The following is a 54,746-nucleotide window of genomic DNA, read 5'->3' as shown; positions in this document are numbered from 1 at the left end:
GCCTCCGCCGAGTGAGCCTCCGCCGAGTGAGCCTCCGCCGAGTGAGCCTCCGCCGAGTGAGCCTCCGCCGAGTGAGCCTCCGCCGAGTGAGCCTCCGCCGAGTGAGCCTCCACCAAGTGAACCATCTCCAACAAACACGCCGACAACTGCACTTTCATCAACGGAGCCACTCACAAATGAGTTGAGGGCTAACCCTGGAACAGGGGATGACAGAATCATAAGTGTGTGGGCATTACTGTTCGCGGCGTCCTCAATAATAATAGTCGGTTTGGTTTTTGTCCCGATAGCAAACCGCAAGAAGGGAGAGCACAAAATGTAACGCAAGGCCATAAGACAAAGGCACTGCCGAAATAATTCGGTAGTGCTTTTCTATTGACACGAAATGCCAAAAACCCGTAAAAGTTTTCAAAAAAATGTTTTTTTCTGTTAGCGTTTATTCTTGACAGAGGCATGTACTTTGATTTATAATCAATGGGCATGCTTGCAAAACATAAAAAAGGATGGACGACAGTAATGTTAAAACTCAAAAAAGTATCTTTGGCTCTGATGGCTATGCTGATGGTGGTCATGCTCTTTGCCTGCGATGGAAACAGTGGTAATGACAGCGGAAATGGCGGCGAGCAGACGGCTCCGACTGTTCCTGACAATGGCTATGAAAACGGTGGCATAGTAAACGGTAACGGTGACGACAGCAATTTAGCCCCCGTTATGCTTGACGGCGTAGGCGTCCCAAACTCACGCCTTGAGCGTGTTGGCGACGACATTTTCCCCAACCACGCGGAATTGACTACGGTTATGGCTATGTTTGGTATATGGGTGGATTGGGATGTTGATACCGGTGAAGTTTCATTGCAGAGCATGACTCGTGAGGAGATTGAATTTGTAGTGGGTGATGATGTATTCTATTTAGATGGCGAAGCCATTACTTGGGAGACGGAAACACCGCTTTCTGTGGTGATTGATGGTGAGCTCTTTGTGCAGGGGCGTTTCTTTCGCGATGTGTTTGGCGCAGGCTCCGCTTTTTCTGAGGGTGGGCACTTGCATATTGACACGTATGGCGCTGATGATATGATGTAAGCAATGAAAATCACCTTGCAGGATTGTATCCTGCAAGGTGATTTTTTTTATTAGGAGAATAGAGTATGAGAAAACATCAATTTTATGATTTGCCAGGCTGATATTGCAACAAGGGAAGGATGTGCAGGCACACCATATCGGTCATACAGTTGAAGCTGACGAGCTTGTGGACGAATGGCTGAGACATATGACGTTGAACGAGTTACGCCGCTGACGCATTTTGACGAAATTGACCAGGAAAACACATCTGAGACAACAATACGCTTTAATGAAAAACGCTCCGGCGTAGTGATGTTGGCTGGAATATACTTAGTAGAATAACCAAATGGGCACGGGGATGACGGCAGCAAATTTGCGTAGCCGTGTTAACTCCCCGTGCCCTTCGTCAACCTTTCGCCGGAATCGTCAGTGAAAATGATGTGTAACTATGGACGACATAGCCCAATTCTGACAATGTATGTATCCCTTGCGTCGCATTGCCGCCGTTGCTCACTGTATCCCATGCCATGTAGTGACTCCCGTCAGTATCTATGTCATGGATTTCAGCCTTGGAATGAAAAATCTCCAGAACATCATTTTCCGTGGAGTAGTTGCCGCTTGAACCGTCGCCAGTGGTGTGACCTAAATGATTCCCCATCGTAACGTTGCAATTATTTGGTGTCAGGGACTAAACCAGAAGCGTCTTCAACCAATGCGGGAATATTTAGAATAAAACTGGCGTTGATTGCGTGGTTCGCGGCCGGATCCAAACCGGCAAAGGTATATATTAACATAACATGCTGTCCACGTTGAGCCGCTTTGCAATCCTTTTCGTTGGCTCAACAAGGTGAAAAAGGAGGAGAAACCCCATATTCAAATCTTGGAAACGCAATGCGGTCAGCAATGTTATGAAAAGCGCTGTTGTTGCCTTGTACTTAAATATTCGCCGTGCGAGGCGAAATTTTGGGGGTGTTTTAGAGGAATTGTTTTTTTCGTAAAATGTTCGGGAAAGATGGGTTGCTTATGGACGATCTGAATATTCTAGGACAAGAAGTGGCATCGTTTTTCAATACACTTTTAGACGCAACACTTAAAAGTATAGGTGAGGAATGCGGCAAGGCAAAACTAATCGCTCTTAGTAGCGAAGGAAACCGCTTTTACTGGGCAGATGGTGCGTGGAAGTGAAGGGGATAAATAAATAAACAAGGGCTTTAATTGTTGGCGACCACTAACAGAAAATGCGAGTTGGAGTGATTGGGAGCATAAATAAAACGGATATATATTGTTGCAAAATGAATACTATCTACGTAAAACCCCATAGGGAAAGGATTTTCACGCCTTTACCCTATGGGGTTTTTCTACGGTTAAAAAAACAGCCCTTGACAAAACAACTCCAATGGATTAAAGGGTGTTTTGTCGTTAATTGTTACGCCGCTTAACAGCCGATTTAAGTTACGCAGGGCAGGGTCTTTCGATAAAGGTAACGGCATCTTTTAGGTCAACCAACGGCTTATCCAGTAACTCGTCAAGCGTTTGGGGACTATTGTCATACATATACTTCACCAACCGCAATCGGCCGGGGGAGACGCTCAGTTCGCGTGCCAACGCCCGATAACGGCCGGCATACAATTTTGTGATATCTAAGTGAGCCAGCTCATTCTGCGAAATGGCGGTGGCAATGGCCGGTGTTTCCGCGTCATAAGAGGTGCAATTGGGAAAACTGATCAACACCGCTGGCGGTTCGCCATTGGTGTTTTGCTTTGCCGCACGAACAACGCTGACAACAGCCTCGGCAGGTGTTAACCCCGTCCCTAGATTATCAGCAATTTCCACGCCGTCGTCATTGAGCGCTCTTGTTGAGATGAGACGATTAAATCGGTTGAATTGCAATTCAACGCTGAAATTGCTATCAACGTATATAGATAGACTTTGCGAATTCCATGCCCAAATAAAACCGCCCAATGCTACTATGAATGTTAGACAAGCAGCCAAAAGAACAGGTTTGAAAGTATGGAAAAAAGACCTCTCCCTACTTGCCTCGTTTTTTTTTCGCAGCACGGGTTCCAGTTCAATCTCTTGGCCTATTGGCTGTGACTCATATCCTTTTACAAACTTAAAGGCGCCTGCCTTATCCAATACATAGGTGCCGCCGTCTTCATGGCTCATAACAATGGCCTTCATGCGCTTGCTCCTCCGACGCTTACATAATCTGACAAAATATCATAATCTCCCATCTTAATGATAATTGATGCTATTATAAATGTTCGCGCGCGTTCCAACTTTTTTTGGGGTAATCCTGAAATTTTTGAAATCTCTTTGACAGGAAAATAACGCTTGATTTGGATGGTCTGTAAAATCTCAGGCGATTCTAGCATTTGCGCAATCAATACTGCGTAAGTTTCGGCAAGCTTTTTGTGCTTGGGCGACTGTGCCGCGAGGCTTTCCATGGTAATGCCCCAATGCGCCAATTCAGCTTTGAACTGCTCAATTTCATCCACAATGGATTCGCGCCGTCGTGTTTTTTCATAGGCCCGCACTGACATTTCGTTCATGACTGAAGAGTGGCCTTCTTCCCACTCTTCGTCCAATTGCAATTCTTCTCTTCTTTCGCGCCTGTAAACTTTGCGCATATGATCGAGAATATTGCACCGCACGACATTGCTGGCAAAGGGGAAGAAATGCCCTTTGTCAATGTTATAACCTTGAATAGCCTCGTAAAAAGCGACCATGGCGATGCTGAACAACTCATCTTGCTCAACCCCGCTGCCGTTTGACGCATATTTCGCGGCACGACTGTGTAAAAAGGGCTTGAAATCAGAAATCAGTTGCTCCATTTCATCGGGACATTGATTGGCTTTAACGGCGCGGCCATTCAAATCATGGGGTGTTTCTATTACCATTGTATCGTTTGCCAAGAGTCGTCACCTCCGATTGTCTGTTCGTTCATTAAATTGTAACATATTGTTTGTGCTTTTTCAAGTGCTTTTTTTGAGGAGAAAATAATTTTATCTAATTGGGGTGTCTAACTGCCCTAGGCGCGCACCAACAGCATGGTTTTGCGCTGTAAGAGAATACAATAGCAATAATTGATAAAATGATAGCATGTGCTGGTAAAAATGTCAAATCGGCATTACACTTTGTGAGACTATAAGCACAATCAGACGACAAGCTTAAACGCTCGCCGCCTGATTGTGCTTATTATGCGCTTATCCTACGCCGGAGAGGTTTGCCAACGTCGCGATTTGTGAAGATGTCAACACCGTGTCCCACATGCGAGCCACGCCGATAGCGCCGTCAAACGGGAATCGAATCCCGCCTTCACCGTCGGTGTCACCGCCAATGACAAGGTAATTTGTAGAGGCGTCCGGTATATAGAGCGCGCCGGTATTGGCGGCCGTGATAAACACGCCATTCACGTACAACTGCAGGCTGCTGCCATTAAATGTCATTACGGCATGAACCCAATTCCCGACTGCTACGCCGCCGGTATAAATATTTTGCCAACCGGGGGCGGATACGGTAGCCGTTATATATGCCGGATTATGCGTGTCCCATATCCACAGCCCCAGACCCGCGCCGTGCTGACTGCCGAACACGCCCCTCCAATCAGCACCAACAGGGCTGTCCATTCTAAATGATACTTCTAACGTCACACCGCTTGAAATGCTAGTCCATTCAGCTTCAGTTAGTTGTGCAGCCCACGCATTTCCTGCATTGCCGCCGATAACGCCGATGTATTGCTCCAACGTTGCATCCCAAATGACGTTGCTGTTATGCGTGTTGTTAACAAGCGCCCGGCCTATAGGGGAATTGTCGGCTGCCTCGCCGTCGGCAAAGTCTACATTCAACAATAGTCTGTCGGCATATGGGATATCATCACCGCCGTTACCATTGCCGTTGCCTTTTCGTTCGCCGCCAAAGAAAATCGGGTTTGAGAAGGCAAACGGTGCTGAGATGGCATATGCGAATTGCGCGTGACTGCCTGCGGTGTGTGTACGTAAGAGGGTTTCAACACCTTCAACTTCCATGCGAATGAAGTCGCCGGGATATACGAAAATTTCTACCTCTTCATCAAATTCACGTGCGCCGCCTAAATCAAATTCTTCAATAATTTCGCCGTTTTTAATCAACAGCACACGCGCCAAGTCGTTGATGTAGTAACCGCTTAGATTGACAGTAAAATATTCGCCCTCAGGCATGATTTCCCTGGTGTCATCGCCCATCATATATTCGTTGGCATAGAGGCTGATGACAGGCCCGTTCGTGCCGAACATATTGCCTTGACGGAATGCATCTAAAATACCTTCTGCCGTTTGCTCTTGCACGTATGCTACAGTGTATACCAAGCCCCAATGTTCGGCGAAATGTGCGTCTGTCGTGGCAACGCCGGTCAAGCGACGGCCTTGATTATTTAGGTTATCCCATGTTTGGCGGGCACGAACGTTTGCCCAATGATTGCCTGCGTACCAGCCGTTCCACACTTCAATGCCGTCGATATCGGAATCCCAATAGCCGTAAACGCCCCACGGGTTTGGATGCCCTGTGCCGTCATATGGATGTGCCGCGAATGCCAGCCCTTGACCGTTGGTATGCTCTTTCATCAAAGCAATCGCATCACGGGTGCTTCCGCCCGCGGCCGTTTCATAATTTAGATTGCGATCCACGCCCATAAATATCGCATGACCGCGGAAACTTCCCATTTCATTGCCTTGAATGGGTATCATGTTATGCTCAGCTGCTGCGGTTTGTGCTGTTGACCAGCCTGCAGAATTATTGTGATCGGCAATGTTGATGAAGTCCATGCCATTTCGTGCAGCAGCAGTAAAGTTCTCATCCATCCAGCCCGAACCGTCGGAGAAGCGTGAATGTACATGAATGTCACCGGCAACCCAGCCTGTGCCATTGGGATTGTTGACGCGGCCGACACGATCATCAACCCACGCTCTGCCGTTGGAGCTTGATGACACAATCAAACGCGCGCTGCCGTTGTTGGCTTCCACTGTCCATGCCGCTGTCGCGTACCCTTCGGGCGCAACAATCAAGGTGACCTCATCTTGCCCGTCAATTAACGTGCCGTCGCCTAAAATGCCTATGCGCGTTGTGACGCTGCCCTCAGTGTTTGCCCAGTTGTGGAATGTTGCCGTCACCGTAACACTGCCGTCCGCATTTTCTATGCGTTCGTATGTACGCCCCATGTTCAGCGGCGGCAGGGTAGGCAAGCAGTCGCAGCTGTCACAGTTGCAGCCAGCTTGCCGTTGGACAAGTTGGAATGCGTTGAATGACACATGGCCGCCGATGGCGAAGATACGAATATCACTCAGTGTAAAGACATCACCGGACACTGGCGTCAGCACCATGCCGACACGGGTATAGTTGAAGAGTTCGGCTAACGTAACAACGCCACGATAATGGCCGGCGGGCAAGTCGTCATCGGCAGTGCCAATGGTGCCTCCCGAGAAAAAGTAGCTCAGCGAATAGTTGTCAGCACCAGCGAGAAGGATATTTGTTGCGCCGGCAACGGTAAAGTCATAATACAACGAAATGTTCTCCCAGTCGTCACGGGGCAGCGCAAGGATTTCATCGAGCGTGTAAGCTGCGCTCGGCCAACCACCGCCGACATTTGTGACGGTATAAACGCCATCTTCATTGATAATCATGCCGATATTGCCGCCGCCGCCCTCGCGAGAGTCCCAGCCATCGGTTGTCAAGCGGAATATATTAAAGATGCTGACGGGATTGCAAGTGCAATTTGGCGGTTCGCGCCATTCCACATCCAACAACATGCGCACCATGCCGGTAATCAGTTGCTGCGTGTCAAAGCCGAGATTGGGGTTGAACATGTAATTTGTATACCAACCCTCGCCATCTGGAATAAGGTTTTCTTCACTGGTTGTGTTACCCATTACATTATGAGAGTACAAGAACGCCACAGCATTAAGCGCCCAAGACTGAATGCCGCCTTCTGCTGAGGGGATGCCCCAGTCAGCAAAGACATTTTCCAATGTCACGAAGCCGGGAACAGTGTAGACTAAAGCCGTCATCATACGCGATAAGCCGACGGCCGCCTCGGCACGTGTTAGTGTGCGGTTAGGATGGAAGCCATGCACACCATCAACCTCGCCGCCTTGCAGAATGCCCATTGTCGCCAGTGCCATAATTGCGCGGAACTGTGGATGTGTTTCAGGGACGTCAGGGAAGGGTTCTATCGGATCCATAACAGCGCCATCCAACCAAATTGCCACGACATCCCAAATGTCTGTCGTATCCGTATATACTACCATGTAATCGGCTAACAATTCAGCGATATACCAGCGCGGCGCACCTTGACGGAAATACACGCCGTCGGGCAGTGCGGCACCGATAATGCCGGCACAATGCGCGCGTATCATGTCATCGCGCGCCCATGAGTTAGGAGTGTCCCCCGCCGTGGGAACGGTGCATTCGCAGACGTAGCTGTCGTCAGCGATGCTTGTCATGCCGAGCATTCCCAGCAGCATAACCAAGCAGAGAGTGAGTGCCAATACGCGTTTCGTTTTCATAGTGTACCTCCCAGTTTTTTTATAATTAGAAATATTATATCAGCATTTTCACCATTGTGCAAGTGTCTTTCTTCTAAAAAAGAAAAATCAGAATGAAATGAAAGTGAGTGTTATTAGGGGACTTGCGCAAAACCTTAGTAAATCAATGCTTTACCAGCCAGAATAACTGTGACTAACGGCATGTATGGGACAACAGTCGAGCGAAAAATTGCTTGCCGAAAAAGCGACATTCAATCAGCAATACAAAAAACTCAAAGTCGATACAAACTATGTTCACAAAATCAAGCGAGCGGTGGAGGATTTAATGCCCAAAGAGCCAAGGGCGAAACAGCGCGATATTGGTATGGAGCGGTAGGCATGGCAAGCGATGGGGTAACAAAAAGTTACCCCATCGAAAAGGCTTGCTTTTGGGGGCGGTTGTGTGGTATACTCATGCCGTGGGTAGAAACATTATCTACATCATGCCACCTTGCCCACGGCAGGGTCGGTAGTTTATATTATCCCGTGTTCGTGGTTAAAATCCGAATGCGGATTTTTTATTAAAATTTTTTTTAGAAAAGGCTTGACTCGAACACGATGTCGTAGTTTATGCTCGGTATTGAGAACAGGAAAGGAACGCCGAAATTATGGAACTTCAAACAGTCAGTCAGGTTACAAAAACGCTTGGTATCTCGGCGCGGATGCTACGGTATTACGAGCAAAGCGGTCTTGTCAAAAGCCTACGAAAGGAGGATTATTCATATAGAGTTTATGACAACGAAAATATAATGCGCTTACATCAAATAGTAATTCTACGCAAACTGCAAATCCCCATTAAGCAAATTGCCGTCATTCTGAATAACCCAAATGCAGCAACGGTAACCGAAATTTTTAATGAAAATATCAAGGCATTGGATGGTGAAATTACTGCATTGGAAACTATCAAATCATTACTTGAAATTTTTGCTGCCAAACTCTCGGAATTCGCTGATGTGCGACTAAATTTTAACCTGCTGACCGACAAAACCATGATGGACTTGGCAAAATCCCTTTCCTTGACTCAAAGAAATGTTAAGGAGATAAAAACCATGGAAAACCTAAATCATGCAAACGAAACATTAGCAACAACAGCGGCAAGGAATATTATCATCACTACACTTCCGCCGATGAGGACAGCTGCGTACCACAACTTTGGCATTGAGCCGGAAGACCCCGGTCCGACCTTACCTTGGATAAAAGAGAATAACCTGTTGGGTACGGCAAGGTTCTTTGGATTTAATTCACAGGCACTGCCTACGGACAAGGGACCGGGAGAAGCCTATGATTTCTGCGTTTCAATACCTGAAAATGTAACTATTCCCGATTATTTGTACGAATTGAAACTTCCCGGTGGTTTATACGCATCGCTTTCGGCTGTTGGTTTGGATATTCCCGATGTATACGGGCAAATACGGAATGAATTTGGAGATATTAATTCAGATTGGCAGATTGACCACGACAGGCACGACTTTCCGGGACTTGAATTACATGAAGGCGACGTATTTGGATTAGTGGACAGCCCTCTCTCTATTACGATTTTTATTCCGATTAAGAAATGTAAGTAACGTCCAAAATAAGCACAATCAACCACGCCGATGGCGTATCAAAACAATACTTCGATGATATAATGCTCAGTAATATATCATCGAAGTATTGCTTGGAAATAGAGTAAGATATACAGTGACAAAATTACAACAATCTTTAACGGAAAAGCTATATCCAATGATTGAAAATGAAAAACCTATCTATAAACAAATGGTAGAATATTTGTTTTCGTTGGGCTATTTGCCGCAAAAGCTGAATAATAAAGGCTTTTCTCTTTATTTCGTTCACAGTGGAAAAAAGATTGCAAGAATTAGGATTTACGACAGCAATATCGAATTTGCCTTCAAGTTCTATGCTTGCAAAAGCGTTCCGGCATGGTGCATTAACTCACTTTTGGCTGAATGCGATATGCCTTTTGAAGATGCCGGCAAATGGTACGATTTGTCGATGAAAAAATGCGATAACGATTGCACCACTTGTGGTTCGGTAAAATACAACTACATATCAAAAGATGGCAGAGAGATTTACAAATGCACTTCAAATCTGATATGTTTCTCAAATATTGATGTGATTGATTTCGATGATTTCAAAAAAATTGTCGCCGAACAACATGAGTTTTTCATGTCGTTACCGCCGTGTAAATAATGCACCGAATAAGCATTTCCACCGCTAACGGCTAACCGCAGACCCATACCGTAAAAATTGAAATTATCTTCGCAAAACCCCATAGGGCAAGGCTTTTCACGCTTTTACCCTATGGGGTATTTCCATGCCCGAAAAACAGTCCTTGACAATACAACCCCAAGGACACATTGTAACTTTTATACGCAGATAAATATCGTGCCGTGTTGTGTAGCGAGTAAGCACAACCGACTACGCCGATGGTGTATCAAGCAATAATGAAATTTTATTTTTTGCAAACACAACGAGGGGGAGATATTATGCAACCGAAAATTGTTAAAATGGATAAACGGCACATTACCGGAATGTTTGGAACTGTAAAGAATCAACATGAGTGCTGTAAGCATTTTGAGGAACATTACGAAAAGAACCCCTTTGAAAAAGCCGATAAATACGATTGTCGTGTCTATTTATGGAATATGCCAAAGGAAAGGCAATTTTTCTATGGATTTGAAACAGATAGTGTAATTGACGACAGTGACTTTGTTACAATCGAATTTCCCTCATGTGAATGGGCAATATTTGAAGTCAGCCCTGCAAAGTGGTGGGTGTCTGGCGATAAAGACGTGCAAGACTGGGTAGCCAACAACGAAAAATACAAATGGCGTAAATATGATGGCTCGAAATGTCAACTCGAATATTACAAAGAAAAGTTTTTTGGTGCAGATAACCCGGATTCCTTAATGGAAATATGGTATCCGCTGGAAGAAAAACGCAGCAGAAAATAAGCAATTTATGCCTTAGTATCAAAAATAAGTGGCGGTATGGGATTTGAGATGCAATTTACATCTCAAATCCCATACCGCCACTCATATTGGTGCGCCCGACAGGATTTGAACCTGCGACTTTCAGAGTCGGAGTCTGACACTCTATCCAGCTGAGCTACGGACGCACATGTATTTAGTTGGCGGGAGAAACTAGTGAGCAGGGGCGGGGGGCCGCCCACAAAGCAAAATCATCCAATCAAATTAACAATCTTATTCGGCACATAAATGATTTTTGGGGGATTACGTCCACTAAAGTGTGCAATAGCTTTATCTAAAGCCATTGCTGCAGCGACGGCATCTTCTTGTGGTACATTTGCCGGTAAAGTCACCGTACCGCGCATTTTGCCGTTGACTTGCACGGCGATAGTTACTGTGGCATCTGCAGTTTTTGCTTCATCATACGTTGGCCAAGATTGCTGTGCCAGCAAAGTATCGTTGCCGCTCAATGTCCATAGTTCCTCGGTAATATGCGGCGCAAAAGGGTGTAGTAAAGTCAGCAAGGCATCAAACTCCGCCTGGGTGACTGACTTTTGCTTGTACATATCATTGCATAATGCCATTAAGGTCGCAATTGCCGTGTTGTACTTCAATTCCAATACGTCATGTGTGATTTTCTTGATTGCCTTGTGAATGACGCTTTCTAATGTTGCCGTATAATTATCGCCGGTAACAACACGCTCTTGTAACGCCCATACGCGATCTAAGAATCGCCGGCAACCCTTAATGGCTTGGCTCGACCAGCATGCAGCTTTCTCAAAATCGCCGATGAACATGATGTATAGCCGCAACGTGTCCGCGCCATGCTGGGCCACAACGTCATCGGGGCTGACAACATTCCCACGTGACTTGCTCATTTTTTCGCCGTCCTCGGCTAAAATCATGCCGTGGCTGGTACGTTTGGCGTAAGGCTCGACAGTTGGTGCAATGCCAATATCGTACAAAAACTTATGCCAAAACCGCGAATACAGCAAGTGCAAGGTGGTATGTTCCATGCCACCGTTGTACCAGTCCACCGGTGTCCAGTAGCTCAACGATTTTTGGGAGGCCAAAGCCTTATCATTATGCGGGTCGCAGTAGCGCAGAAAATACCACGATGAACCCGCCCATTGCGGCATTGTGTCGGTTTCGCGTTCAGCGGGTTCGCCGCAAGCAGGGCAGGAAATTTCCACCCATTCACGCAACGCTGACAGCGGGGATTCGCCCGTATCGGTTGGCTCGTAGGATTGCACTTCGGGCAAAACCAACGGTAATTGATCTTCCGGCAACGGTACTATACCGCACGTTGGACAATGAACAATCGGTATGGGTTCGCCCCAATAGCGTTGACGTGCAAAGACCCAGTCGCGCAACTTAAAATTGACTTTCGATTCGCCTAAATCTTTGTCTTGCAACCATTGTGTGGCTTTTTGCTTGGCTTCGGCGACAGATAAGCCGTTGAGGAAATCAGAGTTGACCAATACGCCGTCGCCAGTATATGCTCCTTCCTGGACATTGCCGCCGGAAATAACCTCAACAATCGACAAATTGAACGTTTTAGCAAATTCCCAGTCGCGTTCATCATGCCCCGGAACAGCCATAATGGCACCTGTGCCGTAGCTGGCCAGTACGTAATCACTGATAAAAATCGGAATTTCAGCTCCGTTGACGGGATTGACGGCATGTACACCTTGCAGGCGCACACCCGATTTCTCTTTTTGTAGTTCGGTGCGTTCAAAATCGGACTTTTTCGCCGCTTGGATGCGATATGCTTCAGCTTCAGCGTAGTTTTCGATAGCAGCTTTGTTATTTTCAACAAACGGATGCTCCGGCGCAATGACCATATAGGTCGCACCGAACAGTGTATCGGGGCGGGTGGTGAAAATTTGCAAATATTCCAACTCTCGTCCTGCCTCCGCAGAGGCCAAAAACGACACTTGTGTCCCTTCGCTGCGACCAATCCAATTGCATTGCTGTGCTTTGACGCGCTCGGGATAATCGACGTTGTTCAAATCATCAATCAGCCGCTGAGCATAGGCAGTAATTTTCAACATCCATTGGCTCTTTTGTCGGCGCTCGACCTCTGCGCCGCAGCGCTCACAAGCACCATCAATAACTTCTTCATTTGCCAATACACATTTGCACGACATGCACCAGTTAACCGGCATTTCTGTTTTATACGCCAGTCCGTGTTTGAACATTTGCAGAAAAATCCACTGCGTCCATTTATAATAAGACGGGTCTGTCGTTGAAACTTCCCGCGACCAATCGAACGAAAAGCCCATCATATCACATTGGCGACGGAAGTTGATAATATTTTGCGCCGTGATGTCGGCGGGAGGCACCTTGTTTTTTATAGCAAAATTCTCAGTTGGCAAACCAAAAGCATCCCACCCCATTGGGAACAGGACGTTATAGCCCTGCATACGTCGCATGCGCGCCACAATATCCAACGCTGTATATGGGCGAGGATGACCGACGTGCAAGCCTTGCGCCGAAGGGTAGGGAAACTCAACGAGCAAGTAGAGTTTCTCTTTGCTCGAGCCTGTCTGCGCTTCAAATATTCTGTGATTTTGCCATGCCTTGAACCACTTAGACTCAATGGCATTTGGTGTGTATGCTGACATGAGAAATTCTCCCTAATTATTAATGACTCACTAACTTCGCATCTGCCCACACGCGATCCAAGCTATAAAACTCCCGTGCTTCAGGCAGAAACAGATGCACCACAACACAGCCGAAATCAAGCAGTAACCAGACATTTTTGCCGTGTCCTTCAATGTTGCGTGCAGGTTCGCCAAGTTCTTTAAGGCGCAATGCCATTTCGTCGGCCATTGTCTTGATATGTGTTGTCGAGTTGGCAGTGCAAATCAAAAAATAATCGGCAAGTACCGTCAAATCGGTGATTTCCAGCAAACGCACATCCTTTGCTTTGCGGTCCTCGGCAATGGCAAAGAGCTTTTGCGCAATTTCATATGGTGTCATCAATGTCGTTGTTCTCCTACTATCTATTTCTACTGTACCAAGGATTGGTGTCGTCTTTTCTCGTCGATAAATCCAAATCGGCGGCCGTAACCTCCACATCAGTCGGATTCATATAGGTGTTGACGATGTCAATGAGTTCTTGGCGGTTTGCGGCATCGACAATGACATATGAAACATGGCGATACCAAGCGAAATAGTCACCCGGCATCATATGGAAATTAATGTCATTGCCATCTAAGCGCGCAATCCGCTCGGCAAACCAAAACAGCTCATTTTGCCGTAGATTGGTGTACGTATTCTGTTCGGCAATGACAATGGAACTGGTGATTGTGTTTAAGTTAATGTCTTCAGTAGCTTGCTCGAAAAGTGCCGCAAGGAATTCTTGCGTAACCTCCATACGCCGCTTATCGCCGGTTTGATAGGAACGGAAGCGCACCAAGTGCAGGGCGTGATAACCGTCCAAATGTTGGTAGCCGCGTTGCAAGTTGATAAAGAGGTCTTGTGAACTGTCTGTCCAACGCATATTTTGTGGTACATCGAAATACACGCCGCCAAAGGCGTCAATCAGCTGTTTGAAAGCGTTAAGGCTGACAACAAAGTAATATTGCGGTGCGATGCCGATGGTGCGCTGCAAGTCCATACGCAATTGCATAAAGCCGTTGTGGACATTGTGGTCGTTGCCGAGCCCGATTAAATAGGCTTCATTGATTTTGCGCAAACTGCCGTTGGGGCGTGCGATTTGCGTATCACGTGGCACACTTAACACATTCAGCGTGTTCTCATTGGTATCAAATGTGGCAACAAGTATGGTATCGGTCAATGGATCACCCCAGTCTGTACCAACAATGACAAAAGTAAATACACCATCGCGGTTTTCCGAAACGGGAATGAGATTTTGTGCTTCGTCCTCGGGCGGTATCCAGTTGCCTATATCCGGCCCTGGCCCTTCCGGTGCGCGGATGCCGTTGTTGACCGTGGCGTTCCACGCCATCACCGAACCAACGGCAGGTAATGTCGGCACAAACAGCAGAATGGCAATAAAAGCAGCTGTGGCACGAGGAAATCTCCGCCGCGGCACGCGCACAATAAAGCACATCACAAGCAAACCGATGGCCGTCAATACCGAAAGTAAATTAGCCAATGGGAACAACCCGTCAACTCGGCTGGCGATGCCGACAAACAGCAGAAAGTGTACAATCGCCAACACAATTGCCGAGATAACCATGGCAAGGCGTCCAATTATGGCGTAGCGGCCACCAATTACTAGATATAAGAATCCGGAAATCAGAATAATATATAATAGCGCGAAAAGTAACAGCAAGGCAACCAACGGTCCTCGCGCCTCATGCAACACGGCATCTTCATCGCTTGAAAATGTCTCGGCGGCGTGGAGGTAGAACAACAGTGGTTGCTGCGTATCAAAAAGAACAAGAAGTTCGCCGTACGGGTCGTTTTCGAAAGGGGTCAGAACTGTATTTTCATCGGCCGGGTCTTCGCCGGAGGCATATTCGCCAGACGTATCAACATCTGCTGCGTCAACCGCTGACTCGCCTATCGGATTCTCATCGACGTCGGCTGACACTTGACCCATGCCAAGCGAATCTTCGTTACCCAAACCAAAGTCTTCGTTGTCAAAATCAAGGAATGTGTCATCATGTTCCTCATCGTTAGTGAAAGACGGGGTCGGACGCGGCGTGGCTTGGATTTGCGTTTCGTCGAAAGCAAGCGAGCCAACAAATGCCGGCATGAACAAACTGCCAACCATTAGCGCAACAAGAAATCCCATTATACCAAGTTGAATGAGCGTGCGTTTGCCTTGCGCACGCTGAGACATGGGGGGAGGGAGTGACTTCTCTGCGCGTCGCAATTGATTTCTTGGCGACTCGTTGGCGTTATCGTTTAGGTAAAGCCCTTTTTTCATGCATTTCCTCCATGCTTAAGACAAAGTCCACGTTGCAGTATAACAGAAACAGGCAGAAAATTCAACCTCGAAATCACTGATTCAACAAAAAGTTACGTGTTGTGATACTTTGCGGATACACAATACCACCGCGTTTGAAGTGCCATTGCATAATTTGCTCTAACGTGGCAACCATTGCGGCGTCTAAGTCATGGCGTGACAAGTCACGCAACGCCGTTACTTCAGGGTAGTTGCGCCCTGGCTCTGTCTTATCGGCGAGATAAGCACATTTTGCCAATTGGCTCATGCCAATTTGCCCGCAGACATGTGCCGCAATCGCCATTGCTACGGCACGGCTTTCACCGTAGACATCAAATGCCAAGCATGCGGACGAATAGCTGTGCAACAAGTTCAAATTTTCGTCAACACTTGACATAATACCATAGCTATGACAAATTTGCAACTGTTTTTGCAAATTTTCTTCTTTGGTGAAATCGTGCCACAGTCCGGCGCGGTAGGCGTCGTCTTCATTCACGCCGTGGCAACGCGCTAAGTCCGCTGCTGTTTCGGCAGTTCCAAGGCTGTGCTGCCAGCGTTTCGGCGATAAGATTTCGCGCACGAGCTGCTCAATTTTGGCAATGGAGAGGCGCTTGGACGGGTGCCGGTATAAATTGTGGGTGTCGATATATGTCATCACGGGGGACAATAAAGGACTGTCTTCACCACGCATAAGCTGTTGGCGCAATGCATATGAACCCGCCTCAATAGGGTCATGCGGCACGAGTGTTATCTTTGCCTGATACGTTGCCTGCATATACGTCGCTTGTCGTTGAAGCGCGATGTCATCGCGGTTGATGTTCTCTTCACGAGACAATACAGCAAAATCGACAAGTTGACATAATAACTTTACATCATACCATTGGTGTAGAGCCAACAACATATCGCCGCCCAGCGCCACAGTGATTTGCGCGTTTGGGTAGCGCGCTTGTAACCGCTGCACAGTGTCAACGGTGTAGTTTGCACCGTTTTGTGCCATTTCATCGGTGGAGATTTCTATGTTTTGAATGTTGCCGAACATGATGTTGCAAAGTTTTAAACGCTGTGTTGGTGTTGGCGAACATTCCGGCATGGGCTTATGTGTTGACTGGCCTGTCGGCATAACGAGCAGTAAGTCGGGGTGTAAGGCTCGCGAAAAGGATTGCAGTGCCGCGCGATGACCTGCGTGTGGTGGATTAAATGCGCCGCCGTATAATACTATTCGCATAGCTCGATGGTGGGTTTCTCGTTATTGCGGCGATACAGGACAAACCGTCGCCCGATGACTTGCACGACATCGGCCTTTGTCTTTTCTGCCAGGGCATTGGCGGCTTCTTTTGCCGTCAGCGGAGATGTTTCTAACACTGTGCCTTTGATGAGCTCACGCGTCGCCAATACGCCGTCAAGCTGTACAGTGATATTGTCGGTTAAGCCTGTTTTGCCGACATGAATGATGCTGTCTAAGCTGTTTGCCATAGCGCGTAATTGGGCGCGTTGTTTGCTGTTTAGCATGATTTTGTTCTCCTTGTAGGGCGGATTTCATACCAGCCCAAGAATATTGTGTGCTTTCAATGAGTGGCTATGGAATCCGCCTCTACAATAGATATTCTTTCAATTTCACCATTGCCTGCCCGCGATGGCTGATGGCATTTTTAACTTCCGACGGCAGTTCCGCCATTGTTTTTTTGTATGCAGGCAAATACACGAGCGGGTCGTAGCCGAAACCGCCGTTGCCGCGTGGATTGTGCAGCAGTTCGCCGTGGCAGTAGCCCTCGAAGTAGATAGGCGGCTTGTTTGGCAGCAGCAAACAGAGGCAACTGACAAAGTGGCAAGTGCGGTTATCTTTGTTGTTCATATTTTTGAGAAGCAGGGCGTTGCGGTCGGTATCGGTGACAGCTTGGGGCGAGCCATACTCCGCCGAATAAACGCCCGGCGCACCGCCCAACGCGTCGACACACAACCCCGAATCGTCTGCCACTACAGGCATTCCCGTCCGAATATGCGCGGCGTTGGCTTTAATCAACGCATTTTCGCGGAACGTCGTGCCTGTTTCTTCGGGTACATTATATATGCCGGCCTGCTGTAATGTCAACAGCTCGAATTTTCCATCCAGCAAGGCGTGTAATTCGGCGGCTTTTTTGGCGTTGTTGCTGGCGATGATTAGTTGCATATTTTCCTCCTGTAATAATCGCGCCACGGGCGCGGGAAAATCACCCGTCTCTGCGGGGACACCCTCTTTACAAAGAGGGTAGGGCTTGGCCGCGTTCTCGCTTTGCCTTCTTTCGCAAAAGAGGGTGGCTGGCGTAAGCCAGACGGGTGATTTTCCATTGTGCGAATGCGCAATCAAATTATCTCCCTCACAAACGCCTCAGCGTCAAACGGCATTAAATCGCCCATCTGCTCGCCCACACCGACCCATTTGACGGGTACGTCCAATGTTTCGCCGACGGCGAAGGCTACGCCGCCTTTTGCTGTACCGTCCATTTTGGTCAGCACCAGCCCTGTTAAGGCAATGGATTGCGTAAATTCAGCGGCTTGCATAAGTCCATTTTGCCCTGTTGTGGCATCGAGGACAAGCAAGCATTCGCGTGATGCATCGGGCATTTCGCGGTCGATGACGCGCCCGATTTTTGCCAGTTCTTGCATGAGATTGCTCTTGGTGTGCAGTCGTCCCGCTGTGTCGATGAGAATGACGTCGACGTCGCGCGCACGGGCGGCATTGAGTGCGTCAAATACCACGGCAGCGGGGTCTGCGCCCTCGCTTTGCCTGACAATATCTACGTTGGCACGCTTGCTCCAAATTTCCAATTGGTCGGCTGCCGCAGCGCGGAATGTGTCGCCTGCCGCCAGCAGGACGTGTTTGCCTTGTGCTTGGTAGTGGTGCGCCAACTTGCCCAGTGTGGTGGTCTTGCCCACGCCGTTGACGCCGATGACAAGAACGATTAACGGGCTGCTTTCTGCGGGCGAACAATGTTCGCCCCTACACATGCGCTTAATCAACAGTTCGCGCAGTGCCTCTTTGGCTTGCTCGGGCTCAGAGAGCTTGTCCAGCTTGATTTTATTATGCAGCTGTTCGACCAGTTCGCCGGCAAGCTCCACGCCGATGTCGGCGGTAATAAGTGCCTCTTCAAGTTCGTCATAGAAATCTTCGTCGAGCTTGCTCCGTGTGAAAACTTCGGAAAAGTGCGTTTTCAATTTGTCAAAAAATCCCATGGTGATGTGCCTCCTACAATGTAAACGTTTCTTTGGGTTTGCGTCTCAGCTTGCGCCGCACGGCAACTGCTGCGATGACGACGGCCGCCACAATGCCCAGCAAGATCAACGCCGTGGTATAATTGCCGTCCGCCACGCTGTCACCCAAATAGGCGTACAAAAACGCCCACGGCAAGTTGCCGATAATAACGGCCGCGAGGTATTGTGTCAGCGGCATTTTCGTCTTGGCGAACATATAGGGCGTAAGGCTGTAAGGGATGCCCGGCATGAAGATAATCAGTGTTGCCGCAATGCCGGGGTTGTTCACTTTTGCCATAATGCGGGTGAGGAAGCCTTGTTTCTCTTCGTTTTGCGGCCAGATACGAGCCATGAGATTCCGCATTTTGCGCCAAGCGACGAACATGATCATGTTGCCCAAAATGCGCCCTGTCATGTTGATGACTGCGCCCTGCCACACGCCATACAGCAAGCCGCTCAATGCTGCGATGCTGGCCGCGGGGATGATGGGCAGGATGATTTGAAGTATTTGCAACGCAATGAGCATCGGCACGCCGCGTGCACCATAGGTTTCGATGTGAGCGGCAATATCGGTGTCGTTGTCGAGAAAAGCGCGGATCAATGGCAACAGGTCGTTGACCATGAAGGCAATCAAGACCGCCATGCCCGCAGCGATGAGCAACGAAACGATGATGGTGCGTCGGTTCATGAGTTGCTCCCTTCAGTCGTCTTTTTGTTGTAAAGCGTTAAACACCTTCGGCATCATCAAGCGTCAGCGTGATAATTTTAGAAATGCCTTCTTCGACAGTTGTCACGCCGTAGAGTTTGTTAGCGGCCTCCATTGTGCCGCGGCGGTGGGTGATGACGATACACTGTGTGTTTCGTGCCATTTTGTCCAAATAAGCGGCAAAGCGCGTGACATTGACGTCGTCAAGCTCATGGTCAATTTCATCGAGCAGACAAAAGGGCGCGGGGCGCACTTTGAAGAGCGAAAAATATAACGCGATGGCAACCAAAGACTTCTCTCCGCCGGACAGCAATGTAATCGAACGCATTTTTTTGCCGGGGGGCTGTGCCTTGATCTCTACGCCGCAATTTAGGATATCTTCGGGGTCTTCAAGCTCTAAATATGCCGCACCGCCGCCGAATATTTCGCTGAATGTGGCACCGAAGAGTTCGTTAATTTGCGCGAATTGCCGCGTGAAAATGTTGGCCATCTGTGCGGTAATTTCTTCAATCATGGCCAAAAGCTCTTGTTGTGCGGCTGCAGCATCGTCACGCTGCTCACTGAGGTAGTTGTGACGCTCCTTCACCCTATCATATTCTTCAATGGCACCAACATTGACAGCACCCATATCGTTAATGTCCTGCCGCAACGCACCGATGCGGCGATTTGCCTTGGGCAAACTGTCGATGTCTGTCCGTGCCGCCGTTGCCGCGCTGCGTGTTAGGCCGTAATTGTCCCAAAGTTTATCAATGATGGCTTTTTCTTCGCTCTCGGCTGATTCGCGTTTCAATTCTAAGCGCGATTTCTCTTGCTCTAGTTTGATAATGTCGTCGTTATGCTCGCGGATTTGCCGTTCCACCGTGCCGCGCTTGCCCTCTAAGGCGTTGCGCCGTTCGTAGATTTCGTGTAAAGTGACGTTGAGTTTTTCTGCCTCATTGTCTTGTGCCTGTTTCTGCGTTACCAACTGTTTGATTTCGCTATCCAGACGCACTACGGATTCCTCACATGCCAGCTGATTTGCCGTGCGTGTTTCATGGTCGCCCGACAGCGACTGCCGCAGTGACTCAATGTCGGCAATGCTCTTGCGGTGCGCTAAGAGTTGCGCATCGGCCTTAAATTGTTCGTCGCGCAGTGTCGATAGGGTGTTGGTCAATGTTTCACCCTCTTGGCTTAGTGTGTTTTGGCCGGCTAAGTGATTGTCTTGCAATGCTTTTGCTTCTTCGGCGCGTTGCAGGTGGTTGGCGGCTGTGCGGGTATGTTGGTCTTGCAATTGTAACGAAGCGGTGATGGATTTACGCAGCTCTTCCAGTTGCCGCATATGCGTGACGGCAGCGGCTTCCAGCTCAGTCACACGGCGGTTGGCGTGTTCGCCCTCTGACAGCACGATACGCCGCTCGTTCTCCGCGACACGGCTCTGTTCGAGCGATGTTTCATAGTCGTAGTTGACAGCAGTGACCTCACGATCCAGTTCGAGGAACGCTTCGTTTTTGACCGCAATATCGTTTTTTAAGACATCGTGTTTGGCAATAATGCGGTCAAGTTCGTTACGGCGGGAGAGAATATTGGTTGTTCTTGCCAAACTGCCGCCCGTCATACTGCCGCCGGCATGGATAATTTGCCCATCAAGTGTGACGATTCTAAATTGATGCTTGTACGCCCGCGACAGCGCAATCGCCGCGTCGATGTGTTCTGCCACAACGGTGCGACCCAGCAATTGCGCAATAATGCCGCTGTATTGGCTGTCGTATTGCACAAGATGGCTGGCGATACCGACAAAGCCGGAGGCACTTTGCAGAGATGGCTCGTTGAGTTCCCGCCCACGCACGGCGGTAATGGGCAAGAAAGTCGCCCTCCCGCTGTTGCGCGCCTTGAGTAGTGAGATGGCGGCTTTGGCATCATCTTCGTTGTCAACGACAATGTTCTGTAATGCGCCGCCCAGCGTGGTTTCAATGGCGGCGGCGTATTTGTCCTCGACCGTGATAATATCGCCAATTGCGCCGTGAATACCTTGCAATGCCTGGTTCTTTGCGTTGTTCATCACGGTTTTGACTGAGTTGGAAAACCCCTCGTATTCGCGCTCCATGGCTGTCAATGTCGTGCGTCGTGCCAGCAGTTCGCGTTCGTTTAAGCGCAACAATTCCAGTTCGGCGCGTTGTTGTTCCAACTTTTTGCCGCGTGTTTCGCGCCGTAACTCATAGCCTTGTAATATGTTTTTATGTGCCGTCAGGGTTTCGTCGATGTCGCGTAATTTTTGGTTGTATTGGTCTAAATCGGTGCGGGCTTGTGTTAAAACTGCCTCGTTTTCAGTCTGTGCTTGTGAAATGCTGTCGATTTGTGCGTGCCATTGCGCCACTGCGGCCTGTTCGGCGGCCAACTGCGTACTGCACTCTGCTGCCGCTGCCCGGGCTGTCTGCTCGGTCAAACGTGCGTCGTCTAACGCCAACGCAATGCCGCTGGTGTTCTCTTGCAACGCGTTGAGTTCTCTGCGTAAGAGAGTTTCTTGTTCAGAAAGAAGAGCTCGTGACTGTTCCAATGTTTCGATGGCGGTTTGTTCGCCTTCGATTTGCTGCACTAAATCCTCATCGCGCGTTAAGTGCGTCTGCAATTCTTCGTGCAAGCGTTGTGCGGTTTGCTGTTGATGTTCGCGCTCGGTTTGTTTGACAGCGCGGAGGGTTTCAGTCTCGGCGGCTTGTTCTTGCGCTTGGTTGTACTGTTGGCGACATTCCTCCGCGGCAATGTTGCTGACTTCCAGTGTTTCGTCAATTCCAGTCGATTCGGCATACAATGCCTCTATGCCGGCCTTGCGTGCCATGAATTGTTCGTCGGCAATGCGGCATTCGGCGCGTGCCTTGTCACCGTCGCGGCGCAAGTTGTCCAAATTTTCGAGCCACACATTGATTTCAAGCTGCCGCAACTCATCCCGTGCCAGCAAATATCGTTTGGCGACTTCAGCTTGTTCGACAAGCGGGTCGAGCTGCCATTGCAGTTCGTCGATTTTATCTTGAATACGCACGAGATTGTCGTCGGCATGCTTTAATTTGCGCTGGCTCTCCTCTTTGCGCACGCGATAGCGGGCAATGCCCGCCGCCTCTTCAAATATACGCCGGCGGTCGCCCGAACGCTCGCTGATGACTTCGCTGATGCGGCCTTGCCCGATAATGGAGTAGCCGTCGCGCCCCAATCCGGTATCGAGGAACAAATCGGATACGTCTTTGAGCCGTACCGAGGCTTTGTTGATATAATATTCGCTCTCGCCCGAACGGTACAGCCGTCGCGTAATGACGACTTCGTCGCCGTCGTAAGCAATGCCGCGGGCAGTGTTGTCCAGTACAATAGATGCCTCGCAAAAACCCACAGCATTGCGCTTGGCTGTGCCGTGGAAGATGAGTTCATCCATTTTCTTTTCGCAGCGCAAGGTGCGGCAATTCTGCTCACCCAATACCCAGCGCACGGCGTCGCCAACATTGCTTTTGCCGCTGCCATTGGGGCCAACGACCGCCGTCACGCCCTCGCCGAAATCGAGCAGTGTCTTGTCCGGAAAGGATTTGAAGCCGTGCAGTTCTAATCGTTTTAATACCATGTCTTATCACCCATCGCCATTTCGGCGGCTTTTTGTTCGGCTTCTTTGCGACTATGTCCGTTGCCTGTGCCGCGTTTGATGTCGTCAATGGCGACCGATGCGGTGAATGTTTTAGCGTGTTCGGGTCCCGTCTCACTGTCAAGCGAGTAAGCGATTTTTCGCCCTTGTTGTCGTTGCACGATTTCTTGTAATTGCGTTTTGTAATCGTTGAAAGCACTGGCTTTGACCACGATATCGCAAATATGCTGCTGATAAAAATCCCGTGCCGCCACCACACCGCCGTCCAGATAAATGGCCGCTAGCAATGCCTCGACAACGTCGGCCAGCACAGACGGGCGCGTTTGCCCGCCCGCTGACAACTCACCTTTGCCTAAGCGGATGACCTTGCCCAGTTCCAGTGATTTTGCCACTGCGCATAGGCTCGGTTCGCAAATTAGCTGTGAGCGCAGCTTGGTCAGCTCGCCCTCCGGCATGGTGGGGTGGGCTTGATATAAGTATTCGGCAGTCAACATTCCCAGCACAGCGTCTCCCAGAAATTCTAAACGCTCATATGAACCCTGAGAGCTACGCCGATGTTCGTTGGCGTGTGAGCTGTGTGTTAACGCCATTTCGAGCAGGGCGGGGGATTGGAACGTGTAGCCAATGCGCGCTCCAAAATTGATGTTGATTGTGCCGGTCATGAGAGCTGCTCCTGAATATAGCCACAGGCATTGCCCGCTGCATAGTTTTTCGCCTGCCGGATTGCGCCACAGATTGCCTTGGCATTGCTGCTGCCGTGTGCCTTGATAACGGGCTTGGCAATGCCGAGCAAGGGTGCGCCGCCTGTTTCAGTATAGTCCATCATTTTTTTGAATGCTGCCATGTCTTTTTTTAGCAATGCGCCGGCAATTTTGGTTTTGCCATTTTTATAAATGATGTCTTTGAGCGATTTGGCAAAAAACAGCCCCACGCCCTCCATCGTTTTGAGCAAAATATTACCGCTGAACCCGTCAGAAATCAGCACATCACACACGCCGAACGGCATGTCGCGCGCCTCGGCGTTGCCAATAAAGTTGATTTTATTGGCTTCATGCGCCTGTTTGAGCAGTTGATACGCCTCGCGATGCACGGCCGTGCCTTTGCCCTCTTCGCTGCCGATGTTGAGCAGTCCAACACGCGGGTTGTCGAGCAATAACGTTTTCTTTGCGTATGCGTAGCCCATGAGTGCGAATTGGTAGAGGTATTCGGCTGTACACTCGACATTTGCCCCACAGTCCAGCAACAGCACGCCGCCATTTGAAGATGGCAAGATCGGTGCCAATGCCGCGCGCCGAATACCGCGAATACGCTTGACTGTCAGTGTTGACATGGCGAGCAGTGCGCCTGTATTGCCCGCGCTGATGACAGCATCGCCCTGCCCTTCGGCAAGCAGACGTAATGCGACCGCCATTGAACTATCCGGCTTTTCGCGCATAACCGCTCCGGCGTCATCTTCCATTTCAACTACCTGCTCGGCATTGAAAATCTCGATATTGGCCGGGAATTGCTGTATGTCAAGCTGTTCACAGGCCCCTATAATAGAAACCTCGCGCCCGACAAGCAAAATTTGACCATCAAAGTCTGCCTCCAACGCTCCTTTGACAATCTCTAACGGCGCGTGGTCGCCACTCATCGCATCAATAATCAGTTTCATACGGCTCCTCCAATTTTGCTCAAAATATAGTCTCTCACCATCTCCAAAGCTTTCTCCGATGGCATCGAACCATTGAGAATCATATCTGCCCGCCACTTCGACGGCTCAACATACTCGTCATGTCTGTATCGCACCAAATCAAGATAAATATCCGACATATAGCCAAAAATCTCATCAACTGTAACATTCCCCCAAGCGCCTGAATAATAACGCTTCAATCGCCGCACAATCCGCTCATCGACTTGACAATCGATATAAATTTTCAAATCACATTGCGAATAAATCTCCTTAAATGCAAATGCCAGAGCACCTTCGATTAAAATAATTTCCGTACTTTGTTTGGTTTGCGAAATTGCATCCAACAACCGCGGGAAATCAATGGTGTCAGGATGATTATGGTCGGGATATTCTTTGTCCGCAATAGGTGCTTTGGCGCGTGGCAACTGTTCATCGGCCTTGAAATAGTGATCCATATGAAAGACATTTATATTATACCCATCAAGAGTTTCGGCAAGCGCATGGCAAAAAGTAGTTTTCCCGCTTGCGCTGCCACCGGCAATACCTACGATAAACGGCATGATTCCTCACTCCTCATAATATAATTCACGCAATGCTCGCTCAGAAATGGTGCGATAACGCTCCCGCTTGTCTCTAATTCGTTGCTCTAAAGGCGGCAACAATCCGAAATTGATATTCATTGGTTGAAAATTCACTATAGCGGGATTGGAAATATAATGTGCCAATGCGCCGATTGCCGTGGTCTCTGGGAATTCAATGCCCAATGCCGCTACCAACCCACTTGCGCATGATTCCACATAGCCCTCTACGCCTGTCATTTGCCCTGCAAAGGCAATACGCGGCTCGCTTTTCAATCGAAAACAAGCGTCTAAATGTCGTGGCGAATCAATATATGTGTTGCGATGCATAACGCCGTAGCGCATATATTCGGCGTTGCGCAACGCGGGAATCATGCCGAAAACGCGCCTCTGTTCACCGAATGTCAAATGTGTTTGGCAACCGACCAAATTGAGTAAATCGCCGGCCGCATTATCTTTGCGGAGTTGCAACACAGCATAATGTTTCTCGCCGTCCGGACCACTTAATCCAACAGGTTTAAACGCTCCGTATCGTAAGGCGTCTTCACCCCGTCGTGCCAGTACCTCGACAGGCAAACAGCCCTCGAACACCCGCGAATCTTCAAAATCCCGCAGTTGCGCTTGTTCCGCTGTCGCTAAGGCTTGCACAAAGGCTTGATATTGTGACTTATCGAGTGGACAATTGACGTAATCGGGCGTGCCTTTGTCGTAGCGGCTACCCCAAAACGCATGTGTCATGTCAATGCTTTCCAGCGTGACAATCGGTGCAGCGGCATCGAAGAAAAAGAGCGGCGTGCCGAGTTTTGCGGCAATATCGTCTGCCAACTTTCCTTGTGTGAGTGGCCCTGATGCTATGATTACGCGCCCATCATTGGGGATAGTATCAACTTCGCCCTCGATAATGGTAATGTTTTCGTGTGTTTGAATCTTCTCGGTAACAAGCCGTGCAAATGCTTCGCGATCTACGGCAAGTGCGCCGCCGGCAGGTACACGCGTGACATCGGCACATGAAATAATGAGCGAATTCATTCGCCGCAGCTCTTCTTTGAGTAGCCCGACAGCATTCTCTAAACTGTCGCCGCGCAGGGAATTGGAGCAAACAAGCTCGGCGTAATATGGGCTTTGATGCGCGGGCGACATGGCATGCGGTTTCATTTCGTGCAGTTTGATCTGCACGTTGCGCTCGGCAAGTTGCCATGCGGCCTCGCAGCCTGCAAGACCCGCGCCTATAATGGTGACTGTCGTCATGCTTTCTCCTTCGCCGCGGGCTTTTTGGCGGCGGGTTTCTTCTTAGCAGGGGCTTTCTTTTTTGCCGCAGGCTTTTTCTCGGGCGGCGCGCCGTCAGGTGCTTCGTTGTCTTTTTCACCGTCGTCGGTTTTCGCCTTCTTCTTATAATAGCCGCGCTGGTCTTCCGGCAAAAACGACACACATTCCGCATTGATACAGAACGATTTATTGTTGCCTTTGCCCGATTTTTTGAACAGCGACTTGCCGCAATCGGCGCAAATTTCGGACGTTGGCGCGTCCCAGCTCATAAACGGACAGTCGGGATTTTTTTCGCAACCATAATAGGCGTAGCCTTTTTTTGATTTCTTTTTAAGAATTTTTGCGCCGCAAGTTGGGCATGTGCCGGGTGCTTCGACGGCAAGCGGTTTAGTGTTCTTGCATTCGGGATAGTTTTTACACGCCAAAAACCGTCCGAACCGCCCCGATTTAATAACCATCGGCCCTTGACACAAGTCGCAAACGATGTCGCTTTCCTCGTCGGGGATTTTCAGCCGTCCCTCTGCCAATGACGCTTCACCTTCGGCCATGCTCTTGGAGAATGTGGCATAAAACTCATCAAGCAATTGTTTCCACGGCTTCTTGCCGCTCTCGACTTCATCGAGCAACGACTCCATGCGCGCAGAGAATTCCACGTCAATGACATCGGTGAACTTATCTTTCATAAAGCCTGTCACGACTTCGCCCAACGGGGTGGGACGCAAGGCTTTGCCTTCTTTTAAGACGTACTCGCGGTCTTGGATGGTGCTAATCGTCGGTGCATACGTCGACGGTCGCCCAATACCGCGTTCTTCCATGGCGCGAATAAGGGTCGCCTCATTGTATCGTGCGGGCGGTTGTGTAAAGTGCTGCGATGGGTCAATCGTCTGCAACGAAAGTGGTTCGCCCTTTGTTAAATTGGGCAGGGGGCTTTCGGCTTTTTCGTCGTCGTCATTGGATTCTTCATAAATGGCGGTAAAACCGGCAAACTTAATTTGCGTATGATTGGCACGGAAAATCCAGCCGGCACTGATGGTATCAATGGTCAGTGTATCGTAAACCGCATGCGACATCTGACACGCCATAAACCGCGCCCAAATGAGTTTGTAAACCTTGTACTGGTCGGCAGAAAGGTCATCGCGAATCATGTCGGGTGACAAGTCGGCCTGTGACGGACGGATGGCTTCGTGGGCGTCTTGCGCGTTCTTTTTCGACTTAAATACACGCGGCGCGGCGGGCAAATAAGCATCGCCGAATCGCTGTTTGATATAATCCCGCGCCTCGGCGACGGCATCATCGGACAGGCGCAACGAGTCGGTACGCATATAGGTAATCAAGCCTGTCAGTCCGCCGTTTGTCAGCTCAATGCCTTCGTAAAGCTGTTGCGCAATTGCCATGACGCGCTTGGCTGTCATGTTAAACTTGCGGCTGGCGTCTTGTTGTAGCGTTGAGGTAATAAAGGGCGGTGCGGGGTTACGCTTTTTCTCAGTGTTTTTGCAGTTGTGTACGCTAAACGGCGCGTTTTGCACGTCGTTGACGATGTTTTGCGTTGACGCCTCATCGGACAAATCAACACGCCCGTCGGCATTGCCGTAAAACTTCGCCTTGAACGCGCCTTGTGCGTTGATGCGCTCCAAATCGACGGAAATTTCCCAGTATTCCTCGGGATTAAATGCGCGGATTTCTTCTTCGCGGTCAACGACAAGCCGCGTTGCCACCGACTGCACACGCCCTGCCGACAGCCGTGATTTAATCTTTTTCCACAGCAACGGGCTGAGCTGATAGCCCACAATGCGGTCAAGCACACGCCGTGCCTGCTGCGCGTCAACCAAATCCATATCGATGGCGCGCGGATTGTCTATGGACGCCTTGACAACTTTGGGCGTGATTTCATTAAACACCACGCGCAACGCCTTGTCGTCGTCTAAATTGAGCATCTCTTTGAGATGCCAGCTAATGGCTTCACCCTCGCGATCCGGGTCAGTTGCGAGGTAGACAGCGTCGGCCTTTTTGGCGTCTTTTTCCAATGCACGGACAGTTTCCTGCTTACCCTCAAGCGGTTTATATTCCATGGCGTAGCCGTTGTCGATGTCGACGCCCATTTTGCTTTTGGGTAGGTCACGCACGTGACCCATCGTGGCTTTGACAATGTAACCTTTGCCGAGATACTTGCCGATAGTTTTTGCCTTAGCAGGTGATTCTACAATGACTAGTTTGGACATAGTTCCTCCAATTTAATTGTAACTTATATGATACGTCTTTCCGCCGCGGTCAACAATCGCGCCGTAAGTTTCTAGCATGGTCAAGTGTGCCAGTAGTTCATTGATAGGCATATCAAAATGCGCGGCAAGCTGCTCCATAGTGCGCTCACGGGTGGCGATAAATGTCAACACCTCACGTTCGGGTGGACTGAATTGGGACAAGTCGAAAGTTGGGGGTGTAGGGTGCGGTGACTTCAATGTGTCGGTACGGTCATCACGTTTAATGACATGGAGCGTGCCGAAACTGTCATGCCCTGCGGACTTTGGCAATTTTTCCACACCGGGAATATCCTCTAAAATATCGTCCGCACAGTCGACCAATTTGGCAACTTGCTGTTTGATAAGAGTATTGGGCTTCTTACTCAGCGGGTCATCGTGTCGTCCGGGTAGTGCGAATACGGCTCGTCCTTGGTTGAAGGCGAGATTGGCCGTAATGCCTGCGCCGCTTTTAGATTTCCCCTGAATGATGAGCGCGCCGTCGCACAGGCCACTGATGATGCGATTACGTGCCGGAAAATGTTCGGACTTGGGAGCTGTGCCCGGTGGGTATTCACTTAAAATTGCGCCGTTTTCAAGAATTTGGCGGTATAATGTGTCGTTGCCTTTGGGATACGGAATATCTACACCGCAACCCAAAACGGCAACAGTGGGTTCGCCTGCCCGCAACGCGCCGCGATGAGCAGCAGCATCAATGCCCTCTGCCATGCCCGATACAATGAGCAAGCCGCCTTTTGCCAATTGGCTTGCAAATGTTTCGGCATAAAGTTTACCCATTTCGCTGGGTTCACGTGCGCCGACAATGGCAAGCGACGGCTGTGGTTTGGGCAAATTGCCAAGACAGTACAATAGCATGGGCGGGTCGTGAATGTTGTTTAGCTTTTCGGGATAACGTGCATCATTGAAGGGCAGGAGGTCGATTTGCAGCCGTTGACAGCGCTCTAAAATAGAGGTGGCGATAGTGGTGTCCTTACGACTTAATGCATTGAGTGCCTTTGGCGGCACACCATATTGCACATACCAGTCACTATCGCCGCGATAAATACGCTCAATGTCGCCAACCGTGTTCCATAACGAAGCCTTTTGAAAGTGTGTCATAGGTGTACACAAGCCAAACCATAGCCAATATAATAATTCATTATGCATGACTTACCTCCGCATTTCCCACATCAAAATTCCGCCCGCCACCGCAGCATTTAAGCTGTCACTGCCTATTGGAATTGACACAACAGCAGTTGCGGCGTTGCGGAGTGCTTCCGATACGCCTGCGCCTTCGTTGCCAATGACGAGCAAACCATCACGCCCTTGCAAATGGGAGGGTGTAAGGGCATTGTCGGCATGTGCCGCGACATAGCAATCAATGTCGTTAAGCATGACAAGCAAGTCAGCACGTGCCACCGTGAAGGCATTCAACTGGAACAATGCGCCTGCTGTTGCACGGACGACCTTGGGGCTATATATGTCGGCCGTACCGCTCAGCGTAACCACAGAAGAAAAGCCAAATGCCGCCGCTGTACGCAACAACGTGCCGACATTGCCGGGGTCTTGCACACCGTCAAGGACTAAATGTTTGCCCGATTGCAAAATATCCGAGGAAAGTTGCTGGGAGGGTAGGGGACATGTGAAGAAGATCGGTGCGGTGGATTCGACAGGCACAAGGGATGCCATCAATTCAGCGCTAAATGCCATTTGTAAAGGTAACTGCCCTCGAGCGGTCGCGAATACGTCGCCTGACTGTAATTTCGCCATCACCTCAGGCGTTGCCGCGACTCTATCCACTGCTATGCCACACGCTACAGCTTCTTGCAACAAGTGCATTGCTCCCGCCACAGGGAACAGGCCGGTGCGTTGCCGTTCACGGCGGTCGTCGCACAGCTTGCGCAGTTGCTTGTACATGGGATTGTGACGGCTGCTAATCAATTGGTTACTCATAGTTTAGAATTGCCGTCAATGCCTGTTCCGCCAGCCGATAATTACTCTCCACACTCTCTGCTGTTCGCAGACGCATAAACACATAATACGGTTGATCGCTGCGTCCAATGCGTTGGAACATCGGTGTTTGGCTAACATCAAGCGGGTTATTGTCAGGTTCAAAGAAACGGGAAAACTGTTCGCGCATCGCGGCGTCAACAACGTATAATACAATGCTTGGGTCATTGAAATAAATCATCGCCTGCTGCGTGTGTTGGTAGAAATTAGGGTTGGCACGGGACAGGCCGAGAACGTGGACGTGAGAAACGGCTCGGCCATCGCCGTTTTGGTCACCTAATTCGTTGGAAAGGAGTCGTGAAAGCTCAGGCGCGTCGGGAAAAATAACGCTGCCTTGGGTTAAAATCACCATCTGAAAGTCAGGCGGACGATTGCGTATCAGTGTTATCACAAAACTCGTTGCACCAATCAGCAGCACACAAGCGATGATAAAATGTATCTTATAATGATACCAGAAGACATTGATAAACCAGTATCGCAATCCGTTGCCTTGCGGCTTTTGCGGTGTGGGCGAGCGATCGTCGCCTATGGGCAAATGTCCGCCTTGCCCTACGATTTTAACATTCATTTGGCAATCGGTTTCATCGTGGGGAATAAAATCACGTCACGGATGCTGGCGCTGTTGGTCAGCAGCATAATCCAACGGTCAATGCCCAGCCCAATCCCGCCTGTCGGTGGCATGCCATACTCTAACGCATTGAGGAAGTCCTCATCCAAATCATTTGCTTCGTCATCACCTGCGGCTTTTAACGCCGCTTGCCGCTCAAAACGTTGCCGCTGGTCAATGGGGTCATTTAATTCAGAGAAAGCGTTGCCCAACTCGCCCAGAAGGCTGAAAATTTCAAAACGGTCAGTCAAGCGCGCGTCATCGTTGCATCGTTTGGCAAGTGGTGATACTTCAACAGGGTGGCGCGTGATAAAGGTTGGTTGAATAATTTTATCTTCGGCGCGTTGGTCAAAGCATTCAAACAGCGCGTCACCCCACGACTCGTTGCCTTTGACAGCAAGTCCAAGCGATTTCATTGCCGTGCGAGCGTCTTCGTCGTCGGTAAATGACAGGAAATCTATGCCTGTATATTGCTTGACAACATCAATCATCGACAGCCGCGGCCATGGGGCTTTGAGGCTGATGGGCGTGCCTTGATATTCGATTTCAGTTGTACCGAGCACTTCCTGTGCCACATGGGTAATTAGTTGCTCACAACGTTCCATCATGCCGTCGCAGTTGGTGTATGCCTCATAGAACTCCAACATAGTAAACTCGGGATTATGCTTGATACTCATACCCTCGTTGCGAAAATTGCGATTGAGCTCATATACCTTCTCAAACCCGCCAACAATCAGGCGTTTGAGCGGCAGTTCCGGCGCGATGCGCAATGTCATATCCAACCCCAACGTATTGTGGTGTGTGCAAAATGGGCGTGCTGTAGCACCCGTGACAAGAGTGTTGAGAATCGGTGTCTCAACTTCCAAAAAGCCGCGTTCGTCCAGCCAACGCCGCATGGCACTGATAATTTTTGAACGCAGCTCAAAAGTACGCTTGACATCGGCATTCATAATCAAGTCCAAATAACGTTGGCGATAACGCAGTTCTGTGTCGGTCAAACCGTGAAATTTCTCCGGCAATGGTTTGAGCGATTTTGCCAGCAATGCCACATTGTTGGCTTTTAGAGACATCTCGCCGCGTTTGGTGCGAAATATTGTGCCGCTGACGCCAATCATGTCGCCAATATCAAACCTTTTGTAAATGTCTTCATATTGTCCATCCGGTAAGGCATCGGCACGGACATAGAATTGCAGGCGGCCGCTGCCGTCTTGCAAATCGCAAAATGAGGCTTTGCCCATGTCACGCATGGACATAATGCGCCCTGCTATTGTGCCTTGCGTACCTTCAAGCATGTCAAAATTTTCACGAATGTCCTGTGTCGTGAGCGTACGATCAAACGCCGTTACGGCAAACGGGTCTTGTCCTGTCTGCTGCAGCGCCGCCAACTTGGCGCGACGAATTTGCAAAAATTCGCGCTCTGAAATTTGGTTTTCGGGGGGCGTGTTCATGCCATATCCTCGTCTCTAAGTTATCAATTACTCTACTGATTTTACAACGTATATCCGCTTGCCACCCGGCGCGTCAACGCGAACTTTATCGCCCTTTTTGGCGTCCAGTAAGGCTTTGCCGAATGGCGATTCGTCAGAGATACGCCCCTCCATCGGGTTGGCTTCTTGGCTGCCCATAATGGTAAACGTATGTGTGATTGATTTATCATCTTGGGCAACGACGGTGACCGTACTGCCTAAGGCGACGCTGTCGCCGCCTACGGCGCCAATTTCAATTACCACGGCATGATTGATAATGTTTTCAATCTCGGCAATGCGCGAAAAAAGCTTGCCTTGCTCATTTTTTGCCTCATCGTATTCGCTGTTTTCCGACAAGTCGCCGAACGCCAACGCCTCTTTAATTTGGTCGGCAACTTCCTTTTCGCGCACGGTGCGCAAATGAGTTAGTTCCTGTTGTAATTCGTTTAGCCGTTCCTGTGTGAGTTTGAATTCTTTTTGCATATTTGTTACCTCGCATATAATGTATGACTGTCAAGATTATAGTGGAAGAATTAGTCAATGTCAAGCCGTAACATATTTAGCGCGTGATTGACGGCCATGGTACGAACGCGGCTGCGGTTTGGGCCGAGTTGAAATTGTTTGCAGTGTGTGGCCTTCTTACTGGACAACGCAATGTAGACGGTGCCGTTATCTTGGGCGTAACCGGTGATGCCGATGGCAAAATCGCTGTTAAATTTCGTCCGCGCGCCGTCCGCCATGGCAACAGCGACTTGTTGGCTTACCGCATCAAACTCCTCCAACAACTGTGGGGCAATACCCAGCAAGTCAATTTTGGCTTGATTGGTATAAGCACATATGCCGCCCTTAAAGACTTGGCTTGCGCCGGGCAAGGCTGTTATGCGTCCACCCAGCAGCCCACCGGTACATGACTCCGCGGCCGCAAGCGTCAAGCCTTTTTTGCGCAACAGAGCTGATACCGCTGCTTCTAAACTGTCAGCGTCAATGCCGTAGACAACGTCTTTTAGCCCGGCGCACAGCTCGTCAACCACAGGCGTGACAAGTCGCTCTGCTTCATCGCGCTCACGCGCAGCAGCCGTGACGCGCAGCTGCACTTCACCCTCCTTGGCATACGGTGCAATAGTGGGGTTTTTGGCCGCTTGCATACGTTCGCGCAAGCGCTCTTCCAGCGCCGACTCACCCATGCCAAAGATGTTAATGGTCTTAGACACAATGCAGTTTTGCGTCAGCGACTCCAAGTATGGCATAGCGCAAGTGCGAAACATAGCGGAACATTCATGCGGTGGGCCTGGCAACATCAAAGCATGTTTGCCTTTGGTTTGGAAAATGCAGCCGGGCGCGGTGCCCCAATGGTTCTCCATAATCGTGCACCCCACAGGCAATTCGGCCTGCCGTGCGTTACAGTCCGGCATATCGGACTTGATATAAGTGAAATAATCCTTGATTTTTTGCAGCGTTGCTTCGTGCGGTGTGAGCGCAACGCCGAAGAAACAGGCGATGGTTTGCTTGGTTATGTCGTCATACGTCGGACCTAAACCGCCCGTCGTGATGATGATATCACTGCGCGTGCAAGCAATGTCAAGGGCTTGCCGCAAACGACTGTCGTTGTCGCCCGCTACAGTATGGAAATAGACATGGATGCCTAACTCACTCAAGCCCTGGCTAATGACTTGCGCGTTGGTATTAGCGATATTGCCGAGCAATAATTCCGTACCGACGGCGATGATTTCGGCGACTAGATTTGCCACGTTATCACGCTTCTTTCTACTTGAATGTCACTTTCTAACACTGCCAAATTGGATTTCATCTCATTTGTCAGCACTTCTTCATAATTTGGCCGCGTGCGCGGGTGCTTGGGCGTGAAAATAGTGCAGCAGTCGTCATATGGCAAAATCGAGGTTTCAAAAGTATTGATTTTGCGCGCAATGGCGATGATTTCCTCTTTGTCCATGCCGATGCAAGGGCGCAGGACGGGGAAGTTGCTCGTAATCGCGTCATTTGTCACACCCAATGCGCCGATGGTTTGACTGGCAACCTGCCCGAGTGCTTCGCCGGTGATTAAGCAAGACGATTTATTCTGCCGCGCCAAGCGCTCGGCAATGCGCATCATCGATCGCCGCATGAGCAGTGTGAAGTATGCTTCATCGCACCTTTCGCGCAGCCGCTCTTGTAATGCAGTAAACGACACCACATCCAGCATAATGCGACCCGCATAGCCTGCCACCAAGCTGCATAAGTCATGCACTTTTTGCAGCGCCTGCTGTGAGGTATAGGGATAGCTTTCGAAATGCACGGCGTGCAATTCCAGTCCGCGCCGTGCCATGAGATAGCCGGCAACGGGACTGTCAATGCCGCCACTGATGAGTAACGTGCCTTTGCCGCTGCTGCCCACAGGCAAGCCGCCCGCACCGGTATGTGTGCCGCCGTGCAGGTATATATATTGCTCGCGCACTTCGACCATGACAGTTACCTCAGGTGCATGCACATCAACAGTTAAGTGAGGGAAGGCTTCCAACAGGCTACCGCCTAATTCGGCGGCGATTTGCGGCGAAGTAAGCGGAAAACGCTTGTCGGCGCGCTTGGCTTCGACTTTAAAAGTTTTTCTGCCGACAAGTGCTTGGCGTAAATAATCGGGGGCGCGATGCTGCAAAGCAGTCATATCTTTGTCTATGCCTATGGCCGGGCCATAGGTAACGATGCCGAAAATACGTCCGACAACCAACATAACGGCGTCAAGGTCGCAATCGACGAGTGGTGTGATGTATAAACAAGACTGACGGCAATCATAGGAAAACTCGCCTAAATGTTTGAGGCGTCGCTTGGTATTGGCGATAAGCTGTTGTTCAAATTGACGGCGGTTAAGCCCTTTAAGCACGATTTCGCCTAGTTTACATAGAATGACCTGTTGCATAGTATTGCTCTCCGATGAAAAAAATTATAAAAAAGACTTGTCAAATGGAAGGGAAATGTATATACTGGTATCATCATTTAATCGTTGAGGAGGTGAAATCGTGAGTTCGACATTGGATAAAGTTAAAGAAGTTTTGGCGACGCAGCTTGATATTGATGTTGATAAAATTGAAGATACGACCGACATTGCTGAGGATTTAGGCGCCGACTCGTTGGATGTGGTGGAGTTGATGTTTTCTATTGAGGAAGAGTATAATATCACCATTGACGAAGAGCAGATTCGTAAATTCAAGACTGTTGCAGATGTAGCGAAATACATTGATGAAAAAATTTAGAGCTGCCGAGCTGCTGCCTGCGAACAATCAATCTGAAAAACCGCCGTCAGGCGGTTTTTTTATCGGGATTATGTCTCAACTGCTTCACAATGGGGATGCGTTCCAGTGTCAGCAAGAGTGGAAACCCAAACCCGGCGCAGGCGAGGACCTGCCCGCCACCGACTAAAGCCGCCATGATGAAATATGGCGCCCACGCTTCACCGGCAGCTAAGAATACAATCGGCACAGCAAAGGCGTTTAATACAATCGGTGCAACCGGAACAAGCCATTTGATGCGAATGTTGGCAACAATCAAGCCGGCAACCAAGCTGGCAGTGCCGCCGATTAAGGCATCGATAATGCCAAACGGGCTAAATATCAGATTGGCAAAGAAACACCCAACAAACAGTCCGAATGCCGTGACAGGAAAGAAAAATGGCATAACCGTTAACATTTCGGCGACGCGCACTTGAAACGGGCCGAATGACACCAGTTGAAAAATTGCCACAAGCGCGAAGTAAGCGGCAGCGACGATGCCGCATAGCACAATATTATGCGTGGTAAAGAGTTTTTTTGTCATGGTTATCTCTCCTAACATGAATTATGTAATTTTTACTTGCGAATTTGTCCTCCGCCGTGTATAACATACTTTATCGTGGTCAAGGCCCGCAATCCCATTGGGCCGCGGGCGTGCAGCTTTTGCGTTGAAATGCCGATTTCGGCACCCAACCCAAAGCATTCGCCGTCGGTAAACCGCGTGCTGGCGTTCACAATGACGGCGGCGGCGTCAACCTGCTCGGCGAACTGTTCGGCATTGCGTAAGTCGCTTGTTAAAATGCACTCGGTATGCCCTGAGCCATACTGCGCGATGTGCTCGATTGCGACATCTATGTCATCAATAATGCGGAGCGTCAGCGTCAAATCGCCGTGTTCGGCGGCAAAATCCTCGTCTGTTGCAGGTTTGCAGCGGTTGCCGAGAATATCTTGGCAACATTGGCCGCCGCGTAACTCTACATCGTGCAACTTCTTGGCAAGTTTAGGCAGAAACGATGTAGCAATCGATTTGTGTATAAGCACTGTCTCCACGGCATTGCAGACTGACGGGCGTTGCCGCTTGGCGTTGTCGATGATATCAATGGCATTGTCGAGTTTGGCAGACGCGTCAACGTAGATATGCACGACACCGCCTGCTGCTGCGATGACCGGCACGCGCGCGTGTTGTGTGACGTGAGTTTTCAACGCGGCACCACCGCGTGGAATCACAACATCCAGCACATTCTCCAATGCGACCATATCGGTCACCGATTGTCGCGTTGTATCGGTGATTAAAGCCACGCAGTCGGCGGGCAGTCCAACAAATCCCAACGCCTTGCGGCATAAGTCGGACAAGGCTTTATTGCTCTCAATCGCCTCTTTGCCGCCGCGGAGAAGTACGCAGTTGCCACTCTTGAGGCACAACGCAGCTGCGTCAATCGTGACGTTAGGGCGTGACTCATAAATCATGCCGATTGTACCAAGCGGCACGCGCACCGTCTCGACCCGCAAGCCATTGGGCCGGCGCACTACGCTGTCACTGCCGCCGATGGGGTCGTGCGCCGCGATGAGTTGGCGCACGCCGTCTGCCATACTCTCAACACGTTGCGGCGTTAAGCGCAAGCGGTCTAGAAGGGCAGGGGAAAGTCCATTTGCCGTGCCGTTGTCTAAATCAATTTGATTGGCGATAAGCAATTCACTGGTTTGGCTGATGAGCAATTCGGCAATGGCGGTTAACGCCGCATCGCGTTGCTGCTGTGGCGATGTGCCAAGGGTTGGCGCACAGGCTTTAACACGTTTGGCCAGGTCTAAAATCATGGAATCCTCCCATCAATGTAGAGGCGGCTATAGCATCTGTCCCTACGGATTCATGCCGCGTCTAAATTCTTCAATCGTCATAGGCGTATCTGAGCCGATTTGCAGGTAATTGATGATAGAGAGCGTGCCGTCGACATATTCGTAATCGTTGCGGTTGAACCAAATGGCGATACGGATGGGACGGACAAACTCATTGCCTTCGGCTTCGCGGTTGTTTAAAATGCGGAACATATCTTCCACATAGTCGGCTTGCAAGCCCTCGTTGCGTCCCGGTGTTGTCGCGACGTGATGGCCGAGTTCAAAGTTCATTTGCATTTCACCGCCGGAGCCCGCTGCGAATTCCGAAATTGACCATGGCCAGTCGCCGAACCATGGTGCTTTTAAGTTGTAGACGTTGCGATACAGCGTTTCGAAAGAGCGGAAGTGGCCGGCATTATTGCCCATTTCGTAGGCTGTGATGCCCAGTATGTGCATGGTGTGAAAACTTGGCAGGTAGCTAATCCAAGAGCCCCAACGACTGTAAGGAATGGATGGTGTATTGGGATTGAAAATCCAAATGACATTTGTTGCGCCTTCTTCACGGAAAATGTTATACAGCCGTTCCCACGTCATGACAAAAATATCGGGGTCAAGCAGGGTAACCATGCCGCAGTAGCTGACCCAGTCGGTGTCCATTTCGTTATTTAAGCGGAACAGAACGGGGTACTCATAAGCGATAATATCTTGCGCCAGACGGCGGAATTGCTCATCGTATTGACCATTGAGTATTGAGAACATGGGGGTGTAACCATATAGCTGTGATGGCTGGTTATTGCTGGTGGTAAACTGATAGCTCAAATGCAGAACAGGGCGGTCATTGAAACCGTCGCCGCCAGCAAATTCACGCGCCATTTCGAGAGGGAAATGCGCCGGCGTGCCGTGGAAACCGATGTGTGTATATGTCGGCATAATAGTAAAAGTAGTGTCGAGTAAGTTTTCCAAATCAGCCTGATTGCGGCGCATGGATGTCTGCACACTATTCCAATGGGGTGTGCCGTCGCCTGGCATAGAGTCGGTAAAGAAGCCCCAGTCGATGTGATCTTGATTTACCAGCTTTTCAAAATATCGTGCCGTTGCGTCGTCCCAGTATTCGGCGCGAGTGAGAGGAATGGGCGTTTCGTCGCTTTGACTGGTGCCTTGCGGCTCAAACTCACGCACCGATTGAATCATAGCATCAAACTCGTCGGTCATATCATGTGTGGATTTTTGTACAACCAGCAGAAAGCGTATGTATTCGCCTTCTTCGCGTATGACAGCGATATTGTAGTAGGGCATTTCAGCAAGAACTTCGCCGCTGCGGACGCGAATGGCGATGTCGTATTTGCTGACATGGAAACCATCAAGAATATCGGTGCTGTGCTGTACTACGGGGCGTAGGCGCTCCAAGCGGTTGGAACGAATGAAACCGTCGTGGGCAATAAAGCGGGTCAGCCACTCATTGTAATATGTCATCCAGCCGTGCTCCGAGCCGACGGGTACTTCTCTGTCGTCTTCGGTCTCTACCATGCTTCTGTCGTAAGGGTTATCAGTTTCACGTGTGACGGTAATTACGCGATGTTCGTCTGCCAGCTGTACACGGATGCCGCTAAATGTTAAATCGGCCTCAAAGTTGCTGTTCGGCAAGGTTAAAGCATAACCGTCGCTCATGTTGACAAAGCGGCTCTGGTCGCCGTTGTCGAGCATAAAGCTGACATCGTCCTCATCGCCGATGTTGCGCGGCGGATTGTCGGTTGCCTCGCGGTTCCAGTAAGCGGTGAAATCAGTGACCGAGTCGTGCGATGTAAAGCCGTCCCCGTCAGCAAATGCGTCTTGCCAGAACCGCTCGGCAAGGTCGGATGGGCTGGTGTCGGCACAAGCAGAAAAGAGCGGTATGGCCAGGGTTAGCAGCAAAGTTAAGATAAGGATTTTGGATAGCGAACGTGACATGGTAGATTCCTCCTGCGTGTATTGTTTTCTTCAGTATATCATAAAACATAAGGGTGGGTCAACCCGCTTTGTTTAACTGTTCAAGCCCTCTCTAAACGCCTCAATCGCCAGCGGTGCATGCTCACCGATCCGCAAATGGTTTTCAATGAACCACTCGCCGTCGATATATATATTATCATTGGCGTTGAACCAAACGGCAACTTTAATGTTGCGGACAAAATAATTCTCTTCGGCGCTACGGTTGTTGAAAATATAAAACATATCGCGAATCCATTCGGCTTGTTCAAAATCGTGCCGACCTAACGTTGTTTGTATCATTCGATAGCCGTCTGAAGTGGACACTGTTTGTCGCTCGCCGCCGCTGCCGGCAGCAAACTCGGAAATCGACCATATCCAGTCTTGGAAATACGGCGTGTAGCGGTCATAAATGGCACGGTACAGATCCTCAAACGACCTGAATATAAGATTGTTGCCAAACTCATATTTCGTTAGCCCTAAAACGTGTACCATGCTTGTGCACGGCAAATAATTGTGCCATTCGCCCCAGTTGCTGAGCGGGAAAGACAGCCCGTTGGGGTTGAATATCCAAATCAGGTTGGTTACGCCTTCTTCGCGGAAGATGTTGTAAAGCCTTTCCCAGGTCATCGTGAAAATGTCGGGGTCGAGCAGTGTAAAGATGCCTGCCCACGGAATCCAGTCGGAATCCATTTCGTTGTTAAGGCGAAATAAAATAGGATAGCCGTATTCTATGAGGCATTGCGCGAACTCGCGAAAGTGGTCGTCGTAATGACCGTTCAGAATATTGAACATAGGCGTATAGCCATAAAAGTTGGCGAACATGCCGGGCGAGAAATGGTAGGTCAACTGTAAGATGGGGCGGCCGTTAAAACCGTTGCCGCCGGCATACTCGCGCGCTAATGCCATTGGGAACGCTGATAATTGCCCCTGAAAGCTAAGTGACGTATATGTCGGCATAATGGGAAAATGTGTGTCAAGCATCTCCTCCAAAGCGATATGGTCGCGTGCCAGCGCGTCGCGAAAATAACGATAGTCAGCCTCGCCGGGCGAACGCATGGAGTGCATGAAAAAGCCCCAGTCGACATGTTCTTGCTCGGCCAGTAAATCAAAATATGCTGCTGTGGCATCGTCCCAATAGTCCGCACGGGTGGGCTCAAAAGCTACTTGCTCGTTGTGGCTGATGCCCCGCTGTTCAAAGCGACGCACTGAGGCAATCATGGCATCAAACTCGTCAGTCGCATTATGCGTTGCCTTTTGCACAATCAGCAGAAAGCGCACATATTCGCCGGCTGCGCGAATGATGGCTATGTTGTAATAAGGCATCTCGATATTTTCATTGCGAGGGATGTAAATATCGTACAAGCTGACGATAAAGCCGTCTATTATATCAGAGCTTTGATGAGTAATCGGGCGTAGGCGTTGCAGTCGATTGCTGCGCAAGAATCCGTCATGGCCGATAAAGCGTACAAGCCATTCGTTGTACTGCCTTGTCCAGCCCTCAATGTCGTTGCCAAAGGGGCTTCGCTCTTCGTGTGTGATGGTAATGACTCTGTCATCGGTGCGCAATTTAGTACGTACGCCGCTAAACTGTAAGTCGGCTTCGTAATCATCCGCGCCGAACGGCAAGGTCAAGGCATAGCCGTCACTCATGTTGACAAAGCGCGTCACGTCGCCGTTGTCAAGCATAAAGCTCACATCATTATCGCCGATATTACGGGGCACGCGCTCTGTTCGCGCCTCACGGTTCCAGTACGCTGTCAAGCCGACGACATCAGCAGCAGAGGAAAAGCTCTTGCCGTCAGCAAACTCTTCTTGCCAAAATCGATCGGCAATATCAGCCGACGTATCGGAACTGCAGCCGAAAAAGGGCAGCGTGGCGAACAGAGTAAAGATAAATAAAGCAGACATTTTGCGTAACATATTGGTTCCTCCTAATTTTAGTGCAGGGTGCGATGAAGACATCGCACCCTGCGTAGTTTTTATTCGGCGGCAAATCCTTGCCGGAACGCCTCAATCGTCAACGGTGTATGTGCGCCGATACGCAAGTGGTTTAAAATATACATCTCGCCGTCATAGTCAAGATAATCGTTGACGTTGAACCATACAGCAATGCGAATGGGCCGCGCGAAAGTGTATTCGTCAAGATGGCGGTTGTCTAGCACATGAAACATATCACGCACCCACTCGGCTTGTTCATACTCATGCCGCCCCGACGAAGTCACTGTAATGCTGTCACCTACTCGCCGCGCTTCGCCGCCGCTGCCGGCCGCAAATTCCGAAATGGCCCACGGCCAATGGCTGAACCGTTCGTAACGCTCGTAAACTTTATCAACCAAAGACGCAAAGGGCTCAATGTGCATGTTATTTCCGAATTCGTATGGCGAAATGCCAATCATATGGAAGGTATGAAGCGCCGGCATATAGTTGTACCATTTGCCCCAATTGCTGTACGGTACCGAGGTGCTGTTGGGGTTGAAAATCCATATGAGGTTGGTCACGCCTTCTTCACGGAACAGATTATAAAGATGCTCCCACGTCTTGATAAAAATATCGGGGTCAAGCAATGTCAGGATGCCGGAATAGCTCGTCCAATCGCCGTCCATTTCATTGTTGAGGCGGAACAAAATGGGATAACCGTATTCTTTCATGCCCTGCGCGAACTCACGGAAACGGTCGTCGTAACGACCGTTGAGAATGTTAAACATGGGTGTGTAGCCATATAAGTTGCCGTTGTTGGTATCAGTAAATTGATAAGTCATCTGCAAGACAGGACGGCCGTTAAAACCGTCGCCGCCAGCAAACTCCCGCGCCATGCTGAGGGGAAAAGGCTGTGCCGTACCATGCCACCCGAGCGGCGTGTAAGTGGGGAAAATACCGAACGTAGTGTCCATCATCTCTTGCAGCTCGCTTTGATTTCGCTGTATATTTTGGCGCACTGTATTGTAGTTGTAATGGCCGGAAAATTGCAAGACATTGGTGAAAAAGCCCCACTCAAGATAGTCCTCTTGCATCAATAGGTCAAAATATGCCGCTGTCGCATCATCCCAGTAGTCGGCACGGGTTAGTTCAAAAGGTGTTGTGGCGTTTTGACTTTCACCCTGCGGCTCGAATTCGCGCAGCGTTTGCAGCATAGCATCAAACTCATCATTAACATCGTGCGTTGCTTTTTGTACAATCAGCAAAAAGCGTTCATATTCGCCTTCTTGTCGAATGATGGCGATGTTATAGTACGGCATATCGATGTTTTCGTGGTTGCGAATGAGGATGCTGTATAAGCTGACGACGTAACCATCAAGTATATTGATATCATGTTGAACAGCCGGACGTGTTTCTATCAGTCGGTTGGTGCGCAAAAAGCCGGCATTGGCGATGTAGCGGGTTAGCCATTCATCGTAGTAAATGAGCCAACCGTGCAAGTCATTGTCGTAAGGGTTTTGGTCTTCGCGCGTGATGGTAATAATGCGGTCGGCGGTGACCAGCTTGGTGCGCACGCCGCTCAACGCTAAGTCGGCGGTATACTCGGCCGCGCTGAACGGCAAGGTCAAGGCATAGCCGTCACTCATGTTGACAAAGCGCGTCACGTTGCCGTTGTCGAGCATAAAACTCACATCATCGTCGCTGCCAATGCGGTTCGGCACGGCGTTGACTGACGTCGTGCGATTCCAGTATGTCGTCAGACCAACGAGGTCATTGGCAGACGTAAAGTTTACGCCGTCGGCGAAGCCATCGTGCCAAAACCGTTGTGCAACATCTCGCGGTGTTTGCTCGCTGCACCCGAACAGAAACAGTGCTGCAAACAGGATTAGGATAAGTAAAGCAGACATTTTGCGTAGCATAAACATAACCCCCTGTGGTTTCGTAGCGTGCGGGTTATTAGAAACACGCACCTATATTTAAATGCTAGTATAACATACCAACACCCCCTTGACAATCCCGAACTTTTACGGCATAATAACCAATGTATGGATGAAAATGTCGTTGACTTAAATAAGGAGCGCAAGAAGCGGGCGCGAAAGCCGTTTAGACCTTTGCGTTCTCTTTTGAGTGCAATTTTCATCTTTGTTGTTGTCGGACTAGTGCTGTATGCGGTTATCAACCGTGACCAATTGCAAGGCAATCCCATGTTGGCATTTTTTGAGCGACTGAACATACCGTTTCAGAGAGAGGGCGAACCGGCAGATCAATTTATCTACGACCGTAATTTACGCAACAGTGTGCAAGTTTACCGCAACGGGTTGGTGATTCTGTCGCCGGCGCGGTTGGCTGTTCATGACGTGAGTGGACGCGAGCAGGTCAGTATAGCAGTCAATATGCCCAACCCCGTGTTGCGCGTGGGTGACAATGCACTGCTCAGTTTCGACCGTGGCGGGCAAGCGTTGCTCATTCATCGCCGATATGAACTGCGCCGCAGTGAGGTATTTGAACACGGCATCATCAACGCTCACATGAATGTCGACGGACGCTATTTGCTCATTACGCGGCAACCCGGTTATGCGGCAGTGATTACAGTGTATAATGCCGACGACCGCCGCATGTATCAGTGGTTCTCGGCGGCACAATTTGTTGTTGACGCGGCGCTTTCACCGCATGCCAATGCTATTGCCGTGGCAACAGTGCGGCAGGACGGTATCGCCGCTTTGGGCGAGGTGCGTCTCTTTAATGCACGTGATGATTCGGGCGAGCCGGCTTATGTATTTTCACAGCCCGACGGCGTACCGTTGGCGGTAACGTATCGGCGTGGCAATGTAATTGCGACATTGTGGGAAGATGAATTGATTTTGCTCGATAATCAGGCTCGGGAAATCGCGCGATGGGGATGGTCGGGACAGGTGCTGCGAAGCTTCAGCTTCGGGGGTGATTATATTGTCCTGCAGGTTTCGCGCTATCAGTCCGAAGGTGGCAGTACTATTGTAGTACTTGACAATGATGGTAATGTGATTGCCGAAAAGGCCTTTGGTGAAGACATTATAGACCTTGATGCCGGCGGCGGTAAAATTGCATTGCTGACCCGCGATGCCGGTGTTGTCTATTCGACAAGATTGGAAGAATTGGGCGTTGTAATGATTGAGCCGGACGAGCGAGGCGTTATTGTACGTGATGATGGCAGTTTGGTACTGTTGGGGCAACGCGCCGCGCGGGTTATTTCAATAGAAGAGTAGAGTTGCCTGTCTTTCGAGCAGTGGAATAAGGCAAGAAAAAACGGAAATGCGGTAACACCGTACCACTACGTGGACTTGTGGTCGTTCGCGACTTAACTTTGACCGTCCATGAGAGAGTAGAGGTGTGACAAACGAGGGAGGACTACTTAATATGCCTTGGATTTTATGGGATATCATTATCGTTGCTGTGCTGGCATTTGCCGCGTGGCGTGGATGGCGCAGAGGGTTGATTCTCAGCATAGCCGGCATTGCCGTCTTCGTATTGTCAATATGGTTGGCCGGCGTATTGGCGGGGCAGTTTGCTAACCCGGCGGCCGATAGCTTCTCTACCCTGATTGGCGGTCGCGCAGCTGACGCATTTGACGACGCGCGCGAGGAATATATTTATGAACGCGACGACGATGAGCGCATAAATGACCACGACCCCGAAACACAACGTGCCTTAGCCGAGCGGACGCTCCGGCAATTGAATATTCACAGCCGTGATATTGGACGCCTGCAAAGTGAAATTATGGAGCAGGTCACCGAACATGGCGAAACGGTTCGGGCGGCGGCAACTACAGTGATGGCGCGTGCAATTATGCGGATTGTGTTGTTTATATTCTTTTTCATTATATTGGCAATCGTGCTGCATTTGCTTGTGCGATTTATCAATACTTTCTTTGAAATTCCGATTATAAAGCAACTCAATCAATTTGGAGGGCTGGGTGTCGGGATCTTGTCGGGATTGCTACTGATTTTTGTGTTGGCATGGCTTATTCGCTATACAGGGGTAGGTGCGGGTACACTAGGTGCCAACGACAGCTTTATTATGGGATGGATACAGAACATCACGCCATTCCGCATTTTCTAAGTAGGACACTACCTAAATATGCTTTGAATGGCGATAGATACGATAATTTTTGAGGCTTTACCATGAATATACCTAACATGCTATCTTTATTACGGCTGCTGATGGTGCCGATGTTTCCCATCGTGTATAATTCAGGTGTGCTTTATGCACACTGGTATGCAGCGGGCGTGTATTTGCTGGCCGCTTGCACCGATGTCATTGATGGTTGGTTGGCACGGCGCAATGACCAAATCACAAAATTGGGACGAATTCTTGACCCGATGGCTGATAAAGCCATGGCGTTTACTGTGTTATTGACCATTACGATTGCTGGTGTGGTACACTGGTGGGCAGTGCTTGTGCTGTTTGTCAAGGAGGTGGTGATGGCGTGGGGCGCGATGGTGCTTATGCGTAAGCGCAATGATGTATTTGCTGCTGTCGAAGTTGGAAAAGCGGCGACGGCAGTATTCTTTGTTGTCTGTTTGGTGATGACAGTCTTTCCTGCCATTCCGCTGTTATGGAGCAATGTCTTGCTGGCGATTGCTGTTGGGCTGAATATCGCCGCATTGATATATTATTTATACCTGTACTTTAACAAGCAGGAAGAAAAAATATAATTTTTGACGTTGGGGACGCACCAAGCGTCCCCATAACTACGGAAATTGGAGAGAAGCTTATGGGAACATTGGGAACACTGTGTGTTCATTGCAAAAAAAATATTGCCGTTGTGTTTGTTACACGGATGGAAAAGGATAAAGAGCCGGAACATCAAGGATTCTGCCTAAAATGTGCACGTGAATTAAATATGAATATCGGCCCGTTTGGTAGCATGTTTAAGCAGATGGGCATGACGGATGACGATATGGATGCCATCAGCAGCGGTATGAGTGAGATGCTGAGCGACCCATCGGCGCTGATGAGTGGGCTGGGTGTAATGAATGAAGGCAACGAGGATAACGACGACGATTCGGCTATCGACGATGAGGGCAAGACAGCAACATTTCCATTTCTTGACCGCATCTTTCAAAACCAAATGCCGTTGCCACAGCCTGACCAATCGGCGTCCGCCAATGAAGAGCAACCAAAGCAAGCTGGTGACGGACAGTCGGCAGATGGCGGGCGTCCCGGACGGGATAAAAAACGTGAAAACGGGCGTGATAACAAAGCCAAGCAGCCTAAAAAGCTGAAGTTTTTGGACAGTTATTGCCTCAATTTGACAGGTCGGGCGCGTGACGGAAAACTTGATCGCATCGTCGGGCGCGGCGATGAGACTGAGCGCGTCATTCAGATTATCAACCGGCGGCAAAAGAACAACCCCTGCTTGATTGGTGAACCCGGCGTAGGCAAAACAGCGATTGCCGAAGGCTTGGCATTGCGTATTGCCGAGGGGAGTGTGCCGGATAAGCTCAAAGACAAAGAGGTGTATTTGCTCGATTTGACGTCGCTTGTTGCCGGTACACAGTTTCGTGGGCAGTTTGAAAGTCGCATGAAGGGCTTGATTGAGGAGATTAAACGCACGGGCAACATTATTTTGGTCATTGACGAAGTACATACACTGGTCGGTGCCGGTGATGCTGAGGGGTCGATGAATGCTGCGAATATTCTGAAACCGGCATTGTCACGCGGTGAGATTCAAGTCATCGGTGCCACGACATTTGCTGAGTATCGAAAACATATCGAAAAAGATGCCGCGCTGGAGCGCCGCTTTCAGCCGGTGATTATTAATGAGCCATCAGTTGATGAATCGGTCAAGATTTTAGAGGGCATTGCACACTATTATGAACAACATCACGGCATTTCAGTTGACAACACCATTTGTCGTGCTGCTGTGACATTGAGCGAACGCTATATCACCGACCGCTTCTTGCCCGACAAGGCGATTGATTTGCTCGATGAGGCGGCGAGCTCACTAAATTTATCAAGTGAGCAAATCGCGCAAGCGGCGAAACTTCATCGGAAGTTGCGCGGGTTGGACGAGGAAATTGCATTATTGCAAGAGGAAGAAGATGTTGATTATGAGGCGTTGGCGGCTTGTAAGAGCAAGTCGTTACAGTTGAAAGAGGATTTACAGGAAGTCATGAAAGACGGTGCGCCTAAGTTGACGGTGGCCGACTTGGCGCGTGTGATTGAGCAGTGGACAAAAGTGCCTGCCAGTTCGATTGCGGCCGCGGAATTTGAAAAATTAAACGGCTTGCCCGAGCGCTTAAAAAAGCGCATCGTCGGGCAGGATGACGCAATAATCGCCATTACAGCGGCGATTGCGCGCAATCGGGTGGGGCTGTCGCCCAAGCGAAAGCCTGTGTCGTTGATTTTTGCGGGACCGACAGGCGTGGGCAAGACCGAATTGGTCAAGTTAATTGCCGCTGATATGTTTGACACGCCGGAGAGCTTGATACGGCTTGATATGTCAGAGTTTATGGAAAAGCATGCGGTCAGCCGTATTATCGGCTCGCCGCCCGGATATGTGGGCTATGACGAGGCAGGGCAATTGACTGAGAAGATTCGTCGCAAGCCATATTCTGTTGTGCTGTTTGATGAAATTGAGAAAGCGCACCCTGATGTGCTGAATGTGCTGCTGCAAGTGCTGGATGACGGATATATCACCGATGCACACGGCCGAAAAGTCAACTTTGAAAACACGATTTTGGTTATGACTACGAATGCCGGCAGCGATAAAAAGACAGGAAGCATTGGCTTCGGCCGCACTGATGAGGCTCTTAATCGTGACCGTACCATGAAAGCCCTGAAAGATTTTCTGCGCCCTGAATTCCTCAATCGTGTGGATGAAATCGTTGTTTTCAATCCGTTGCCGCAGGAGCATTTTAAGGCGATTGCGGTTATTATGATGGATGATTTGGCTGAAGCAGCAAGCAGTCGCGGGTTGACATTGACCTATGACGCATTGGTGCCGGAATGGCTTGCTAAGCAGGCGTTTTCAGAAGAATATGGTGCGCGGCATTTGCGGCGGTACATTCAAAAAGAAATTGAGGATAAAATTGCGAGCTTGCTGGTCGAGCGGTATGCCGATGTGCCGTCGGGCGTGACGGTTTCGGTTGATAGCGAGCAGTTAGTGGTGATTAGTTAGGAGCATGAGGAGAGTACTGTGAAGAAAATCCTTAAAAACGGATATTGGCAATTGTTGCTGTTGTTCGGTGTGATGATGGTGCTATCGTTTGTGCTGTGGGCGGCGGATGTTGCTTTTGTGCCGTTCAACGATTGGGTTTTCGCGCTGTTGCTGGCGAGCGCAACGGTTGGTATTACAGCCAACGCTGTGCGGCAACGCGAGCATAAAATAAGCTACTTGCCGCTATTGTTGCCACCGATGTCGGGCGGCGTGATGACGCTGTTTTTACTGACGGTTCCGATGGCATTTGTTATACGTATTTTTCTATTCCTCACAATGGCACTGTGTAGCATGATTGTGTTTTTCGCTTGTACCAAGCGGCTGCAATCGTGGTGGCATAATGCAATGGTCGGTGCGGTGTATGTGATTGCAACAATGGTTGTTGGTGTGGTGATATTCGCTGGCACGGTGTTGTCGTGGATATACAATTACGACATGAATAACGCAATGCAAGTGGAATCGCCCGATGGCAGATTTACTGCGGCATTGGGGCGGACGAGTGACGGCTTGCAGGTGACGTTGATAGATAATGGCGGTATACATTTGGGTGTGGGACGGATTACATATCGTCAGCAACGGTTTCTATCCGGCGAGCGGGCAAGCGCATTTTATGCTGAAGCAGAATGGGTTGAGGACGATGTTTTGCGTGTGCGTCATGGATGGAACTGGTATTATAGGCTTGAAGGACAGCGTTGGGTGCAAGAGCGAGTAAGGTGATGAAACTACTAAAAAACTGGACATGGCGGAAGATAATCAGAGCAACCCTCATCGTATTTCTCATCATCGCCGCCATCCACATCATCCACGCACTCACACTCGACAGAATTCTACAATACAAAGAAGTATCACTCTACTCACAAAATCTGCCGCCCGAAATGGATGGATACAGAGTGGCATTCATTGCCGACACGCACATCTTGTCCGACAGCCGATTGCGCGGGATTGTCGACGAATTGAACAGCAGAGACATTGACTTGTTGCTCCTCGGCGGCGATATGTCAGTCGGCGGTCATGTGCCGGAGGGGAAGTTTGAAACCTTTACGGAAATTGCAACGACGGACGGTATGTTCGGCATTTCCGGCAACCATGATTGGTATCCGAGGCTGTTTGAGGCTTATATTGTCAACGGTATCATGCCATTAGCAAATAGCGGGTTGCATGTTCGCGAGAATTTCTATCTGGCGGGCGTGGAAGATCTTTGGGGTGGCAATCCGTGCATTGAAACGGCGATTGCCGATGCGACTGCCGATGATTTTGTGTTGTTGTTGTCACATAATCCTGATGTGGCTATGCAACAGGACACGAGCGATGTTGATCTAATATTGAGTGGTCATACACACGGCGGGCAAATAACATTTTTTTGTGTTTGGGCGCCGTACTTTACTTTGCGACGACATATTACCGAATATGGTCAGCGCTTTCGTGCAGGCTGGGCACAGAGTCGTGACGGTACGCCGGTGCTTGTCAGTCGCGGGGCGGGAGAATATTTGCCGCGGGTGTTTGCGCGGCCGCAAGTGGTGATTGTGACATTGAGACATGGGGAATGAAATATTAAGATATGAACTTTGAATTTATTACCGAAAAATTAGACGCTATGCCTGTCCCAATGTTTTTGCTCAAAGATGGGGTTATTTTGCATGGCAATGACGCTGCCGCGCGGCTGTTCGGCACGACGTGGTGTGGACATGAACTGTATGCGCTGTTTGATGCTGATTTAGTGCCACAGCTACTGCGCGGTGCAGTTGAGTTGTATAGCATGTTTTCGCGCAATGAGAAGGCGTATGATTTACGATTGCGGCCGGAAGGCGAGTACTTTGTGTTGGAATTTTTGCCTGATGCGGGTAAATTGTCAAGCGAGGCCTTTGCCGATTTGCTGCAGAGTATCAGCATCAAACTGCTTGAATTGCTGCAGAGCTACAACATTCGTGCACAGGATGCCAATTATATGCGACAGTTTACACGGCTGGCGCGGCATATCGGTGATTTGGCGCAATTTGAGAATAAAAACAAACAATATATGCCTATCCTATCTGAAGCACAGGCATATATTGAAACTTTTTCTGAACGACTGACAACAGAATTATCGATGGGGCGTATTCGTATTTTGTCGTTGGAAGATGTCGCGCCAATGGAATTGGATACGATGAAGCTGGACATTGTGCTTTACAATTTATTGACAAACGCATTGAAAGCCTCGCCGTATGATGCGGAAATTGTTGTGCGGCCATGGATTGCAGATGAAATGCTACATATTTCAGTGGAGGACAAAGGACCCGGCTTTGACTTTAGTAGACACCGCACCACGACGCAAGCTAAGTTGGGATTGGAATTGGTAGATAGGATTATTAAGCTGATGGGCGGGCAATGGGAGAAACGAAACCGCCCGGAGGGCGGGGCGTATGTGGCGATTCATTTACCGATGAAAGTAGATATAAGGATACAACAGTTGCAAAGCAATGTGACGCCGTTGTATGACAACGGCGCAGCATTGGAATTGCTGCGGCTGGAAATGGCGGCATGGCTATGAGAAAAATGGTGCGAAAAGCTAAAAAGCAGCCACAAGGGCTGCTTTTTGCAATGTAAATGCAGGGCTATCCAACTGTCGTCGGTGTATCATAATATTCGCCAAACGTTTCAACCGTCACACATTGCATAACTTGTTCTTCATTCGGTCGGACCGTTGCACCATCGATGTTCGGGCCATCCTGTGCTGCGATACGATCGATCACATCCATACCATCGATAACCCTGCCAAATGAGGCGTATGCTGTATCCAGCCCCGGCGAATCGGCCGTCATGATAAAGAATTGTGAACCGGCACTATCAGGGTGCTGGGCGCGAGCCATTGAGATAACACCTCTGTTGTGAGATAAGTCATTCTCAAAGCCATTTGCCGAAAATTCCCCCTTGATGCTATAACCCGGCCCGCCGCTGCCCGTCCCGTCAGGGCATCCACCTTGAATCATAAAACGTGGGCTTACACGATGAAAGACGGTGCCATCATAAAACCCTCTGTTGACAAGATTTACAAAATTCAGCACTGTATTGGGCGCAACATCATAGTACAACTCTATCACAATACGTCCGCCATTCTTCATTTCGATCGTCACTTGCGGATTTTTTCTTTCTTCTGACATAATCATTCCCCTTTATTGATTTGTTCGCGTTTACAACATAAACATAACATATTTATAGAATATATCATAACGGCTCGGCAAAGTCAATTAAACCTCACTTTCTTGAATCCATTTGTTATACAGGAATGCGATATGCTCTTCAATCTGATGTTTTTTCTGATAGAGCATATCCATTGTTTGATACGCGGAGTTGGACAACAGCATTTCTATCTCGCCAGTGATTGCATCCAACTCAGACTCGGCTTCACAAATGAGCGCTTCCGGCGAGAACGGGATTTTAGGCGAATCTTTTGTTTTGGCAGGAAACTTTTTCTTTTTCTTGCTGACAGAAGATATGCTTGCCAATGCCTTATCGGTTACCGTTGATTTTAGATAGTCGTCAAAACCACCGTTAAACGCAGTGATGCCACCCCTTTCCATGTGCCATATTTTTGACGCAAACTTATTTAGAAAATATCGGTCGTGGGAGATAAATAGCATCGTGCCGTCCCAATCGGACACAGCATCCTCAATCCATTCTCTTGACGCAATATCAAGGTGGTTTGTCGGCTCATCAAGAATCAAGACGTTTGCCTGATTTTGCATGAGCAGACATAGCTTTAAGCGGCTTTTCTCGCCGCCGGAAAGATTGCCGACCCGCTTCAACACGTCTGGGGCTCTAAATCGAAAACGCGCCAAAATACTTCGCAGCTTTTCTTCGGGGAGAGCAACTATATCTCGTAAGGTCTCAAGCACTGTCGCATTTTCATCGTCGAACAGGATGATTTGGGGCATATATGCAATTTTGATACTGCTGCTTATTTTGACTACGCCTTTGTCACAAACGTCCTCCCTCATTACCAGTTTCAAGAGTGTGGTCTTTCCACAGCCATTTTCGCCGACTAAAGCAATACGGTCATTCCTGTTAATGCTAAGTGTCACGTTATCCAGCAACGCATTGGCCCCATAGCCTTTACATACCGAATCGAACGTGACAACTTCTTTTGCCGCATACCCGCCGCGATTGAAGTCCTCAGTCATTTTTCCTGATGTGATAGGTTTCTCTACCTTGTCCATTTGTTCAATGCGCTTTTCCATAGCCAAAGCACGCTTGGCTAGTCCTGTATTTAACGGATTTATCGCAGCCCATACGCGCTGTCGCTTTATCGCAAATTCCAGCTGGTCGATTTTTCGCTGTTGCTGCTTATATTGTTCTGCGTGAGTAAAAAAACGCCTCTCTTTTTCTTCGACATAGAAGCTGTAGTTGCCTTGATAAAAATGCAACTTGCCGTCATCGATTTCTATCACGCGCTCAATCACACGATCAAGAAAAACCCGGTCATGAGAAATAACCACAATCGTACCTTGAAATTCTCGTAAAAAACGTTCAAGCCACTCGAGAGAGGCTAAGTCAAGATGATTTGTTGGCTCGTCGAGCAGGAGTATATCGCAGCCTCGAAGCAGAATACGCGCTAAATTTACCCGTGTTTTTTCACCGCCACTCAGCAATTGAAACGGGCTATTCCTTAGTTTCTCTCCAATGTTCATGCCATTGCAGATTTTCTCAATTTTGAAATCCACCTCATACCCACCGTGCCGCTCGTATTCCTCCATCAATTTTCCGTATCGCGTCAAAACCGCCGGATTTTCGTCACCTTCGATTTTTTTCATGGCCGCATGAATGTCAGTTATCTCTTTGAATGACGACCGCAAAATATCCTCAACAGTATCATTGTCGGCAAAAACCGGGATTTGTGCGAGAATCTCCACTCTTTTAATTGTTGCTTTGGCAAGACCTCCGCTATCATAAGGCTCATCTTCGGCAATTACCTTGAATAAGGTTGTTTTGCCGGAGCCATTTTTTCCCAACAGTCCGATTTTCTCACCGCTGTAAATTTCAAAGGTAACACCCTTAATCACATGGTTTGCACCGTAGTATTTGTGCAGTTCATGCATTGATATATCAATCATAATAAAAACTCCTTTATGTTTAGGCATAAAAATACCCTATGCAGATTGTTTTGACTGCACAGGGAACCCAAGCATAAAGGCGCGGAACTATGCCGCTATTTCATGTGGTGATAGGCATTCAAAACAATCTAATTTCTCAAAATAGGCAGATTGACCCCTTGAAGTGACAAGAGTCATTGCAAGTTGGTGGTTTAAAACCGCCAAAAGGGCACAACTATCCCCTGTATTTATTGTTTTGAAGGTAAATTTACGCACGATGTTACTTCCGAGGAAGACTTCGCTCGCAAACATTGGTTTAGATTGTTTCATGTCTCTCACCACCTCTCATTGTAGATATTGTTTTAAGAATATCATAAAAACATTGAAAAGTCAAGATAAAATTTTATAAAAAGGCATGAAAAGGTATTGACATAACATTCGACTTGTGCTATTATGTTCGAGTGCGTTGATAATAGTTAGCGCATTTAATCCTTATTATTTTATGATTTTTTCAAAGGAGAAAGAAAATGCTAAGAACGAAGAGAAGCCTCTTGGCACTAGTGATGGCATTGGCCATGCTAGTAAGCTTCAGCGCAACGATCGCTGTAGCTGACCCGTCGATCATCGATCCGACGG

At 49.2% G+C, this 54,746-nt stretch carries 49 protein-coding genes and 1 tRNA gene; 15 read left to right on the top strand and 35 right to left on the bottom strand.

All coding sequences use genetic code 11. From position 1 onward, the window contains the following. Positions 1-297, bottom strand: a 297-nt coding sequence (locus tag FWE06_05880; GenBank protein ID MCL2546709.1) for a hypothetical protein, incomplete at its 3' end; no start/stop codon positions are given. 216 nt (positions 298-513) lie between these two features. On the opposite strand from FWE06_05880, the gene FWE06_05875 reads away from it, so the two are divergent. Together FWE06_05875 and FWE06_05870 are read left to right on the top strand one after the other, a co-directional pair. Beyond that, positions 514-1,077: a copper amine oxidase N-terminal domain-containing protein gene (locus tag FWE06_05875; GenBank protein ID MCL2546708.1), complete on the top strand. Its 564-nt coding sequence runs from the start codon at positions 514-516 to the stop codon at positions 1,075-1,077. Positions 1,078-1,251: 174 nt separating this feature from the next. After that, positions 1,252-1,398, top strand: coding sequence for a hypothetical protein (locus FWE06_05870; GenBank protein ID MCL2546707.1), 147 nt, complete (start codon positions 1,252-1,254; stop codon positions 1,396-1,398). 64 nt (positions 1,399-1,462) lie between these two features. Here FWE06_05870 and FWE06_05865 read toward each other — a convergent pair whose 3' ends face one another. Further along, on the bottom strand, positions 1,463-1,714 hold the full coding sequence (locus tag FWE06_05865) for a hypothetical protein (GenBank protein MCL2546706.1): 252 nt from the start codon (positions 1,712-1,714) through the stop codon (positions 1,463-1,465). 365 nt (positions 1,715-2,079) lie between these two features. Between FWE06_05865 and FWE06_05860 the strand changes: the two genes are divergently transcribed. After that, positions 2,080-2,241, top strand: a complete 162-nt coding sequence (locus FWE06_05860) for a hypothetical protein (protein MCL2546705.1) — start codon at positions 2,080-2,082, stop codon at positions 2,239-2,241. 267 nt (positions 2,242-2,508) lie between these two features. Here the strand turns inward: FWE06_05860 and FWE06_05855 are convergent, their stop codons facing one another. The 3 genes from FWE06_05855 to FWE06_05845 form a co-directional block, all read right to left on the bottom strand. Beyond that, positions 2,509-3,237, bottom strand: coding sequence for a hypothetical protein (locus FWE06_05855; protein ID MCL2546704.1), 729 nt, complete (start codon positions 3,235-3,237; stop codon positions 2,509-2,511). Then, on the bottom strand, positions 3,234-3,971 hold the full coding sequence (locus FWE06_05850) for a sigma-70 family RNA polymerase sigma factor (protein ID MCL2546703.1): 738 nt from the start codon (positions 3,969-3,971) through the stop codon (positions 3,234-3,236). Before FWE06_05850 ends, FWE06_05855 begins: the two co-directional genes overlap by 4 nt. A 291-nt stretch (positions 3,972-4,262) precedes the next feature. After that, a complete protein-coding gene (locus tag FWE06_05845) occupies positions 4,263-7,595 on the bottom strand; it encodes a CehA/McbA family metallohydrolase (GenBank protein ID MCL2546702.1) in 3,333 nt (1,110 codons plus the stop codon). A gap of 184 nt (positions 7,596-7,779) precedes the next feature. Here FWE06_05845 and FWE06_05840 point away from each other — a divergent pair, with 184 nt between their 5' ends. The 4 genes from FWE06_05840 to FWE06_05825 all read left to right on the top strand — a co-directional run bounded on the left by FWE06_05840 (position 7,780) and on the right by FWE06_05825 (position 10,567). After that, the gene (locus FWE06_05840) at positions 7,780-7,950 is read left to right on the top strand and encodes a hypothetical protein (GenBank protein MCL2546701.1); all 171 of its coding nucleotides are present in this window, start codon (positions 7,780-7,782) and stop codon (positions 7,948-7,950) included. Between the two features lie 271 nt (positions 7,951-8,221). After that, a complete protein-coding gene (locus FWE06_05835; GenBank protein ID MCL2546700.1) occupies positions 8,222-9,178 on the top strand; it encodes a MerR family transcriptional regulator in 957 nt (318 codons plus the stop codon). 157 nt (positions 9,179-9,335) lie between these two features. Further along, the gene (locus FWE06_05830; protein MCL2546699.1) at positions 9,336-9,803 is read left to right on the top strand and encodes a hypothetical protein; all 468 of its coding nucleotides are present in this window, start codon (positions 9,336-9,338) and stop codon (positions 9,801-9,803) included. Positions 9,804-10,099: 296 nt separating this feature from the next. Next, positions 10,100-10,567, top strand: coding sequence for a GyrI-like domain-containing protein (locus FWE06_05825; protein ID MCL2546698.1), 468 nt, complete (start codon positions 10,100-10,102; stop codon positions 10,565-10,567). An 87-nt stretch (positions 10,568-10,654) separates the two neighbouring features. On the opposite strand, the gene FWE06_05820 is transcribed toward FWE06_05825, so the two are convergent. From FWE06_05820 to thiI, 22 genes are all read right to left on the bottom strand, one after another. After that, a tRNA-Arg gene (locus tag FWE06_05820) sits at positions 10,655-10,731 on the bottom strand. A gap of 63 nt (positions 10,732-10,794) precedes the next feature. Next, entirely contained in the window at positions 10,795-13,209 is a 2,415-nt protein-coding gene (leuS, locus tag FWE06_05815) for a leucine--tRNA ligase (GenBank protein MCL2546697.1), read from the bottom strand. A 19-nt stretch (positions 13,210-13,228) separates the two neighbouring features. Next, positions 13,229-13,567, bottom strand: coding sequence for a ribosome silencing factor (gene rsfS, locus FWE06_05810; protein MCL2546696.1), 339 nt, complete (start codon positions 13,565-13,567; stop codon positions 13,229-13,231). 19 nt (positions 13,568-13,586) lie between these two features. Beyond that, positions 13,587-15,488 (bottom strand): LCP family protein, encoded by a 1,902-nt coding sequence (locus FWE06_05805; protein MCL2546695.1) that lies wholly within the window; start codon positions 15,486-15,488, stop codon positions 13,587-13,589. Positions 15,489-15,561: 73 nt separating this feature from the next. After that, positions 15,562-16,731, bottom strand: coding sequence for a bis(5'-nucleosyl)-tetraphosphatase (symmetrical) YqeK (gene yqeK / locus FWE06_05800; GenBank protein MCL2546694.1), 1,170 nt, complete (start codon positions 16,729-16,731; stop codon positions 15,562-15,564). Further along, entirely contained in the window at positions 16,722-17,015 is a 294-nt protein-coding gene (locus FWE06_05795) for a YhbY family RNA-binding protein (protein ID MCL2546693.1), read from the bottom strand. Before FWE06_05795 ends, yqeK begins: the two co-directional genes overlap by 10 nt. 82 nt (positions 17,016-17,097) lie before the next feature. After that, entirely contained in the window at positions 17,098-17,673 is a 576-nt protein-coding gene (gene rdgB / locus FWE06_05790) for an RdgB/HAM1 family non-canonical purine NTP pyrophosphatase (protein MCL2546692.1), read from the bottom strand. Positions 17,674-17,846: 173 nt separating this feature from the next. Continuing rightward, the gene (gene ftsY, locus FWE06_05785) at positions 17,847-18,716 is read right to left on the bottom strand and encodes a signal recognition particle-docking protein FtsY (GenBank protein ID MCL2546691.1); all 870 of its coding nucleotides are present in this window, start codon (positions 18,714-18,716) and stop codon (positions 17,847-17,849) included. A gap of 13 nt (positions 18,717-18,729) precedes the next feature. After that, positions 18,730-19,422, bottom strand: a complete 693-nt coding sequence (locus FWE06_05780; protein ID MCL2546690.1) for a VTT domain-containing protein — start codon at positions 19,420-19,422, stop codon at positions 18,730-18,732. Between the two features lie 37 nt (positions 19,423-19,459). Continuing rightward, positions 19,460-23,020 carry a chromosome segregation protein SMC gene (gene smc / locus FWE06_05775; protein MCL2546689.1) on the bottom strand — a complete coding sequence of 1,187 codons (3,561 nt, stop codon included), beginning with the start codon at positions 23,018-23,020 and terminating at the stop codon, positions 19,460-19,462. Next, a complete protein-coding gene (gene rnc, locus FWE06_05770) occupies positions 23,011-23,700 on the bottom strand; it encodes a ribonuclease III (protein MCL2546688.1) in 690 nt (229 codons plus the stop codon). Before rnc ends, smc begins: the two co-directional genes overlap by 10 nt. Continuing rightward, complete coding sequence (gene plsX / locus FWE06_05765; GenBank protein MCL2546687.1) at positions 23,697-24,692, bottom strand: phosphate acyltransferase PlsX; 996 nt, start codon at positions 24,690-24,692, stop codon at positions 23,697-23,699. Before plsX ends, rnc begins: the two co-directional genes overlap by 4 nt. Then, the gene (locus FWE06_05760; protein ID MCL2546686.1) at positions 24,689-25,270 is read right to left on the bottom strand and encodes an AAA family ATPase; all 582 of its coding nucleotides are present in this window, start codon (positions 25,268-25,270) and stop codon (positions 24,689-24,691) included. The genes plsX and FWE06_05760 overlap by 4 nt, the downstream gene beginning before the upstream one ends. Before the next feature lie 6 nt (positions 25,271-25,276). After that, entirely contained in the window at positions 25,277-26,536 is a 1,260-nt protein-coding gene (gene trmFO, locus FWE06_05755) for a methylenetetrahydrofolate--tRNA-(uracil(54)-C(5))-methyltransferase (FADH(2)-oxidizing) TrmFO (GenBank protein ID MCL2546685.1), read from the bottom strand. After that, positions 26,533-28,773, bottom strand: a complete 2,241-nt coding sequence (topA, locus tag FWE06_05750) for a type I DNA topoisomerase (protein ID MCL2546684.1) — start codon at positions 28,771-28,773, stop codon at positions 26,533-26,535. Before topA ends, trmFO begins: the two co-directional genes overlap by 4 nt. A 12-nt stretch (positions 28,774-28,785) precedes the next feature. Continuing rightward, on the bottom strand, positions 28,786-29,955 hold the full coding sequence (gene dprA, locus FWE06_05745) for a DNA-processing protein DprA (GenBank protein MCL2546683.1): 1,170 nt from the start codon (positions 29,953-29,955) through the stop codon (positions 28,786-28,788). A gap of 3 nt (positions 29,956-29,958) precedes the next feature. Further along, positions 29,959-30,741 (bottom strand): RNA methyltransferase, encoded by a 783-nt coding sequence (locus tag FWE06_05740; protein MCL2546682.1) that lies wholly within the window; start codon positions 30,739-30,741, stop codon positions 29,959-29,961. Then, a complete protein-coding gene (locus FWE06_05735; GenBank protein MCL2546681.1) occupies positions 30,734-31,366 on the bottom strand; it encodes a hypothetical protein in 633 nt (210 codons plus the stop codon). The genes FWE06_05740 and FWE06_05735 overlap by 8 nt, the downstream gene beginning before the upstream one ends. Continuing rightward, on the bottom strand, positions 31,363-32,853 hold the full coding sequence (gene lysS, locus FWE06_05730) for a lysine--tRNA ligase (protein MCL2546680.1): 1,491 nt from the start codon (positions 32,851-32,853) through the stop codon (positions 31,363-31,365). The genes FWE06_05735 and lysS overlap by 4 nt, the downstream gene beginning before the upstream one ends. 27 nt (positions 32,854-32,880) lie before the next feature. Further along, complete coding sequence (gene greA, locus FWE06_05725; protein ID MCL2546679.1) at positions 32,881-33,354, bottom strand: transcription elongation factor GreA; 474 nt, start codon at positions 33,352-33,354, stop codon at positions 32,881-32,883. A 50-nt stretch (positions 33,355-33,404) separates the two neighbouring features. Next, on the bottom strand, positions 33,405-34,619 hold the full coding sequence (locus FWE06_05720; protein MCL2546678.1) for a competence/damage-inducible protein A: 1,215 nt from the start codon (positions 34,617-34,619) through the stop codon (positions 33,405-33,407). Further along, positions 34,607-35,782 (bottom strand): tRNA 4-thiouridine(8) synthase ThiI, encoded by a 1,176-nt coding sequence (thiI, locus tag FWE06_05715; protein MCL2546677.1) that lies wholly within the window; start codon positions 35,780-35,782, stop codon positions 34,607-34,609. Before thiI ends, FWE06_05720 begins: the two co-directional genes overlap by 13 nt. Positions 35,783-35,882: 100 nt before the next feature. On the opposite strand from thiI, the gene acpP reads away from it, so the two are divergent. After that, the gene (acpP, locus tag FWE06_05710) at positions 35,883-36,116 is read left to right on the top strand and encodes an acyl carrier protein (GenBank protein ID MCL2546676.1); all 234 of its coding nucleotides are present in this window, start codon (positions 35,883-35,885) and stop codon (positions 36,114-36,116) included. Positions 36,117-36,162: 46 nt separating this feature from the next. On the opposite strand, the gene FWE06_05705 is transcribed toward acpP, so the two are convergent. The 5 genes from FWE06_05705 to FWE06_05685 all read right to left on the bottom strand — a co-directional run bounded on the left by FWE06_05705 (position 36,163) and on the right by FWE06_05685 (position 43,765). After that, positions 36,163-36,675 (bottom strand): QueT transporter family protein, encoded by a 513-nt coding sequence (locus FWE06_05705; GenBank protein ID MCL2546675.1) that lies wholly within the window; start codon positions 36,673-36,675, stop codon positions 36,163-36,165. A gap of 32 nt (positions 36,676-36,707) precedes the next feature. Next, positions 36,708-37,946, bottom strand: a complete 1,239-nt coding sequence (locus FWE06_05700; protein ID MCL2546674.1) for a glutamate-5-semialdehyde dehydrogenase — start codon at positions 37,944-37,946, stop codon at positions 36,708-36,710. Between the two features lie 42 nt (positions 37,947-37,988). After that, positions 37,989-39,911 (bottom strand): hypothetical protein, encoded by a 1,923-nt coding sequence (locus FWE06_05695; GenBank protein MCL2546673.1) that lies wholly within the window; start codon positions 39,909-39,911, stop codon positions 37,989-37,991. Between the two features lie 72 nt (positions 39,912-39,983). Then, on the bottom strand, positions 39,984-41,849 hold the full coding sequence (locus FWE06_05690) for a glycoside hydrolase family 26 protein (protein MCL2546672.1): 1,866 nt from the start codon (positions 41,847-41,849) through the stop codon (positions 39,984-39,986). Between the two features lie 59 nt (positions 41,850-41,908). Next, positions 41,909-43,765 (bottom strand): glycoside hydrolase family 26 protein, encoded by a 1,857-nt coding sequence (locus FWE06_05685; GenBank protein MCL2546671.1) that lies wholly within the window; start codon positions 43,763-43,765, stop codon positions 41,909-41,911. 126 nt (positions 43,766-43,891) lie between these two features. Here FWE06_05685 and FWE06_05680 point away from each other — a divergent pair, with 126 nt between their 5' ends. From FWE06_05680 to FWE06_05650, 7 genes are all read left to right on the top strand, one after another. Continuing rightward, entirely contained in the window at positions 43,892-45,088 is a 1,197-nt protein-coding gene (locus tag FWE06_05680; GenBank protein ID MCL2546670.1) for a DUF5711 family protein, read from the top strand. A gap of 151 nt (positions 45,089-45,239) precedes the next feature. Continuing rightward, positions 45,240-45,941: a CvpA family protein gene (locus FWE06_05675; protein ID MCL2546669.1), complete on the top strand. Its 702-nt coding sequence runs from the start codon at positions 45,240-45,242 to the stop codon at positions 45,939-45,941. A 62-nt stretch (positions 45,942-46,003) separates the two neighbouring features. Then, positions 46,004-46,537: a CDP-alcohol phosphatidyltransferase family protein gene (locus FWE06_05670; protein MCL2546668.1), complete on the top strand. Its 534-nt coding sequence runs from the start codon at positions 46,004-46,006 to the stop codon at positions 46,535-46,537. Positions 46,538-46,596: 59 nt separating this feature from the next. Further along, complete coding sequence (locus FWE06_05665) at positions 46,597-49,005, top strand: ATP-dependent Clp protease ATP-binding subunit (protein MCL2546667.1); 2,409 nt, start codon at positions 46,597-46,599, stop codon at positions 49,003-49,005. Between the two features lie 18 nt (positions 49,006-49,023). After that, a complete protein-coding gene (locus FWE06_05660) occupies positions 49,024-49,761 on the top strand; it encodes a hypothetical protein (protein MCL2546666.1) in 738 nt (245 codons plus the stop codon). Further along, entirely contained in the window at positions 49,761-50,591 is an 831-nt protein-coding gene (locus tag FWE06_05655; protein MCL2546665.1) for a metallophosphoesterase, read from the top strand. The genes FWE06_05660 and FWE06_05655 overlap by 1 nt, the downstream gene beginning before the upstream one ends. An 11-nt stretch (positions 50,592-50,602) precedes the next feature. Next, a complete protein-coding gene (locus FWE06_05650) occupies positions 50,603-51,571 on the top strand; it encodes an ATP-binding protein (protein ID MCL2546664.1) in 969 nt (322 codons plus the stop codon). Positions 51,572-51,635: 64 nt separating this feature from the next. On the opposite strand, the gene FWE06_05645 is transcribed toward FWE06_05650, so the two are convergent. The 3 genes from FWE06_05645 to FWE06_05635 all read right to left on the bottom strand — a co-directional run bounded on the left by FWE06_05645 (position 51,636) and on the right by FWE06_05635 (position 54,440). Next, positions 51,636-52,181: a peptidylprolyl isomerase gene (locus FWE06_05645; GenBank protein MCL2546663.1), complete on the bottom strand. Its 546-nt coding sequence runs from the start codon at positions 52,179-52,181 to the stop codon at positions 51,636-51,638. A gap of 87 nt (positions 52,182-52,268) precedes the next feature. Further along, the gene (locus FWE06_05640) at positions 52,269-54,131 is read right to left on the bottom strand and encodes an ATP-binding cassette domain-containing protein (protein MCL2546662.1); all 1,863 of its coding nucleotides are present in this window, start codon (positions 54,129-54,131) and stop codon (positions 52,269-52,271) included. A gap of 87 nt (positions 54,132-54,218) precedes the next feature. Beyond that, the gene (locus FWE06_05635) at positions 54,219-54,440 is read right to left on the bottom strand and encodes a hypothetical protein (GenBank protein MCL2546661.1); all 222 of its coding nucleotides are present in this window, start codon (positions 54,438-54,440) and stop codon (positions 54,219-54,221) included. Positions 54,441-54,746: the final 306 nt, after the last annotated feature.

The sequence above is a fragment of the Oscillospiraceae bacterium genome, from assembly GCA_009780275.1.
Taxonomy (GTDB): Bacteria; Bacillota; Clostridia; order Oscillospirales; family UBA929; genus WRAI01.
The sequence above is the reverse complement of the archived record's forward strand: the minus strand, read 5'-3'. Positions and strand labels throughout refer to the sequence as shown.

Bases quoted from the DNA above. Each gene is read 5' to 3' on its own strand.
- FWE06_05875 (MCL2546708.1), top strand. From the start codon at position 514: ATGTTAAAACTCAAAAAAGTATCTTTGGCTCTGATGGCTATGCTGATG.
- FWE06_05870 (MCL2546707.1), top strand. From the start codon at position 1,252: ATGGCTGAGACATATGACGTTGAACGAGTTACGCCGCTGACGCATTTT.
- FWE06_05865 (MCL2546706.1), bottom strand. From the start codon at position 1,714: ATGGGGAATCATTTAGGTCACACCACTGGCGACGGTTCAAGCGGCAAC.
- FWE06_05860 (MCL2546705.1), top strand. From the start codon at position 2,080: ATGGACGATCTGAATATTCTAGGACAAGAAGTGGCATCGTTTTTCAAT.
- FWE06_05855 (MCL2546704.1), bottom strand. From the start codon at position 3,237: ATGAAGGCCATTGTTATGAGCCATGAAGACGGCGGCACCTATGTATTG.
- FWE06_05845 (MCL2546702.1), bottom strand. From the start codon at position 7,595: ATGAAAACGAAACGCGTATTGGCACTCACTCTCTGCTTGGTTATGCTG.
- FWE06_05840 (MCL2546701.1), top strand. From the start codon at position 7,780: ATGGGACAACAGTCGAGCGAAAAATTGCTTGCCGAAAAAGCGACATTC.
- FWE06_05835 (MCL2546700.1), top strand. From the start codon at position 8,222: ATGGAACTTCAAACAGTCAGTCAGGTTACAAAAACGCTTGGTATCTCG.
- FWE06_05830 (MCL2546699.1), top strand. From the start codon at position 9,336: ATGATTGAAAATGAAAAACCTATCTATAAACAAATGGTAGAATATTTG.
- FWE06_05825 (MCL2546698.1), top strand. From the start codon at position 10,100: ATGCAACCGAAAATTGTTAAAATGGATAAACGGCACATTACCGGAATG.
- leuS (MCL2546697.1), bottom strand. From the start codon at position 13,209: ATGTCAGCATACACACCAAATGCCATTGAGTCTAAGTGGTTCAAGGCA.
- rsfS (MCL2546696.1), bottom strand. From the start codon at position 13,567: ATGACACCATATGAAATTGCGCAAAAGCTCTTTGCCATTGCCGAGGAC.
- FWE06_05805 (MCL2546695.1), bottom strand. From the start codon at position 15,488: ATGAAAAAAGGGCTTTACCTAAACGATAACGCCAACGAGTCGCCAAGA.
- yqeK (MCL2546694.1), bottom strand. From the start codon at position 16,731: ATGCGAATAGTATTATACGGCGGCGCATTTAATCCACCACACGCAGGT.
- FWE06_05795 (MCL2546693.1), bottom strand. From the start codon at position 17,015: ATGCTAAACAGCAAACAACGCGCCCAATTACGCGCTATGGCAAACAGC.
- rdgB (MCL2546692.1), bottom strand. From the start codon at position 17,673: ATGCAACTAATCATCGCCAGCAACAACGCCAAAAAAGCCGCCGAATTA.
- ftsY (MCL2546691.1), bottom strand. From the start codon at position 18,716: ATGGGATTTTTTGACAAATTGAAAACGCACTTTTCCGAAGTTTTCACA.
- FWE06_05780 (MCL2546690.1), bottom strand. From the start codon at position 19,422: ATGAACCGACGCACCATCATCGTTTCGTTGCTCATCGCTGCGGGCATG.
- smc (MCL2546689.1), bottom strand. From the start codon at position 23,020: ATGGTATTAAAACGATTAGAACTGCACGGCTTCAAATCCTTTCCGGAC.
- rnc (MCL2546688.1), bottom strand. From the start codon at position 23,700: ATGACCGGCACAATCAACATCAATTTTGGAGCGCGCATTGGCTACACG.
- plsX (MCL2546687.1), bottom strand. From the start codon at position 24,692: ATGAAACTGATTATTGATGCGATGAGTGGCGACCACGCGCCGTTAGAG.
- FWE06_05760 (MCL2546686.1), bottom strand. From the start codon at position 25,270: ATGCCGTTTATCGTAGGTATTGCCGGTGGCAGCGCAAGCGGGAAAACT.
- trmFO (MCL2546685.1), bottom strand. From the start codon at position 26,536: ATGACGACAGTCACCATTATAGGCGCGGGTCTTGCAGGCTGCGAGGCC.
- topA (MCL2546684.1), bottom strand. From the start codon at position 28,773: ATGTCCAAACTAGTCATTGTAGAATCACCTGCTAAGGCAAAAACTATC.
- dprA (MCL2546683.1), bottom strand. From the start codon at position 29,955: ATGCATAATGAATTATTATATTGGCTATGGTTTGGCTTGTGTACACCT.
- FWE06_05740 (MCL2546682.1), bottom strand. From the start codon at position 30,741: ATGAGTAACCAATTGATTAGCAGCCGTCACAATCCCATGTACAAGCAA.
- FWE06_05735 (MCL2546681.1), bottom strand. From the start codon at position 31,366: ATGAATGTTAAAATCGTAGGGCAAGGCGGACATTTGCCCATAGGCGAC.
- lysS (MCL2546680.1), bottom strand. From the start codon at position 32,853: ATGAACACGCCCCCCGAAAACCAAATTTCAGAGCGCGAATTTTTGCAA.
- greA (MCL2546679.1), bottom strand. From the start codon at position 33,354: ATGCAAAAAGAATTCAAACTCACACAGGAACGGCTAAACGAATTACAA.
- thiI (MCL2546677.1), bottom strand. From the start codon at position 35,782: ATGCAACAGGTCATTCTATGTAAACTAGGCGAAATCGTGCTTAAAGGG.
- FWE06_05705 (MCL2546675.1), bottom strand. From the start codon at position 36,675: ATGACAAAAAAACTCTTTACCACGCATAATATTGTGCTATGCGGCATC.
- FWE06_05700 (MCL2546674.1), bottom strand. From the start codon at position 37,946: ATGATTTTAGACCTGGCCAAACGTGTTAAAGCCTGTGCGCCAACCCTT.
- FWE06_05695 (MCL2546673.1), bottom strand. From the start codon at position 39,911: ATGTCACGTTCGCTATCCAAAATCCTTATCTTAACTTTGCTGCTAACC.
- FWE06_05690 (MCL2546672.1), bottom strand. From the start codon at position 41,849: ATGTTACGCAAAATGTCTGCTTTATTTATCTTTACTCTGTTCGCCACG.
- FWE06_05685 (MCL2546671.1), bottom strand. From the start codon at position 43,765: ATGCTACGCAAAATGTCTGCTTTACTTATCCTAATCCTGTTTGCAGCA.
- FWE06_05680 (MCL2546670.1), top strand. From the start codon at position 43,892: ATGGATGAAAATGTCGTTGACTTAAATAAGGAGCGCAAGAAGCGGGCG.
- FWE06_05675 (MCL2546669.1), top strand. From the start codon at position 45,240: ATGCCTTGGATTTTATGGGATATCATTATCGTTGCTGTGCTGGCATTT.
- FWE06_05670 (MCL2546668.1), top strand. From the start codon at position 46,004: ATGAATATACCTAACATGCTATCTTTATTACGGCTGCTGATGGTGCCG.
- FWE06_05665 (MCL2546667.1), top strand. From the start codon at position 46,597: ATGGGAACATTGGGAACACTGTGTGTTCATTGCAAAAAAAATATTGCC.
- FWE06_05655 (MCL2546665.1), top strand. From the start codon at position 49,761: ATGAAACTACTAAAAAACTGGACATGGCGGAAGATAATCAGAGCAACC.
- FWE06_05650 (MCL2546664.1), top strand. From the start codon at position 50,603: ATGAACTTTGAATTTATTACCGAAAAATTAGACGCTATGCCTGTCCCA.
- FWE06_05645 (MCL2546663.1), bottom strand. From the start codon at position 52,181: ATGTCAGAAGAAAGAAAAAATCCGCAAGTGACGATCGAAATGAAGAAT.
- FWE06_05640 (MCL2546662.1), bottom strand. From the start codon at position 54,131: ATGATTGATATATCAATGCATGAACTGCACAAATACTACGGTGCAAAC.
- FWE06_05635 (MCL2546661.1), bottom strand. From the start codon at position 54,440: ATGAAACAATCTAAACCAATGTTTGCGAGCGAAGTCTTCCTCGGAAGT.